Origin of the sequence: Citrobacter sp. Colony219, assembly GCF_019382635.1 — a bacterium.
Classification (GTDB): domain Bacteria; phylum Pseudomonadota; class Gammaproteobacteria; order Enterobacterales; family Enterobacteriaceae; genus Citrobacter; species Citrobacter youngae.
This window is the reverse complement of record NZ_CP080033.1, coordinates 4,668,569-4,723,177: the sequence shown is the minus strand read 5'-3', so window position 1 is coordinate 4,723,177 and position 54,609 is coordinate 4,668,569. Positions and strand designations below refer to the sequence as shown.

49 protein-coding genes and 4 pseudogenes are annotated in these 54,609 nt (G+C 53.6%); 21 read left to right on the top strand and 32 right to left on the bottom strand.

Annotated elements, in window-relative coordinates; genetic code table 11:
- The first annotated feature begins 2 nt into the window (after window positions 1-2).
- Window positions 3-293: a universal stress protein UspB gene (uspB, locus tag JTI85_RS21035; RefSeq protein WP_255574980.1), complete on the top strand. Its 291-nt coding sequence runs from the start codon at window positions 3-5 to the stop codon at window positions 291-293.
- A gap of 63 nt (window positions 294-356) precedes the next feature.
- On the opposite strand, the pseudogene pitA reads toward uspB, so the two are convergent.
- A pseudogene (gene pitA, locus JTI85_RS21030) lies at window positions 357-1,853 on the bottom strand (inorganic phosphate transporter PitA).
- 229 nt (window positions 1,854-2,082) lie between these two features.
- Between pitA and JTI85_RS21025 the strand changes: the two are divergent.
- Both JTI85_RS21025 and JTI85_RS21020 read left to right on the top strand, forming a co-directional pair.
- Window positions 2,083-3,276 (top strand): annotated as a pseudogene (locus tag JTI85_RS21025) (NAD(P)/FAD-dependent oxidoreductase).
- Between the two features lie 142 nt (window positions 3,277-3,418).
- The gene (locus JTI85_RS21020) at window positions 3,419-4,090 is read left to right on the top strand and encodes a FadR/GntR family transcriptional regulator (RefSeq protein ID WP_048213623.1); all 672 of its coding nucleotides are present in this window, start codon (window positions 3,419-3,421) and stop codon (window positions 4,088-4,090) included.
- A gap of 10 nt (window positions 4,091-4,100) precedes the next feature.
- On the opposite strand, the pseudogene JTI85_RS21015 reads toward JTI85_RS21020, so the two are convergent.
- From JTI85_RS21015 to JTI85_RS21000, 4 genes and pseudogenes are all read right to left on the bottom strand, one after another.
- Window positions 4,101-5,572, bottom strand: a pseudogene (locus tag JTI85_RS21015) (fructuronate reductase).
- A 105-nt stretch (window positions 5,573-5,677) separates the two neighbouring features.
- Entirely contained in the window at window positions 5,678-6,862 is a 1,185-nt protein-coding gene (gene uxuA / locus JTI85_RS21010) for a mannonate dehydratase (RefSeq protein ID WP_048213621.1), read from the bottom strand.
- Between the two features lie 20 nt (window positions 6,863-6,882).
- Window positions 6,883-7,908 carry an alcohol dehydrogenase catalytic domain-containing protein gene (locus tag JTI85_RS21005; RefSeq protein WP_048213620.1) on the bottom strand — a complete coding sequence of 342 codons (1,026 nt, stop codon included), beginning with the start codon at window positions 7,906-7,908 and terminating at the stop codon, window positions 6,883-6,885.
- Window positions 7,880-9,169, bottom strand: coding sequence for an MFS transporter (locus JTI85_RS21000; protein WP_048213619.1), 1,290 nt, complete (start codon window positions 9,167-9,169; stop codon window positions 7,880-7,882). The genes JTI85_RS21005 and JTI85_RS21000 overlap by 29 nt, the downstream gene beginning before the upstream one ends.
- 536 nt (window positions 9,170-9,705) lie before the next feature.
- Between JTI85_RS21000 and JTI85_RS20995 the strand changes: the two genes are divergently transcribed.
- The 10 genes from JTI85_RS20995 to JTI85_RS20950 all read left to right on the top strand — a co-directional run bounded on the left by JTI85_RS20995 (window position 9,706) and on the right by JTI85_RS20950 (window position 23,372).
- On the top strand, window positions 9,706-11,196 hold the full coding sequence (locus tag JTI85_RS20995) for an MFS transporter (RefSeq protein ID WP_353655373.1): 1,491 nt from the start codon (window positions 9,706-9,708) through the stop codon (window positions 11,194-11,196).
- Window positions 11,193-12,737: an FGGY family carbohydrate kinase gene (locus JTI85_RS20990; protein WP_061068774.1), complete on the top strand. Its 1,545-nt coding sequence runs from the start codon at window positions 11,193-11,195 to the stop codon at window positions 12,735-12,737. Before JTI85_RS20995 ends, JTI85_RS20990 begins: the two co-directional genes overlap by 4 nt.
- Complete coding sequence (locus JTI85_RS20985) at window positions 12,734-14,413, top strand: glycerol-3-phosphate dehydrogenase/oxidase (protein WP_219351964.1); 1,680 nt, start codon at window positions 12,734-12,736, stop codon at window positions 14,411-14,413. The genes JTI85_RS20990 and JTI85_RS20985 overlap by 4 nt, the downstream gene beginning before the upstream one ends.
- Window positions 14,410-15,966, top strand: a complete 1,557-nt coding sequence (locus JTI85_RS20980; RefSeq protein WP_048213615.1) for an FAD-binding oxidoreductase — start codon at window positions 14,410-14,412, stop codon at window positions 15,964-15,966. Before JTI85_RS20985 ends, JTI85_RS20980 begins: the two co-directional genes overlap by 4 nt.
- Window positions 15,966-16,541: a glycerol-3-phosphate responsive antiterminator gene (locus tag JTI85_RS20975; protein WP_048213614.1), complete on the top strand. Its 576-nt coding sequence runs from the start codon at window positions 15,966-15,968 to the stop codon at window positions 16,539-16,541. The genes JTI85_RS20980 and JTI85_RS20975 overlap by 1 nt, the downstream gene beginning before the upstream one ends.
- Before the next feature lie 18 nt (window positions 16,542-16,559).
- On the top strand, window positions 16,560-16,874 hold the full coding sequence (locus JTI85_RS20970; RefSeq protein WP_048213613.1) for a putative quinol monooxygenase: 315 nt from the start codon (window positions 16,560-16,562) through the stop codon (window positions 16,872-16,874).
- Window positions 16,875-16,907: 33 nt separating this feature from the next.
- Window positions 16,908-18,074 carry an iron-containing alcohol dehydrogenase gene (locus JTI85_RS20965; protein WP_061068771.1) on the top strand — a complete coding sequence of 389 codons (1,167 nt, stop codon included), beginning with the start codon at window positions 16,908-16,910 and terminating at the stop codon, window positions 18,072-18,074.
- 362 nt (window positions 18,075-18,436) lie between these two features.
- Window positions 18,437-19,504 carry an HlyD family secretion protein gene (locus JTI85_RS20960; RefSeq protein WP_061068770.1) on the top strand — a complete coding sequence of 356 codons (1,068 nt, stop codon included), beginning with the start codon at window positions 18,437-18,439 and terminating at the stop codon, window positions 19,502-19,504.
- Window positions 19,501-22,248 carry a ribosome-associated ATPase/putative transporter RbbA gene (gene rbbA / locus JTI85_RS20955; protein ID WP_137364138.1) on the top strand — a complete coding sequence of 916 codons (2,748 nt, stop codon included), beginning with the start codon at window positions 19,501-19,503 and terminating at the stop codon, window positions 22,246-22,248. Before JTI85_RS20960 ends, rbbA begins: the two co-directional genes overlap by 4 nt.
- Window positions 22,248-23,372: an ABC transporter permease gene (locus tag JTI85_RS20950; RefSeq protein WP_219351963.1), complete on the top strand. Its 1,125-nt coding sequence runs from the start codon at window positions 22,248-22,250 to the stop codon at window positions 23,370-23,372. Before rbbA ends, JTI85_RS20950 begins: the two co-directional genes overlap by 1 nt.
- Before the next feature lie 97 nt (window positions 23,373-23,469).
- On the opposite strand, the gene nikR is transcribed toward JTI85_RS20950, so the two are convergent.
- The 21 genes from nikR to JTI85_RS20845 form a co-directional block, all read right to left on the bottom strand.
- On the bottom strand, window positions 23,470-23,871 hold the full coding sequence (gene nikR, locus JTI85_RS20945; protein ID WP_005121550.1) for a nickel-responsive transcriptional regulator NikR: 402 nt from the start codon (window positions 23,869-23,871) through the stop codon (window positions 23,470-23,472).
- Between the two features lie 49 nt (window positions 23,872-23,920).
- On the bottom strand, window positions 23,921-24,499 hold the full coding sequence (acpT, locus tag JTI85_RS20940; protein WP_061068768.1) for a 4'-phosphopantetheinyl transferase AcpT: 579 nt from the start codon (window positions 24,497-24,499) through the stop codon (window positions 23,921-23,923).
- 1 nt (window position 24,500) lies between these two features.
- The gene (locus JTI85_RS20935) at window positions 24,501-25,730 is read right to left on the bottom strand and encodes a beta-ketoacyl-ACP synthase (RefSeq protein ID WP_199986374.1); all 1,230 of its coding nucleotides are present in this window, start codon (window positions 25,728-25,730) and stop codon (window positions 24,501-24,503) included.
- On the bottom strand, window positions 25,727-26,458 hold the full coding sequence (locus JTI85_RS20930) for a 3-ketoacyl-ACP reductase FabG2 (RefSeq protein ID WP_048213606.1): 732 nt from the start codon (window positions 26,456-26,458) through the stop codon (window positions 25,727-25,729). The genes JTI85_RS20935 and JTI85_RS20930 overlap by 4 nt, the downstream gene beginning before the upstream one ends.
- Window positions 26,455-26,931, bottom strand: coding sequence for a 3-hydroxy-fatty acyl-ACP dehydratase (locus JTI85_RS20925; RefSeq protein ID WP_048213605.1), 477 nt, complete (start codon window positions 26,929-26,931; stop codon window positions 26,455-26,457). Before JTI85_RS20925 ends, JTI85_RS20930 begins: the two co-directional genes overlap by 4 nt.
- On the bottom strand, window positions 26,928-28,097 hold the full coding sequence (locus JTI85_RS20920) for a beta-ketoacyl-[acyl-carrier-protein] synthase family protein (RefSeq protein ID WP_061068765.1): 1,170 nt from the start codon (window positions 28,095-28,097) through the stop codon (window positions 26,928-26,930). Before JTI85_RS20920 ends, JTI85_RS20925 begins: the two co-directional genes overlap by 4 nt.
- 1 nt (window position 28,098) lies before the next feature.
- The gene (locus tag JTI85_RS20915) at window positions 28,099-28,710 is read right to left on the bottom strand and encodes a DUF3261 domain-containing protein (RefSeq protein WP_071887398.1); all 612 of its coding nucleotides are present in this window, start codon (window positions 28,708-28,710) and stop codon (window positions 28,099-28,101) included.
- The gene (locus JTI85_RS20910; RefSeq protein WP_219351962.1) at window positions 28,707-31,025 is read right to left on the bottom strand and encodes an MMPL family transporter; all 2,319 of its coding nucleotides are present in this window, start codon (window positions 31,023-31,025) and stop codon (window positions 28,707-28,709) included. Before JTI85_RS20910 ends, JTI85_RS20915 begins: the two co-directional genes overlap by 4 nt.
- Window positions 30,994-31,599 carry an outer membrane lipoprotein carrier protein LolA gene (locus JTI85_RS20905; protein ID WP_219351961.1) on the bottom strand — a complete coding sequence of 202 codons (606 nt, stop codon included), beginning with the start codon at window positions 31,597-31,599 and terminating at the stop codon, window positions 30,994-30,996. Before JTI85_RS20905 ends, JTI85_RS20910 begins: the two co-directional genes overlap by 32 nt.
- Window positions 31,596-32,018: a thioesterase family protein gene (locus JTI85_RS20900; RefSeq protein WP_048213601.1), complete on the bottom strand. Its 423-nt coding sequence runs from the start codon at window positions 32,016-32,018 to the stop codon at window positions 31,596-31,598. The genes JTI85_RS20905 and JTI85_RS20900 overlap by 4 nt, the downstream gene beginning before the upstream one ends.
- Window positions 32,019-32,021: 3 nt before the next feature.
- On the bottom strand, window positions 32,022-33,713 hold the full coding sequence (locus JTI85_RS20895; RefSeq protein WP_219351960.1) for a glycosyltransferase: 1,692 nt from the start codon (window positions 33,711-33,713) through the stop codon (window positions 32,022-32,024).
- Window positions 33,704-34,057 carry a beta-hydroxyacyl-ACP dehydratase gene (locus JTI85_RS20890; RefSeq protein ID WP_061068761.1) on the bottom strand — a complete coding sequence of 118 codons (354 nt, stop codon included), beginning with the start codon at window positions 34,055-34,057 and terminating at the stop codon, window positions 33,704-33,706. Before JTI85_RS20890 ends, JTI85_RS20895 begins: the two co-directional genes overlap by 10 nt.
- Window positions 34,044-35,405 (bottom strand): AMP-binding protein, encoded by a 1,362-nt coding sequence (locus tag JTI85_RS20885; RefSeq protein WP_137364135.1) that lies wholly within the window; start codon window positions 35,403-35,405, stop codon window positions 34,044-34,046. The genes JTI85_RS20890 and JTI85_RS20885 overlap by 14 nt, the downstream gene beginning before the upstream one ends.
- Window positions 35,402-35,983 carry a hypothetical protein gene (locus JTI85_RS20880; protein ID WP_048213597.1) on the bottom strand — a complete coding sequence of 194 codons (582 nt, stop codon included), beginning with the start codon at window positions 35,981-35,983 and terminating at the stop codon, window positions 35,402-35,404. The genes JTI85_RS20885 and JTI85_RS20880 overlap by 4 nt, the downstream gene beginning before the upstream one ends.
- 6 nt (window positions 35,984-35,989) lie before the next feature.
- Entirely contained in the window at window positions 35,990-36,241 is a 252-nt protein-coding gene (locus JTI85_RS20875; protein WP_005121566.1) for an acyl carrier protein, read from the bottom strand.
- 12 nt (window positions 36,242-36,253) lie between these two features.
- Entirely contained in the window at window positions 36,254-36,511 is a 258-nt protein-coding gene (locus JTI85_RS20870; RefSeq protein ID WP_048213596.1) for a phosphopantetheine-binding protein, read from the bottom strand.
- Window positions 36,492-37,307, bottom strand: coding sequence for a 1-acyl-sn-glycerol-3-phosphate acyltransferase (locus JTI85_RS20865; RefSeq protein ID WP_061068760.1), 816 nt, complete (start codon window positions 37,305-37,307; stop codon window positions 36,492-36,494). The genes JTI85_RS20870 and JTI85_RS20865 overlap by 20 nt, the downstream gene beginning before the upstream one ends.
- Complete coding sequence (locus JTI85_RS20860) at window positions 37,304-38,026, bottom strand: beta-ketoacyl synthase chain length factor (RefSeq protein WP_048213594.1); 723 nt, start codon at window positions 38,024-38,026, stop codon at window positions 37,304-37,306. The genes JTI85_RS20865 and JTI85_RS20860 overlap by 4 nt, the downstream gene beginning before the upstream one ends.
- A 40-nt stretch (window positions 38,027-38,066) precedes the next feature.
- Window positions 38,067-39,128: a class I SAM-dependent methyltransferase gene (locus JTI85_RS20855; protein ID WP_040231691.1), complete on the bottom strand. Its 1,062-nt coding sequence runs from the start codon at window positions 39,126-39,128 to the stop codon at window positions 38,067-38,069.
- A 68-nt stretch (window positions 39,129-39,196) separates the two neighbouring features.
- Window positions 39,197-39,574 (bottom strand): hypothetical protein, encoded by a 378-nt coding sequence (locus tag JTI85_RS20850; protein ID WP_122973906.1) that lies wholly within the window; start codon window positions 39,572-39,574, stop codon window positions 39,197-39,199.
- A gap of 470 nt (window positions 39,575-40,044) precedes the next feature.
- On the bottom strand, window positions 40,045-41,091 hold the full coding sequence (locus JTI85_RS20845) for an AI-2E family transporter (RefSeq protein WP_048213592.1): 1,047 nt from the start codon (window positions 41,089-41,091) through the stop codon (window positions 40,045-40,047).
- A gap of 133 nt (window positions 41,092-41,224) precedes the next feature.
- On the opposite strand from JTI85_RS20845, the gene JTI85_RS20840 reads away from it, so the two are divergent.
- Window positions 41,225-42,442 (top strand): MFS transporter, encoded by a 1,218-nt coding sequence (locus JTI85_RS20840; protein ID WP_003827545.1) that lies wholly within the window; start codon window positions 41,225-41,227, stop codon window positions 42,440-42,442.
- Between the two features lie 3 nt (window positions 42,443-42,445).
- On the opposite strand, the gene JTI85_RS20835 is transcribed toward JTI85_RS20840, so the two are convergent.
- Together JTI85_RS20835 and JTI85_RS20830 are read right to left on the bottom strand one after the other, a co-directional pair.
- The gene (locus JTI85_RS20835; RefSeq protein WP_101742578.1) at window positions 42,446-43,003 is read right to left on the bottom strand and encodes a DcrB family lipoprotein; all 558 of its coding nucleotides are present in this window, start codon (window positions 43,001-43,003) and stop codon (window positions 42,446-42,448) included.
- 72 nt (window positions 43,004-43,075) lie between these two features.
- On the bottom strand, window positions 43,076-43,741 hold the full coding sequence (locus tag JTI85_RS20830) for a 7-cyano-7-deazaguanine/7-aminomethyl-7-deazaguanine transporter (protein ID WP_016154846.1): 666 nt from the start codon (window positions 43,739-43,741) through the stop codon (window positions 43,076-43,078).
- Window positions 43,742-43,909: 168 nt separating this feature from the next.
- Between JTI85_RS20830 and tusA the strand changes: the two genes are divergently transcribed.
- Window positions 43,910-44,155, top strand: a complete 246-nt coding sequence (gene tusA / locus JTI85_RS20825) for a sulfurtransferase TusA (protein ID WP_005121576.1) — start codon at window positions 43,910-43,912, stop codon at window positions 44,153-44,155.
- Window positions 44,156-44,247: 92 nt separating this feature from the next.
- Here the strand turns inward: tusA and zntA are convergent, their stop codons facing one another.
- Both zntA and JTI85_RS20815 read right to left on the bottom strand, forming a co-directional pair.
- Window positions 44,248-46,446 carry a Zn(II)/Cd(II)/Pb(II) translocating P-type ATPase ZntA gene (gene zntA, locus JTI85_RS20820; protein WP_219351959.1) on the bottom strand — a complete coding sequence of 733 codons (2,199 nt, stop codon included), beginning with the start codon at window positions 46,444-46,446 and terminating at the stop codon, window positions 44,248-44,250.
- 74 nt (window positions 46,447-46,520) lie between these two features.
- On the bottom strand, window positions 46,521-47,147 hold the full coding sequence (locus tag JTI85_RS20815) for a lysoplasmalogenase (protein ID WP_101742580.1): 627 nt from the start codon (window positions 47,145-47,147) through the stop codon (window positions 46,521-46,523).
- A 141-nt stretch (window positions 47,148-47,288) separates the two neighbouring features.
- Here JTI85_RS20815 and JTI85_RS20810 point away from each other — a divergent pair.
- Window positions 47,289-47,646, top strand: a pseudogene (locus JTI85_RS20810) (DUF2500 domain-containing protein).
- Between the two features lie 100 nt (window positions 47,647-47,746).
- Here the strand turns inward: JTI85_RS20810 and JTI85_RS20805 are convergent.
- Entirely contained in the window at window positions 47,747-48,022 is a 276-nt protein-coding gene (locus JTI85_RS20805) for a DUF1145 family protein (protein ID WP_048213588.1), read from the bottom strand.
- The gene (rsmD, locus tag JTI85_RS20800; RefSeq protein ID WP_048213587.1) at window positions 48,012-48,608 is read right to left on the bottom strand and encodes a 16S rRNA (guanine(966)-N(2))-methyltransferase; all 597 of its coding nucleotides are present in this window, start codon (window positions 48,606-48,608) and stop codon (window positions 48,012-48,014) included. The genes JTI85_RS20805 and rsmD overlap by 11 nt, the downstream gene beginning before the upstream one ends.
- 276 nt (window positions 48,609-48,884) lie before the next feature.
- Between rsmD and ftsY the strand changes: the two genes are divergently transcribed.
- The 5 genes from ftsY to JTI85_RS20775 all read left to right on the top strand — a co-directional run.
- A complete protein-coding gene (ftsY, locus tag JTI85_RS20795) occupies window positions 48,885-50,411 on the top strand; it encodes a signal recognition particle-docking protein FtsY (RefSeq protein WP_219351958.1) in 1,527 nt (508 codons plus the stop codon).
- 2 nt (window positions 50,412-50,413) lie between these two features.
- Entirely contained in the window at window positions 50,414-51,082 is a 669-nt protein-coding gene (gene ftsE, locus JTI85_RS20790) for a cell division ATP-binding protein FtsE (RefSeq protein ID WP_006687468.1), read from the top strand.
- Entirely contained in the window at window positions 51,075-52,133 is a 1,059-nt protein-coding gene (gene ftsX / locus JTI85_RS20785) for a permease-like cell division protein FtsX (RefSeq protein WP_048213585.1), read from the top strand. Before ftsE ends, ftsX begins: the two co-directional genes overlap by 8 nt.
- A 253-nt stretch (window positions 52,134-52,386) precedes the next feature.
- Window positions 52,387-53,241 (top strand): RNA polymerase sigma factor RpoH, encoded by an 855-nt coding sequence (rpoH, locus tag JTI85_RS20780; protein WP_003023425.1) that lies wholly within the window; start codon window positions 52,387-52,389, stop codon window positions 53,239-53,241.
- 271 nt (window positions 53,242-53,512) lie between these two features.
- A partial coding sequence (locus JTI85_RS20775) for a branched-chain amino acid ABC transporter substrate-binding protein (protein WP_219352603.1) occupies window positions 53,513-54,609 on the top strand: 1,097 nt, incomplete at its 3' end.

Sequence of the window (54,609 nt, the reverse complement as noted above, 5' to 3'; positions counted from 1 at the left end):
GCATTGTTAATATGGCGCGTTATTTTTCTTCGCTACGCGCACTGTTAGTGGTACTTCGTGGTTGCGATCCATTACTTTACCAGTATGTCGATGGGGGCGGCTTTTTTACCTCGCATGGGCAACCTAACAAGCAGATGCGTCTGGTGTGGTATATCTACGCTCAGCGTTACCGTGATCATCATGACGATGAGTTTATTCGCCGCTGTGAGCGGGTTCGCGGTCAGTTCATCCTTACCAGCGCGTTATGTGGGCTGGTGTTAATCAGTATGGTCGCGCTGATTATCTGGCACTGATTTCTACGACAGATATAAAAAAAGCGGGTCAGTTTCCTGACCNCTTTTTTACTGTGTATGCATTTAGATTAGCTTCAGGGAGAGCCAGTACAGCACCCCGGAAAGGATAATCGCTGCTGGCAGGGTGAAGACCCAGGCCATCAGAATGCNNGGTTACCGTTTTACGCTGCAAACCGCCACCGTCAACAACCATCGTCCCTGCAACAGAAGAGGAGAGAACGTGAGTGGTGGAAACAGGCATACCGGTGTAACTGGCGAGACCGATAGAGACTGCGGCAGTCATCTGTGCCGACATCCCCTGAGCATAGGTCATGCCTTTCTTACCGATTTTCTCACCAATAGTGGTCGCCACGCGACGCCAGCCAATCATCGTACCGCAGCCCAGAGCCAGAGCAACAGCCATGATAATCCAGACGGGTGCGTACTCAATGGTGCTCAGCATGTCGGTTTTCAGTTTCTTCAGCAGTCGCTGATCGTCGCTGCTTACGCCAGGCAGTTTCACGACTTTATCGGTGTATCAGAGATGCACAGCATAATGCGACGCAGCTGGCTACGCTGCTCAACGCTTAACTTGTCGTAGGTTTCCAGGTTCGCCAGCATACCTTTTGCACGCTCAAGCGCGTTGATGGTATTTGCCGGGTGACAATGGAACTCTGCCGGTGTTGTTGTCGCCGTTTCCGTCGGAGACGGAACAACTGATCAACGCCGGTCGCCTGTTTGAGCAGATCAGGACGCTGCTGGAAGTAGGTTTCGACGTTATTGATAGCATCACGGGTACGCGTAATTTCGTAACCAGAAGCATTCATATTCACCACGAAGCCTGCAGGCGCTACGCCAATCAGTACCAGCATTACCAGACCAATACCTTTCTGCCCATCGTTAGCGCCATGAGAAAACGCCACACCGATAGCGGAGAGGATCAGCGCGATACGCGTCCAGAACGGCGGCTTTTTCTTACCGTCTTTCTTTTCACGCTCTGCTGGTGTCAGGTGAATACGTGCCNNNTCTTGGTGCCGTTCCAGTAACGACGCAGCAAGAAGATCAGACCGCCAGCGAACACCAGACGACAATAGGGGAAATGATCAGCGAACCGAAAATATTGAGCACTTTCGGGATGTTAAGTGCATCCACCACTGAAGTCCCGTTCATCAACGCATTGGTTAAACCAATACCAATGATCGCGCCAATCAGCGTGTGGGAGCTGGATGCAGGCAGACCAAAGTACCAGGTACCGAGGTTCCAGATAATTGCCGCCAGTAGCATGGAGAACACCATGGCGAGGCCATGTGAAGAACCCATGTTGAGCAGCAGATCCGTTGGTAGCATATGCACGATGGCATAAGCTACGCTGAGACCACCCAGCAAAACACCAAAGAAGTTGAACAACGCAGCCATGACCACCGCCAATTGCGAACGCATTGCACGGGTATAGATCACGGTTGCGACAGCATTGGCTGTATCGTGGAAGCCGTTAATTGCTTCGTAGAACAGCACAAAAGCCAGAGCAAGCAATAATAAAAGCCCGGTATGTAAATCCAGGCCAGCAAACAAATGTAGCATAGGACGTTACGCCATTTTGAGGACATGAACGCGGCGCATTATCAGTGACTTTGGCGGCGCGGGCAAAGTGAAATATAGAGTTTTTTTGATTTGTCTCCTGCTTTGTTTTACACCACTAAAGAATTATCCTATAGAATTCAGGTAAATACCTATTATTGATAGTTTGGTGCTGGTGCGACCACTGAGGAATCTTTACAATTCACGCCCGCTTTTTAGAGAGGATCGCAACGTGGAAAGGTTTGATACCGTTATTATAGGCGCTGGCGCAGCGGGTATGTTCTGTGCCGCGCAGGCAGGGCAAGCAGGCAGTCAAGTACTGCTGATTGATAATGGTAAAAAAGCCTGGACGTAAGATCCTCATGTCCGGCGGAGGGCGCTGTAACTTTACCAATCTTTATGTGGAACCGGCTGCATATTTGAGTCAAAACCCGCATTTTTGCAAATCGGCGCTGGCTCGCTATACGCAGTGGGACTTTATCGATTTGGTGGGTAAACACGGCATTGCCTGGCATGAAAAAACGCTCGGCCAGCTGTTCTGCGATGATTCGGCCCAACAAATCGTCGATATGCTGGTGGCTGAATGCGAAAAAGGTAACGTTACGATGCGTTTACGTAGCGAAGTCCTGAGCGTCGCACAGGATGATGATGGCTTCATTCTGGAACTGAACGGGATGACGGTCGGTGCGAAGAAATTGGTTATTGCCTCCGGTGGGCTTTCCATGCCGGGTCTGGGAGCAACGCCGTTTGGTTATAAAATTGCCGAACAGTTTGGTCTGAAGGTTCTGCCGACCCGTGCCGGTTTGGTGCCTTTCACGCTGCATAAGCCACTGTTGGAGCAGCTTCAGGTACTCTCAGGCGTGTCTGTTCCTTCCGTTATCACCGCTGAAGACGGCACCGTATTTCGTGAAAACCTGCTCTTTACGCACCGTGGGCTTTCAGGCCGGCCGTTTTGCAAATTTCCAGTTTTTGGCAGCCCGGCGAATTTGTCAGCATTAATTTGTTGCCGGATGTTGACCTTGCGAGCTTCCTCGATGAACAACGAAGCGCACATCCAAATCAGAGCTTAAAGAACACGTTAGCGATGCAGTTGCCGAAACGTCTGGTGGAATGCCTGCAGCAATTAGGGCAAATCCCGGATGTGACGCTGAAACAACTTAACGTGCGCGATCAGCAATTGCTGGTCGAAACGCTGACCGAATGGCGGGTGCAGCCGAACGGTACCGAAGGGTATCGCACAGCGGAAGTCACGCTGGGAGGCGTGGATACCAACGAACTGTCTTCGCGCACGATGGAAGCCCGCAAAGTGCCAGGGCTGTACTTTATTGGTGAAGTGATGGATGTCACCGGCTGGTTGGGTGGGTATAACTTCCAGTGGGCGTGGTCGAGCGCCTGGGCATGTGCACAGGATTTGGTGTCTGAATAAGTGAAAGACTCTGTCTGCACATAATAAGAAAAAATATCATAGTGATGTGTGATACATGAACTGACTCTGACGTGCGTTTCTTAACTCCAGGAATGATATGATAAATCAGTTAAAATCGCACAGATAAGAGAACGGGAGACACATGGTTATTCCTGAGGTAAAACAGGAGCGGCTCTATCAAAAGATAGCCAATCTCATCATTAAGCTCATCAATGATGGTATTTTTCCGCCGGGAAGCTTCTTACCACCCGAACGTGAGCTGGCGAAGCAACTCGGTGTAAGTCGCGCATCGCTCAGAGAAGCACTGATTGTGCTGGAGATTTCCGGATGGATCACCATCCAGTCAGGTAATGGTGTGATTGTTGCTGATAAAAAGCATTCCACCAGTGATTATACGATTGAAGAAATCCTCTATTCGCGTGAGTTGGTCGACAGCCATTGTGCGCGTCTTGCTGCTCAGGCCGGGAAAGAAGATCTAATTAGCCAGCTTGAAGCACTGCATCTCAGCATGGAAAAGGCCATTAGCGAAAACAATGTGCATGGTTTTTATTCCCTCGATAAGCAATTCCATCTAACAGTATCAGAAGCCAGCCAGAACCGCGTACTGCTTGATATGTCGCGAATGCTGTGGGAACAGCGCGTTAACATCCCGTATGCCGGACTGGACAAACGTTCCGGCAATCGGGATGTATTAACCAGCATGAATACACAGCATAAAGCGATTGTGGATGCGATCCGCCAGGCTGATGCTGACGGTGCTTACCAAAAATCGCTGGAACATCTGGCCTATGTCAGACAGATCGTGGGTCTTTAATAACACCACGCTATTGGCTCAGAGCGGCTACCGCTGCACGTGCGCCTACGCTGTGCAATTGCTGACAGGCAGCGGTTACGCGTTCGATAAAGTCTGTGTTCTCGCAAAGGTCTCGCCCAAAGATAGTGTCAATTGCTAACAGCGCCCGGACACGTTCTTCTATTGATGGATACTGTTGATAAATAGCCTGATACTGTGCTGACAGCGGATCTATCACCTCAATCGGATGACCTTGTTCATCCACACCGCTGATGTAGCGCATCCAACCGGCGACTCCCAACATCAGATGGCGGGCATCTTCGCCTTTTTTCAGATGGAGTCGAATGGGGTCCAGCAAGCGTTGTGGTAGTTTCTGGCTGCCATCCATCGCAATTTGCCAGGTTCGGTGCTTCAGTGATGGATTAGTAAAGCGCGCAATCAGCAGCTCTGCATAAGCCGCAAGGTCTGTTCCTTCCGGCATCGACAGTGTCGGCGCTTGTTCATTGAGCATCAAAGCACGCGCAGCGTTGCGATACGCCGGGTTGGTCATCGTATCGGCAATTGTTTCATAACCGCCCAGATAACCAAGGTAGGCCAGGAAAGAGTGGCTGCCGTTGAGCATGCGTAACTTCATCATCTCAAATGGCACCACATCTGCTACAAACTGTACGCCCACGCGATCCCAGTCCGGGCGTCCATTGACAAAGTTATCTTCAATCACCCACTGACGGAACGGCTCACAGGCAATGGCACAGGGATCATCTACCCCAGCTGTTCTGCGATTTGCGCTAACGTCTCTTCTGTCGCTGCCGGAACGATGCGGTCTACCATCGTGCATGGGAACGTTGCCTGTTCGGCAATCCACTCAGCCAACTGCGGATCGCGCTCGGCGGCTAAACCCAGGACAGCGGTTTTTGCGACGTGGCCATTTTCTCGTACGTTATCGCAGGACAGCACAGTAAAAGCCTTCAATCCCTGCTGACGGCGTAGCGCGAGGGCTTCGACGATATAACCCATTGCTGATTTGGGGGACAGTGGGTGAGCAATGTCGTGCTGGATAAACGGATGATTCAGATCCAGCTCGCCGCTGGCGGCATCTGTGCAATATCCTTTTTCGGTGATGGTCAGCGAAACGATGGCCGTTTCGGGACGTGCCATTGCGTGGATAATGGCTTCACAGCCGTCAAATTCAGGATGCAGCGCTTCTTTCATCGCGCCAATGATTTTAAGCTCTGTCGTTTGTGCTCCGCGCTCGGCAACGGTGTACAGCAGATCCTGCGCCTTCAGGTTTTGAATCAGTGTGGCATCGTTTCCGGGCATCAGGTTGACCTCACAGATACCCCAGTCGCTGTCACTGCTTTCCAGCAAATGATGTGTATAGAGCGCCTGATGAGCGCGGTGAAAAGCGCCGCAACCAAGATGTACGATGCGCGAAACGAGGCGTGAACGATCCCAGCGTGGTCGTGGGGTGGAAATCTGGGCGGTGGCGAGATTCTTGTCCATGACAAACTCCTGTCATTGATGATCTTCTTTGATAATGCGCTATCAAAGACCGGTCCTGACTGAAAGTGAAAAACCGCATGGCAGGGATACCATGCGGCAATGTGGTTACTGATTGAAGAAGGCGCGTTGGATAGCCAGTTCAACGCCGCGTACTTCAGCCAGGCCCTTAAGGCGACCAATAGCGGAATACCCTGGGTTGGTTTTCTTTTTCAGATCATCAAGCATTTGATGACCATGGTCTGGTCGCATGGGGATAAGTGAGGCGTTGCCTTCAGCTTTACGTCGCTGTTCTTCTTCGACTATCGCTTTCACTACGCTGTACATATCGACATCCCCGGAGAGATGTGCCGCCTCATGGAAGGTTTTGGGATTCTCTTCACGTTGTGTGGAACGCAGGTGCGTAAAGTAAATCCGTGGGCCGAACTGTTTGATCATATCAACCAGATCGTTGTCTGCGCGTACGCCGTAAGAGCCTGTACACATCGTAAAACCGTTGGCTGTGCTGTTTACGGTATCCACCATCCACTGCATATCTTCTACAGTAGAAACGATGCGCGGCAGGCCAAGAATTGGGCGCGGTGGATCGTCCGGATGAACCGCCATACGTACACCCACTTCTTCCGCTACCGGAATAATGGCTTTCAGGAACCAGGCGAAATTTTCCCGTAAGGCCGCTTTGTCGATATCTTTATAGGTTGCAAGGTGGCTACGGAATTGGTCCAGCGTATAGCCTTCCTCAGCACCTGGCAGACCTGCAATGATATTTCGCGTCAGCCGAGCTTTGTCCTCTTCGCTCATATTCACAAAACGCTGGTGCGCCTGTGCAATTTCCTCTGCGCTGTAGTCCGCTTCCGCACCGGGACGCTTGAGGATATGCAGTTCAAAGGCGGCAAACTCAATCTGGTCAAAGCGCAGAGCCTTTGAACCGTCGGGTAGCACATATTCCAGGTCGGTACGGGTCCAGTCCAGAACCGGCATGAAGTTGTAGCACACGGTAAAGATGCCGCATTGGGCGAGATTACGCAGCGTCTGCTGGTAATTCTTGATCCACAGATCGTACTGGCCCGTGTGGGTCTTGATGTCTTCATGGATCGGCACGCTTTCCACGACCGACCAGACCAGACCGGCTTTTTCCACGATCGCTTTGCGTTTGAGAATTTCTTCTACGGACCAGACTTCACCGTTTGGAATATGGTGCAGCGCAGTTACCACACCCGTTGCACCGGCTTGACGAACATCGGACAACGACACGGGATCATTCGGGCCATACCAACGCCAGGTTTGTTCCATCGCTTTATCTCCTGGAAAAATTAATGAAAGGTCACATTGATCTTCAGATAGCGTTCCGGGTATTGATCGAGTTCCTTCACGGCGTCAGGCACATCATCAATATTCACCACCTTGCTGACGACATCCGCAGGATTAATGTTCAGCGTAGACAGCATCTGTAACGCTTCTTCGAATTCGCCAGCACTGGTACGTGATCCGCGCAGATCCAACTCTTTAAACGTGATCAGGTTAGTGGGTAACGATGTCTCCTGTTTTGGCCAGCCGGTGAAAGCAATACGACCCGCAAACGAAGCAAGATCCAGCGTTTCGCGAATTGCACTGTTGGCACCAGATGCTTCGACGACAACCTGTGCCATCGTCCCCTGTGTGATATCTTTTATCGCCTCAACAACCTGGGTGTTCGACGGATTGATGACGTAAGGCACGCCCAGCGATTTTGCGTACTGAAGTCGTTCGTCCACGATATCGATCAGAATTGGCGTCGCACCGTAGCGCAATGCGCTCAATGCTGCCATCAGACCAATCGCACCGGCTCCAATAATGGCGATATGCTCCCCGGCCGTCAGTTTGGCGCGATGTAGCGCATGCAGTGCGATAGTCAGTGGTTCAGCCAACGGAGCCATCTCAGTGGCGACGTCATCCGGGATTTTGTGAATCAAATGCGCGGGGTGAGCTACCACCTCCTGCATCGCACCATCAATATGTACGCCAATTACCTTCAGGTTTTCACAGCAATTTGTCCTCCCCACTGAACAGGGGTAGCAATGGCCACAATAAATATAAGGATCAACAATAACGCGGTCACCTTCCTTAATATTTGCTGGCATGCCATTGCCTTGTTTAATAACAATACCAGTGACTTCATGTCCAATAATACGTGGATAGGTCACCAGGGGATTAGTGCCGCGAAATGCACCTATATCAGAGCCACATATTCCAGCAGCATCAACTTTTATTAATACTTCATTATCTTTCTTTTCTGGGTAATCAACCCAACGGGTTTCAATTTCACCAGGTTTATTGATGTAGACAGCTTTGACTTTCATTTGTTTTTAATCCTTTATTTTTGACAAATACGAATACCAGACAGCTGGAAACAATCGCAATAGCACCAGCCAGATAGAATGCGTAATCATATTTACCGCTGAACTGAACAATAAATCCGGTGACCAGAGGGCCAATGATTCCGGAGATATTTGCCAGCCCATGCATGGCGCCACCGACGCTACCCACTTTATCTTTGTGTACGACATCCTGAATAACTGCCCAATAAATAGGTCCAGTTAAATACAACAGGAATAACGAGACTGACATCAATCCAACGGCACTGCCGATAGTGGTAACTGTTCCAGAAACCGCCACACAGATTGCCGCTCCAGCCAGGCAAACACCGAGAATGAGACGGCGAGAAAGCAGGGCATTGCCCGTTACCCGATAGATAAAGTCAGAGCATACGCCACCCAATACCATGCCGATTGCACCAATCACCCAGGGGATCACCGTTGCAATGCTGATTTCTTTAATATCAAGGTGTAGCGAGTGGTTCAGATAGCTTGGGAACCAGGTCAGGAAGAAAAAGAGTATGTAGTTATAGCTAAAGAAGGCCAGCGTCGTTGCCCACACCATCGGCTGCTTCATGTAGTAGCCGAGAGAAGGCATCGCTTTACCGTCATCCGCTAAAATGATGTCATCATGGTTTTCAAAATCGACACGTTCTTCCGGGGCGAGGTGTTTACTTTTTGAGGGTTTATCACTGGCAATGAAATACCAAAGTAATACCCAGGCTAAACCAAACAGGAAAATAATACCGAATGCCGGACGCCAGCCTAATGAAAGAGCCAGCAGGCCAACTACCGGACCGGAAATTGCGCCACCCAACGGCGAGCCAGCGCTGAAAATACCGATGGCAGTGGCAGATTCTTTACGCGAAATCCAGTTATTGATAATTTTATTACCTGCAGCACTGACCGGCCCTTCAGCCATGCCGAATAATACGCGGACAGCCAGCATAGTCCATAAGCCAGTAACCAGACTGGTCATCCCACAAAATACTGACCAGAGTAACGCGGCGACCAGAAATACTGTTTTGGGACCAAATCGGTCACTGGCCCAGCCACCGATAAAGTTAAACAGTGCATAACCAACAAAGAATGCGCTGAATATCATACCCATCTCAGCAGCATTGAATCCTAATTCCTTTTCGATGAGTGGAGCGGTGATCGACAATGCTGAACGATCCATATAGTTAAGCATGTAAACTATAAAAAGAAGAAAAACGATAAGCCATCCCATTGTTTTTCTTTTCATGATATATCCTCTTATTGTGGTCTAGCGGCCTGACCACAATATTTAAAACCTATTTTAAGATCACCATTCTTTTGATGCGAATGTGATCAACATAACGAAAAATTAGTGCTTTAAATAATCACGATCAAATGTATGTTGGCATATCTTTATGAATTTTAAGGTTTTTGTTGTGAGCGGTAAAATTTAGGATAAAAGCGAAATTGGTATTCAACACCTATTTTGGATGGATATTGCAATAGCGTCGTACAGGGAGAACGGCGAACGTTCAGCGCAAATCAGGCGGCTACGTACAGTCACAGTGGTATCCCACCCGCTGAGAACAGAAAAATGGCTCATAACGACCTCGTTTTGTAATGATTCATTAACATTTGGGCTACATGTCACAGAATCAACGATGAGACTAAAAGTCGCTTTGACACGCTTTGGGTTACCTTCTAGAGTGGAAAAATACAGATTTTAGATAAGAGACTATCTGTGAAATTAAGATGGTCTCTTATTGCATTTTTTTAGCTAATGGCGACCTTCTTCCGAATATTATGAAGGGGAAAGCCATGTCCGCATGTTCATTCTCAAATCCGATAAAAATCCGCGGTGTAGATGATGTCATTAATTGCATCGATGCCAGGGGAAAAATCAGTGGCAGAGCTGGTGTTATTTGGTGGTTGGCACTAGGCGGCCTTTTTCTTGATGCTTTTTCAAATTCAGCTCTCAGTGCTGGATTAAACCCAATGACCCGCAATTTAAATCTTACTGCGACCGAAGTTGCACTACTTACCTCATTTTCATCCTGGGTCGCCATATTATTTAACCCGATTGGCGGCTGGATAGCCGATCGCTGGGGTCGTGTGCCGCCGCTGATCATTGCCAAAATAATGGCGGTGATTGGTGCTTTGTTGGTGATGTCATCCTCCAGTTTTAGCACGATAATAGTGGGTCGCTTCTTTGTTGGCGTCTCTTACGGGATGGACTTTGCTGTGGCAATGGCCATGCTGGCAGAGTTCACGCCTGTGAAACTCAAAAGCCGTCTAAATACCTGGCAGGGTGTCTGGTATGTTGCCGTTTGTTTAAATTTGGTATTAGCGCTGATGTTTTACTCATGGGACGTAGGTGATGCCATCTGGCGTTATTCCATTGCTGTAACGGCGTTATGTGGAATCATCGTTCTGTTTTTCCAGTTCCGTTATTTAGTGGAAAGCCCGGTTTGGCTGGCAAGGAAATCCCGATTACCTGAAGCTATCGTTTCCATGAATAAAATATATGGTGAACAGTTTATTCTGGCGCCGAAAGCAGAACAGAAACCCGTTATTGGTCAGGCTGAAAAAGGCGCAAGAAATGTGCTGTTAATATTCCGTGGCGTCTATTTACCACGTACGATTCTGGCTTCGACCGTTCAAATCTGTCAGTCAATCCAATATTTCGGTGTGGGCTGGTATTTACCGGTTATTAGTGCTGCGATGTTTGGTAAAAATTTTGTTTACGCAACCTTATGTTCACTGTTTTTTAACGTTTTCGGTATCGTCGGCGGTTTCTTATCTCCCGCGATTGGCCGCCGTCTGGGATTGCGCCGCTCCTCGGCGATCGGTTTTGCCGTGGCCTTCCTCGTGCTACTCACGCTGGGTCTGTTCAGTGACACTATGCCACTTTGGGCCTCTTTGCTGGTCCCTGCACTGTTTATTCTTTGCCACTCTGGCGGACCTGGTGCAAACGGGAAAAGCCTGTCGTCACTCTCTTTTCGCAGTGAACTGCGGGCTGGCGCGAACGGCGTGGTCGGTGCGCTCGGGGCAATAGGTGCGGCGCTCGGGCTGTTTATTTTCCCGGTATTCCGTGATTTGTATGGCCTGCAAACGACCTTCCTGATCATGTCTGCCGTGCCGCTGTTTGCGAGCATTATCTGTTTTGTTATTCCGTGGGACCCCACTCGCACCACTATTCAGCCGGATAACGAGCCAGGTGCGCCGCAGTTCGAATCACCCCATTCACCTTATCCAGAGTCGATGACCCCAGAATCAAACAGGAGTACGAAATGAGTGAATACGAAGATGTCATTCTGGCTATCGATGAAGGTACATCGGGGACCCGTGCGGCAGTTGTTGCACAAAATAGCCAGGTTCACTGCCTGGAATACCAGCCGCTTCAGGTCAGCAGTCTGCGTCATGGTGTGGTGGAACAAGATGCTGATGAGGTCTTGCAGGCCACTATTGAGGTTTGTCGCAAAGCGATAGCTAACGCGCAATGCAACAAGATGCGCATTGTGGCGCTGGCGATTGCGACCCAACGCTCAACGGCAGTGCTGTGGGATGCGCAAACGGGTAAGGCATTAACTCCGGCGATGGTATGGCAGGATGCGCGTTTCACGGATGAACTGGCCCAGTTAGCCCCTGAATGGGATGCAAAACTGCTGCCGCGGATTGGGCGACCGGTTGGGATACGCTCTCCTTATCTTTGGGCGTCGCGCCATCTTGCCAATACGCCTGCGGTGGCGAAGGCGTATCAGGCTGGAACGCTGGTCTTTGGTACCGTTGATAGCTGGTTGCTTTGGCACTTGGCGCAGGAGAAAAAAAGTGTCACCACACCGACAAATGCCACCTCCGCTGGCGCGTATTGCCTCAAAGAGCATCACTATCATTTGCCATGGCTACAGACTCTGGGCTTCCCGGCGTCATTGCTGCCTGAATTACATGATGATGCCGATGACTTCGGCACCACTCATGAAGATATTCTGGGGATAAGCGTGCCGATCCTGGCCTGCGCAGGGGATCAGTTTGCAGGGGCTATTGGGCTGGGGTGTACCGAGCGAGGACAGGCTTTTTGTATGCATGGCACTGGCAGCTTTGTTGATTTAATGATGGGGCCAACGGTACCAACCTTGCAAAAGGGCTGTGAAAGTACGCTCACCATGACGGCGCGCCGCCAAAAAGGGCTTTCGCATTTCTCTGTCGAAACCTTTGTCCCCACTACCGGTTCGGCGCTCAACTGGGTGTGCGAAAAACTGCATTGGTTTGACTCACCCGAACAGATCAGCGAACTGGCCGCGCAGGCTAGCGACGCGGGTGGCGTGAGTTTTATTCCGGCGCTAACGGGGCTACGCGTACCCCATCTCCAGCCTCATGCCCGTGCGTCCCTGAACGGTATCTCAATCTCGACCACGCGCTCGCAGGTGGCCTACGCGATTCTGGAAGGGATTGCGCATTCGGTCGCGGCCTGTATTCGCGCAAATGAAGCGGCAACCGGGATCCCCACAAAAGAGTTGGTAGTCGGGGGAGGGTTATCCAATAGCGATACGTTATTGCAAATCCAGGCCGATCTTAGCGGTATTCCCGTGCGGCGAATGGCCGAAACGGCGCGGGCAAGCTTACGTGGCGTTGCGTTTTTGGCTGGTGCCGATGGGCTGCTGTGGGACTCGCTGCCGGATGCCTGCGCCATGCTAAAAACCGCGCGGCTATTTGAGCCGAAAATCAGTCATGACCTTCGCGAACAAAAAATTAACCGCTGGGCGATGCGTATTGCACTCGAAATGGAAGCCGCCGACAGCCTCACCTCAGCTAATCAGGAGCACACTTACTCATGAAGTTTTTCCCTTCGCGAAAGCCCAACAAAACCTGTAGTGAGATGTACGGTGCAGAGCCATTACGTCTCCAGCGCGCTGAACAACTGGATCGACTGGAAAGCGACACCTACGACATTCTGATTGTCGGTGGTGGCGTAACCGGAGCCTACGCGGCGTTGGATGCCAGTCTGCGTGGCTACCGGGTGGCGCTGATTGAGAAAAGTGACTTTGCCTCAGGCACGTCATCAAAGTCATCGAAAATGGTACACGGCGGTCTGCGCTATATCGAACAAGGGAATCTGGGGCTGGTTCGCCACTCTTTACTCGAACGCCAGCGTATGCGGAGGAATGCCCGTCATCTGGTGCAACGGTTACCCTTTTTATTCCCGGTACTCGATAAAAATGGCGTATTCGACAAGCGGATGTCTGCTGCATTTGAAAGCCTGCTCTGGACCTACGACCTTGCGGGAGGATGGCGGGAAGGCATCCTTCACCAAAAACTTACCCCTGCGGAAGTGCTGTCGCATTGCCCGACGCTCAAAGAAGAACAGCTATCCGGTGGTTTTATGTATTTCGATGCCCGTGTCGACGATGCCCGACTTACGTTGGCATTGGTGCGCACGGCGGCGTTTCATGGCGCGGTGGTGACCAACCATGCGGAAGTCATCGAAACCACGCGCGACCAGCACGGCAAAGTGAATGGGGCCATCGTCTGTGCCGATGGCAGAGAAATTCAGGTCAACGCGCGGGTTGCCATCATGGCGACGGGCGTCTGGCTGCGTGACTGGAATGGGCTGAAAAAAGGTGACGCATCACCGCTGAATATCCGTCCTGCCAAGGGGGTACATGTTGCTATTCCGTGGATGAAGATCCGCAATGATTGCACGGTGACGATCCCGGTTGCCGGGCGCAGCCGCCGCGCGACGATCACCCGTTGGGGCAACGTTTCCTATTTGGGGACCACGGATGAGGATTATCAGGGCGATCTCAATGATGTTCACTGCAATCGCGCTGAATTGGACTTTCTGCTGGAAGGTGCGAATTCGGCATTGAAAACCGATCTCCGCCCGGAAGACGTGGTGGGTAGTATCGCCGGTTGCCGCCCTCTGGTGGGGACGGCGGGAGGCAAGACCGTTGAAATGAAACGTAATCATGAAATCACGGTTGCGGCAGATGGTCTGATTACGATTGTCGGCGGCAAGCTGACGACATCACGTCATATGGCAGAAGAGACCATCGATGCCGCCAGCAAAATACTCGGCCGTAAAAAGGCCTGCTCAACTAAAACCGCCTGGTTGCTGGGGGCGGCGGGCTATGACCCGCAGGCGATTCTGGCATCGGGCGGTTTGTCTGCGCACCTGGGGGAGCGCTACGGGACTGAAGCGCATTTTGTCAGTGACCTTATCCAGTCCAATCCCTTACTGGCAAAGCCAATTGTGGAAGGGCTTCCCTATACCGAAGCTGAAGTGGTGTATGCCGTGCGCCATGAACTCGCCAGCACCATTGATGATGTGTTATCGCGCCGAATTCGTGCCCGTCTGATGGCTCGTGATGCGTCAGCGAATGCTGCGCAACGCGTGGGGGAAATTCTGCAACAAGAGCTCAAGCTTCAGCCTGAACAGGTGGCCCGGCAGGTAGCCAGCTATCAGGCGGCAATTAAACATGAAAAATCAATACTTATGGGGACATCCGAATGATCAGTAAAGAAGCGATTAAACGCGGTTATAACCGTGGAAATTATACTGTAGGTGCACACACGCGCCCGGCATGGGCGACGGATATCAAAAGCAGCGGTGGCGCGAAAGGGATGCAGATTGATCCGGTGGCGATGAGCGAAGCGACGTTTGATCGACTGCGGGTCATTGCAGATGAGGTGCTGACATCGGAATCTGATGTGATTACCTGGACCCGCGACTGGTGGGCCGGTTCGATGATTGCGGAAACCCAGGGCGCACCGGCCACGTCAAAAGGGGCGATTGTACGTGTCTCTACGGTAGAACAAATTCAGGATGTGATGCGTCTGGCGAATGCGTTGGCAATCCCGGTCACGGTTTCCGCCGGGCGCAGTAACGTCACTGGTGCCGCATTGCCGTTGCGGGGAGGCATTGTGCTGGACGTTTGCGAACTCAACAAACTTATCGACTTCGATCCACAAAGCCAGATTGTTGACGTTGAAGCCGGCATGTTCGGCGACATTTTTGAACAAACTATCCAAAAAGAGTACGGCATGACGATGGGCCACTGGCCGTCATCGTTTGGTATCAGTACCGTGGGCGGTTGGGTGGCCTGTCGTGGCGCGGGACAGCTGTCGACCCGCTACGGCAAAATTGAAGATATGGTCTATGGGATGGATGTCGTCCTTGCCGATGGCCGCTTAATCACCGTGGGTGGCTATGCGCGTAGCGCAACGGGGCCTGATCTACAGCAGATGTTTATTGGTTCTGAAGGCACATTGGGTGTGATTGTCCGTGTGCGTTTGAAGCTTCATCGCCTGCCGGATTATGGCCGCGCCATCGCCTGGGGTTTTTCCAGCTTCGCCAGTGGACTGGAGGCATGTCGCGAAATCTTACAGCATGGGGCGAATCCGGCGGCACTGCGTTTGTACGATAACCTGGAAAGCGGCGTGCAGTTTGGTCTGCCAGAGACCAATGTCCTGTTGATTGCGGATGAGGGGGAGCCTGAGATTGTCGATGCGGTAATGGCTATCAGCGAACGTGTGTGCCAACGCGGCGGACAACAACTCGACGGCGAGGCTATTTTTGAACGCTGGCTGGACACCCGATATCTGACCGGAAAAAGTGCTGAAGGCTTTAAAAAGAGCCCAGGTCTGGTGGCGGATACGCTGGAAATGGTGGGACGCTGGCGCGATCTTAGCGACGTGTATGATGATGTGGTGGCCGCTATTAACGCCGTACCCGGCACGCTGGCCGGTTCGGCGCATCAGTCTCACGCCTACATCGACGGCGCATGCCTCTATTTCTCATTGCGCGGTGATGTGGCGATTGAGCAACGTGCGGCCTGGTATCGTGCGGCATGGGATGCAGCGAATGCGGTGCTAATTAAGCACAACACCTCCCTTAGCCACCATCATGGTGTTGGTCTCCTGCGTTCGCCCTATATGCAGGCTTCTTTAGGCGAATCGCTTTCCGTTCTGGCGGATATCAAATACGCGCTGGATCCGAAAAACATTCTTAACCCAGGCAAACTGGGGTTAAGCGTCGATCTTCCTTCACATCAGGCAGGTCAGTAATGATCAAAAATCTTGGCGTGCTCCTGGCACGCCAGCCCGTCATTATGGCGATTTACGGTATTGAGCAATTGAAAACCGCGCTATCCAGCAAGGCGGAAGTCTGCATTATTGCCAATATTGACCTGATTAAGCTCCATCCGGTGATAGAACTGCTGTCGCAGGCGGGGAAGTACGTCATCGTGAATATCGACAGCTGCAATGGGCTGTCCCAGGATAAGGGCGGCATTGATTATGTGGCCGAAACGGGAGCGATGGGGTTGCTCTCGACGCGTTTGCAAACCGTACAGCGAGCGAAAAAGTGTGGACTGGTGACGATGCAGAAAATCTTTGTCACCGACCGTTCTACCTGGCTACGCAGCCTGAAAGCCGTAGAACAAAGCGAACCCGATTACGTGCAACTGATGCCCGCGCAGATGTTGCCGCTACTCTCACAGGCTGACCGTAATGTGTTGCCGCCAATAGTGGCATCAGGCTTCGTCTGTAACGAGGAACATGCTCAAACGGCGCTGTTACACGGCGCGATAGCCGTTTCGAGCAGTGATAGCGCGTTATGGGATATAGACCTTCACCGTTAGAACACCGGGAGCCCGACCATGGAGAATTCACAACTTTTTGTTATTGCACATTATTTTTCTCGTAAGGGAATGGGAGACAAGGTCAATGATGCGCTCAGACTGCTTGCCCAGGCCTCGCGTCAGGAGCCTGAAAACATCACCTATGAGTTTTTCCGTTCTACGGAAGACGGCGATCGCTTTGTGATTATTGAAACCTATCGTTGTCCTGAGGGTCTCGAACTTCATCGACAAACGGAGCATTTTCAACGTATTGGCGTTGGGATTATCAACCCGTTGCTTGAGCGTAAAGAGGTGAAAAGCTTTCTCACTCATGCCGATACACCGCGTAGTTAAAAGCTGGCCATTTTTACTACCAGGAGTACATCAATGAACAATGTCATGAAGGATTTTACGTTTTCAACTGTACCGGAAATTATCGTCGAGTGGGCGGGAGCATCACGAGCAGGGGAGATTATTCAGCCGCGATTTAGCGCGCGTCGCGTGTTGTTGGTGACCGACCCCGGACTGGTCAAAGCAGGGATTCTGCCGCCTGTTTTGCATAGCCTGCAAGAGGCAGGGTTTCAGGTGACGGTCTATGATCGGGTCCAACCCGATCCGCAGGAACGTCTTGTCCGGGAAGCCTTACAGGTTGCTCGTGATGACCATTGCGACATGGTCATTGGTCTGGGCGGCGGCTCCTCGCTGGATGTCGCGAAGCTGGTGGCCGTGTTAATCAACTCTGAGCAAGATCTGCAGGCGCTTTACGGTATTGGCAAAGTTTCCGGGCAGCGTCTGCCGCTGATTAACATCCCTACCACGGCAGGGACGGGCTCAGAAGTCACTAATATTTCGATTTTGACGACCAATGATGACAGCAAAATGGGGATTGTCGCACCACAGCTATATGGCGATTTGGTGCTGCTGGATGCGCAATTGACGCTTGGACTTCCTCCGGTTCATACGGCGGCGGCTGGCATCGACGCGATGGTGCATGCCATTGAGGCTTATACCGGTAAACATAAGAAGAACCCCATTTCGGATGCGCTGGCGCGGGAAGCATTACGCTTAATTAGCCGCCATCTGGTGACTGCCTGTCGTGATGGGAACAACCGTGAAGCGCGAGAAAATGTTCTGCTGGGCGCGATGCTGGCAGGCCAGGCTTTTGCCAATTCCCCAGTGGCCGCAGTGCATGCGCTGGCTTATCCCCTTGGCGCACGACACCATATTCCACATGGGTTGTCGAATGCGTTGATGCTGATTCCGGTGCTGCAGTTTAATGCGCCAGTCGCTGCGCCGTACTATGCCGAGCTGGCTGCTGTTATTGGCGAGGAGGTGTCGGGGAATATGGAGAAAGATGCCGCGATATTTATTGCTGCGATGGTACGCATTATTGCTGAATCGGGTGCACCGAAAAAGCTGCGCGATGTCGATATACCTGCTGAAACGCTGGCGATATTGGCTCAGGATGCCATGCAGCAGACTCGTCTTCTGGATAACAATCCTGTTCCGCTCACGGCAGATGATGCGTTGCGGCTATACCAACACGCGTTTTAAACAGAACACTCGCCAAAAGCTTGTCCGGCGAGTGGATTGCCGGACACTGTTTTGCCCGATGACATCGCGAGAACAACCGAATAGACATATCGAATCCAGGTGTTAGTATTCAATAGATAGCAGTTATGAGTATGCGTGTTTCATTTCCGGCCAGGAACGCTGATGATGACAACATTACTACCCGATTTCACAGCATTTTCGTCATTCACTTCCTTCGCGGTATGCGTTGCTATAACGCCTGTCCGCTCTTTGGCCATCGTTTATCATTCCTTCTCATCCCGGATGGAATCTCTCACTGAATAGCAGTTCAGTGGGTTTTGTGACACGCATCGTTTGATAACAGGGATTACGGCGGGTCGAATATGGATAAGATTAAGCGTCATCTGGTGTGGTGGGGCGCGGGTATTGTGGTGGTGGTTGCTGCAATAGCATGGTGGATGTTGCGTCCTGCGGGGATACCGGAAGGGTTTGCCGCCAGCAACGGCAGAATTGAAGCCACTGAAGTGGATATTGCCACCAAAATTGCCGGACGTATTGATACGATCCTCGTATCGGAAGGGCAGTTCGTTCGTCAGGGCGAGGTGCTGGCGAAAATGGATACCCGCGTGCTGCACGAGCAGCGGCTGGAAGCGGTCGCGCAAATCAAAGAAGCGGAAAGTGCAGTTGCGGCGGCACGGGCGTTGCTGGAACAACGGCAAAGTGAAATGCGCGCCGCGCAGTCGGTGGTAAAACAGCGCGAGGCGGAACTGCAGTCGGTCTCTAAACGTCACGTTCGCTCCCGTTCGCTATCCCAGCGTGGTGCGGTGTCTGAGCAACAGCTGGATGACGACAGGGCTGCGGCGGAAAGCGCTCGCGCGGCGCTGGAATCTGCAAGGGCGCAGGTCTCTGCGGCAAAAGCCGCGATCGAAGCCGCCCGTACCAGCATTATTCAGGCGCAAACCCGCGTTGAAGCCGCGCAGGCCACCGAACGTCGTATTGCCGCTGATATTGATGACAGCGAGCTGAAAGCCCCGCGCGATGGTCGCGTGCAGTACCGTGTCGCCGAACCGGGCGAGGTGCTTTCCGCGGGCGGGCGCGTGCTGAATATGGTCGATCTCAGCGATGTCTACATGACATTCTTCTTACCGACCGAACAGGCTGGTTTATTGAAGATTGGCGGTGAAGCTCGCCTGGTGCTGGATGCCGCGCCGGATCTGCGTATTCCTGCGACCATCAGCTTTGTGGCAAGCGTCGCGCAGTTCACACCGAAAACGGTCGAAACCAGTGATGAACGGCTGAAGCTGATGTTTCGCGTCAAAGCGCGTATTCCGCCAGAGCTGTTGCAGCAGCATCTGGAGTACGTGAAAACCGGTCTGCCGGGCATGGCCTGGGTGCGTCTGGATGAAAATCGCCCCTGGCCTGACGAGCTGGTGGTGAGGTTGCCGCAATGACGCATCTGGCGCTGGTTCCCGTTCCTCCCGTGGCGCACCTTGACGGCGTGAGTCAGCATTACGGGACAACGGTCGCGCTGAACAATATCACGCTGGATATCCCCGCCCGCTGCATGGTGGGGCTGATTGGCCCGGATGGCGTCGGAAAATCGAGCCTGCTGTCGCTTATTTCCGGTGCGCGGGTGATTGAACAGGGCAACGTGATGGTGCTGGGTGGCGATATGCGCGACCCGAAGCATCGTCGTGATGTCTGTCCGCGTATTGCCTGGATGCCGCAAGGGCTGGGTAAAAACCTGTACCACACGCTGTCGGTGTATGAGAACGTCGACTTCTTTGCCCGGCTGTTTGGTCATGACAAAGCGGAACGCGAAGCGCGGATTACCGAGCTACTGAACAGCACCGGACTGGCGCCGTTTCGCGATCGTCCTGCCGGGAAACTCTCGGGTGGGATGAAGCAAAAGCTGGGGCTGTGCTGCGCGTTAATCCACGACCCGGAATTGCTCATTCTTGATGAACCCACCACCGGGGTAGACCCGCTGTCCCGCGCCCAGTTCTGGGATCTGATTAACAGCATTCGCCAGCGGCAGACCAACATGAGCGTGCTGGTTGCGACCGCTTACATGGAAGAAGCCGAGCGCTTTGACTGGCTGGTGGCGATGAACGCCGGGGAGGTGTTAGCCACCGGGAGCGCCCAGCAGCTACGCGAACAAACCAACAGCAACACGCTGGAGCAGGCGTTTATCGCGCTGCTTCCTGAAGCCCAGCGTCAGGCGCATAAGCCGGTGGTGATCCCGCCGTATCATGCTGAGCAGGAAGAGATTGCCATTGAGGCGAAAGATCTGACCATGCGCTTCGGCAAGTTTGTCGCCGTTGACCACGTTAACTTTCGTATTCCCCGCGGGGAGATCTTCGGCTTTCTCGGCTCCAACGGCTGCGGTAAATCCACCACCATGAAGATGCTCACCGGTCTGCTACCCGCAAGCGAAGGTGAGGCGTGGCTGTTTGGGCAAGCGGTTGACCCGAAGAATATCGATACCCGCCGCCGGGTAGGCTATATGTCGCAGGCGTTTTCGCTCTACAGCGAGCTGACCGTGCGGCAAAACCTTGAGCTACACGCGCGACTGTTCCATATCCCCGAAGCAGAAATCCCTGGGCGGGTGCAGGAGATGAGCGAGCGCTTTTCGCTGACCGATGTCGAAGACGCGTTGCCCGGCGCGCTGCCGTTGGGGATCCGTCAACGCCTGTCGCTGGCGGTGGCGGTGATCCATCGCCCGGAAATGCTCATTCTTGATGAACCGACCTCCGGGGTCGATCCGGTGGCGAGGGACATGTTCTGGCAACTGATGGTCGATCTGTCGCGTCAGGATAAAGTGACCATTTTTATCTCTACCCACTTTATGAATGAAGCGGAGCGCTGCGACCGTATGTCGCTGATGCACGCCGGAAAAGTACTCGCCAGCGGCACGCCGCAGGAGCTGGTGAAACAGCGTGGTGCCGCCAGCCTGGAAGAGGCTTTTATCTCCTGGCTACAGGAAGCAGCAGGCCCGGCGCCGGAAGCGACGCTTTCGCAAGCGACTGCTCCGCTGGTGCATGAAAACAGTCAGCCGCCGCGGCAGGGCTTTAGCCTGCGGCGCTTGTTCAGCTACAGCCGCCGTGAAGCGCTGGAGCTGCGGCGGGACCCGGTGCGTTCAACGCTGGCGCTGATGGGGACGGTGATCCTGATGCTGATCATGGGCTACGGCATCAGCATGGACGTGGAAAATCTGCGTTTTTCGGTGCTCGATCGTGACCAGACCGTCAGCAGCCAGGCGTGGTCGCTGAACCTGGCGGGGTCGCGCTATTTTATTGAGCAGCCGCCGCTCACCAGTTATGACGAGCTGGACAAGCGAATGCGTTCGGGTGAAGTGGCGGTAGCAATAGAGATCCCGCCAAACTTTGGCCGCGATATCGCGCGTGGCACGCCGGTGAAGATTGGCGTCTGGGTCGATGGCGCAATGCCGAGCCGCGCTGAAACGGTCAGAGGTTACGTGCAGGCGATGCACCAGACCTGGCTGCAGGATGTGATGGCGCGTCAGCCCAATGCCAGTGGGCAAAACGGGCTGATGACCATTGAAACTCGCTATCGTTACAACCCGGATGTAAAGAGTCTGCCGGCGATTGTTCCGGCGGTGATCCCGCTGTTGTTGATGATGATCCCTTCCATGCTCAGCGCCCTCAGCGTAGTGCGTGAGAAAGAACTCGGATCGATTATCAACCTGTACGTCACGCCTACGACCCGCAGCGAGTTTTTGCTCGGCAAACAGTTGCCTTACATCGTGCTGGGCATGCTGAACTTTCTGCTGCTGTGCGCGCTGTCGGTGTTTGTGTTCGGCGTGCCGCATAAGGGCAGCTTTATGACCCTGACGCTGGCCGCGCTGCTGTACGTCACCATTGCCACCGGGCTGGGGCTGTTAATCTCCACGTTTATGAAAAGCCAGATCGCCGCCATTTTTGGTACGGCGATTATTACGCTTATCCCGGCGACGCAGTTTTCCGGGATGATCGATCCGGTCGCCTCGCTCGAAGGGCCTGGACGGTGGATTGGCGAAATCTACCCGACCAGTCATTTTTTGACCATTGCGCGTGGAACGTTCTCTAAAGCGTTGGATCTGACGGATCTCTGGCAGCTGTTTATGCCGCTGGCAATCGCCATTCCGGTGGTGATCGGTCTGAGCGTATTACTGCTGAAAAAACAGGAGGGGTGATGCGCCGATTACACAATATTTATAACCTCGGCATCAAAGAGTTACGCAGCCTGCTGGGCGACAAAGCGATGCTGACGCTGATCGTCTTTGCCTTCACGATTTCGGTTTATTCTTCCGCGACCGTCCTGCCGGGTTCGCTGCATCTGGCGCCGATTGCTATTGCCGATATGGACCAGTCACAGCTGTCGAACCGGATTGTGAACAGCTTTTATCGCCCGTGGTTTTTACCGCCGGAGATGATCACCGCCGATGAGATGGATGCCGGGCTGGATGCCGGACGCTACACCTTCGCCGTGAACATTCCGCCTGATTTTCAGCGCGATGTGCTGGCAGGAAGACAGCCGGATATTCAGGTTAACGTCGATGCCACGCGGATGAGCCAGGCCTTTACCGGCAACAGTTATATCCAGAATATCATCAGCGGCGAAGTGAACAGCTTTGTGGCGCGTTACCGTGACAACAGTGAGCCGCCGGTGGCGCTGGAAATGCGCATGCGCTTTAACCCCAATCTGGAACCTGCCCGTTTTGGCGCGGTGATGGCAATCATCAACAACATTACCATGCTGGCGATTGTGCTCACCGGCTCGGCGCTAATTCGCGAACGTGAGCACGGGACCATTGAGCATCTGCTGGTGATGCCGGTAACGCCGTTTGAGATCATGATGGCAAAAATCTGGTCGATGGGGCTGGTGGTGCTGGTGGTTTCCGGTCTGTCGCTGATGCTGATGGTAAAAGGCGTGCTCGGCGTACCCATTGAAGGCTCGATACCGCTGTTTATGCTGGGCGTGGCGCTGAGCCTGTTCGCCACCACCTCGATCGGTATTTTTATGGGCACGCTGGCGCGCTCCATGCCGCAACTGGGATTGCTGATGATTCTGGTGCTGTTGCCGTTACAGATGCTTTCCGGTGGCTCCACGCCGCGTGAAAGCATGCCGCAGGCCGTACAGGACATCATGCTGACGATGCCGACTACCCACTTTGTCAGCCTGGCGCAGGCGATTCTTTATCGTGGCGCAGGGTTCGGCATCGTCTGGCCGCAGTTTCTGACGTTGCTGGCGATTGGCAGTGCGTTCTTCCTGATAGCGCTGCTGCGCTTTAGAAAGACGATTGGCACGATGGCGTGAACATTATTGCCGGATGGCGGCTACGCCTTATCCGGCCTACAAACGAGAACGGGTGTAGGCCGGGTAAGCGAAGCGCCCCCGGCAACGAAACAGGTAATTACTCTTCTTTCGGCAGGCACTGCAAATGACCATGACGTACGCCGCGCTGGGAAATCACATCATCGGCAAAATGCTGAACATCGCCCATGTCGCCTTTTAGTACGGCGATTTCCAGGCAGTCGTCATGGTTGATGTGAACGTGTAGCGTAGCGACCGATAAATCATGGTGATGGTGCTGCGTCGAAACAATGCGGCTGGCCAAATCACGCTTCTCATGTTCATAAACATACGAGAGTACCGCGAAGCCCTGAGTGCCATGCTCCTGGGTCGTTTCCTGCGCCAGCGCACCACGCAAAATATCGCGAATCGCTTCAGAACGGTTGTTGTAACCACGGCGCTGGCTCAGGCTATCCAGCGTTTCCAGTAAATCGTCATCGAGAGTAATGGTGACTCGTTGCATCTGCAGTTAACCTTTCATGTCGCGCGTCGGCGCACAGGGAATGCGGGAGTTACAGCCTCTGCACGGCGTCGGCTGTCAGGGTAAATGGCGTTGGCGTGCACACGGCCAGACTCAGGGTTTCGAGCTGGCACTGGCTAACGGAGAGCGAGGATGTCAGTGTAGTGCTATCGACGCTGACAATTTGCCAGGCGCTGCCGCCACGCTGCTTAACGATGGCTTCTTTGCGCGTCCAGATGCGCCAGAAAGCCGCCAGTTGGTGGTCCGGATGTTCTGCTTCGATTTCGGCATGTTCCCCAAGACTGAACACCGTATTCGCCAGCGTCTTCCAGTTTTCGCGCGGGCGCACGACTTCAATATCGCAGCCCACTTCCCCTTCGTCGCTAAGCAGCAGAGCAATGTCATCACCGCTGTGGCTAAGATTGAACCACAGCGGCGTGTCGGCCGAAAAGGCCGGTTTTCCTTGCTCGCCGTAGACGATATCAGGCAATGGGGAAAGGGCATGGGAAAGCAGTACGCGGCCAGCCAACCAGCGTGCGCGGCGAGCACCCTGCGGAGCCTGCTCATAGAGCGCATGAGGCAGCACGCCGGTGCTTAAATCAGAAACTTTCCCTAGAACGATCCGGTACATATCACGGCCAACGTTTGATGATGATAGAAGTATTGATGCCGCCAAACGCAAAGTTATTGCTCTGCAAAAACTCGCAATCAATCTTGCGGGCTTCACCCATAATGTAATCCAGCGCGCCACAATTGGCATCTGGCTGACTCAAATTCAGCGTAGGCGCAAACCAGCCTTCACGCATCATTTGCAGACTCATCCAGGCCTCCAGTGCGCCACAAGCGCCAAGGGTATGCCCAAAATAGCTTTTAAGCGAGGATAGCGGCACATTATCACCATAAATTGCGGCAGTCGCCTGACTTTCTGCAATATCGCCACGATCGGTAGCGGTACCGTGCGCTGAAATATAGCCGATATCCCGGGCGCTAATACCGGCCATGCTCAGCGATTTTTCCATGCAAATCTGCATTGTCTCACGCTGTGGCTGGGTGATATGGGCAGCATCGCAGTTAGTGGCAAAGCCGACGATTTCACCGTAAATCGTTGCCCCGCGCGCTTTAGCGTGTTCCAACTCTTCCAGCACCAGCGTACCAGCACCTTCCCCGATGACCAGACCATCGCGTTTTTCATCGAATGGGGAGGGGGTGGTTTTCGGTTCGTCGTTGCGCTGGCTGGTGGCGAACAGCGTATCAAATACGGCGGCTTCGGAAGGGCACAGTTCTTCTGCACCACCGGCAACCATCACCGTTTGATAACCGTGTCGGATGGCTTCCCATGCATAACCAATTGCCTGGCTACCGGAGGTGCAGGCGCTGGATGTCGGGATGACTCGCCCACGCAGGCCGAAAAACAATCCAGTATTAACAGCCGTGGTGTGCGGCATCATTTGCACATAGGTCGTGCCGGTGATGTTATTGGTGTGCTTCTCGGTCAGCATGGTCGCGAACTCACTCACCGGCCCGGTGCTGCCTGTGGAGGAACCGTATGCTATTCCGGTTTCACCGTTGGTCAGTACCCGATCGCCAATCAGTCCGGCTTGTTCTAACGCCAGTTCTGATGCGCGAGTGGACATCAGCGACACGCGACCCATGGCGCGAATGCGCTTGCGGGTATAGTGTTCCGGCAGAGTGAAGTTATCGATCGGCGCACCCAACAGCGTGTGCAGTCCGTCATAAACCTGCCACTCCGGCATTTTGCGTACCGCATTTTCATACGCCAATAGCCTGGCTGAGACATCCTGCCAGTTTTCCCCAAAGGCGGTGACGCCGCCCATGCCTGTAATCACGACACGAAGTGTCATAACATCCCTCCATTGATGGAAATCACCTGGCGAGTGACATAGCCCGCCACATCCGACATTAAATAACTGGCAAGCCCGGCCACTTCTTCAGCCTGACCTATCCGTTTCATGGGGATCATCGACATCGCCTCTTTCAATGCGGCTTCTTCCATCTCGATCATCCCGGTATCAATCAGTCCTGGTGCAATACAGTTTACGGTAATTTTGCGTTTTGCCAGTTCGATGGCCAGCGCTTTGGTGGCGCCAATAATACCGGCTTTTGCTGCACTGTAATTAACCTGACCGCGGTTGCCCATCACGCCGGATACCGAAGACAGTGTGATGATACGACCCCCCTGGCGTGCGCTAATCATCGGCATAATGCACGGATGAATGACGTTGTAAAAGCTGTCGAGGTTGGTGTGGATCACCGCATCCCAGTCGTTATCGCTGAGCGCAGGGAAGGCGGCATCACGCGTTACCCCGGCGTTGCTGACAATGCCGTACCATGCGCCGTTAACCTCAATATCGTGCTCCAGTACTTCACGGCATTGCTCGCGATTGGCAACGTCAAACGTCAACAGACGCCCTGCGCCGCCAGCGGCGAGGATAGCCTCCAGTGTGTCTTGTGCACCTTGTGCATCGCGATGATAGTGCACGCCGACCACAAAGCCGTCTGCCGCCAGTTGTCTGGCGATGGCGCGACCGATACCTTTGCTGGCACCCGTAACTAAAACTGAACGACTCATGTGGACGCTCCTTGTTGAAATAGCGTGTTAATTTCTTCTGTTGTCGGCTGGAAGGTGTTGACGCGACCGGTTGCCAGCGTCTTGTTGTCTGCCTGAATGACGCATTCAAAGCTACCGAATCGTGCATCCTGCATCAGCAATTTGACATGGATGCTCAGCCGCTTCCCGGCAGGCAGAACACCCGCAGCACAGACTAACTCGCGTGCGCCCAGCACCATACCTAATGCAATACTCGCCTGACCGTGTTGCTGGCGGTGCCAGCCAGACCAGACGCCAATGGTCTGCGCCATTAATTCCAGTGCGAACCAGCCGGGCAGATTGCCATCGGGGTCGAGGAAAGGGGCCAGTACGCTGTTTGCCGATACCGTCACGTGGCAGGTGGCGGTTTCGTCCGCCACACTGACGACCTCTTCAAGGAGCAGCATCGGCGCGTCATGCGGTAAATAATCGCCCGGTGATAAATAGTGGCTCATGAGATTCTCCCGAGCAGGATGCTGGCATTATTACCGCCGAAGGCGAACGAGTTAGATAAGATTACCGGGCGAGTCAGCGGCTGCGGTTGTTCAATGATGCCGCAGGGTGGCAATGTTTCATCGCGCGGCGACTGGCTAAAATCCTGCGGTGGCAGGGGCAGGTTGCGTTGCAGAATCAGCATACTGATTGCTGCTTCGGTGATCCCGGCCGCGCCCAGCGTGTGCCCGGTCAGGTGTTTGGTTGAACTGCATGGGACCGTGTCGCCAAATAGCGTGCTTACGACGTTGGACTCAATCTGATCGTTGAGCGGAGTGGCCGTTCCGTGCAGATTGATATAGCCCACGTGTTCCGGTGTCATTCTTGCGTCGTTAAGTGCCTGGCCTATGGCGCGAATGGCACCTTCTCCCTGCGGGTGGGGAGCCGAAATATGGTATGCATCGCTGGATTCGCCGACACCCAGCAGCGCAATGGGCTGTGGCTCGCGGGTTAATACCATCAATGCGGCGCCTTCGCCGATGGTGATCCCATTGCGGTCGCGGCCAAACGGCTGACATCGCGTTGGGGAGAGCGATTCCAGACTGTGGAAACCGTTGATGGGCATCCGACTTAGCGTATCGGCACCGCCGACAATGGCAATATCCACCAGACCAGATTCGATTAAGCGACGCCCGCTCATGATTGCCCGTGCACTGGACGAGCAGGCGGTTGAGAGCGTAAAGGCCGGGCCATCCAGCGCCAGCCAGTGGCTAAGAAAACGCGACGGATCGCCCAGTTCCTGCTGCGGGTAGCGCCAGTCGGTGCTCTCTTTGTCGTTGAGCATCAGATCAACGTGAACGTCACCTTCATTCAGACCGGAGGTGCTGGTGCCGAGAACGACAGCAATACGATCGCGGCCAAACCGGGCGATAGCGTCGTCTACCTGTGGCTGGATTTGTGCCAGTGCAGCCAGCAGTAGCTGGTTATTGCGCGAACGATGTGCGCTAAATTGCTGAGGGATCGCGGGCAGATCACCGTCTACACCTGCTAATACGGCGGGTGGATGTCCTTGTAGCCAGTTCGCGCGCGGACGCATTCCCGGCGCTATGCCACGTGTGAGGTTGGCGGCGATTTCATCGGTGTTATTGCCCAACGCGTTAATCATGCCAACGGCAGAAATGTAGATCATCTCAGTCACCCAGGTATTGAATGGTGATGTGGTATTTAAATACGTGCTGCTCAATGCTGATCGGTTCGCGTTTTCCTTTGCGATTCAGATACGTGATTTCCGTGACCAGTTTGCCGCGGCTATTGCGCAGTTCACGTGTATCGCCCGTATCGACGAGCGTCCAGCCTTGAGGTAATTGCGGTTGCCAGGCGCTAATTGGCCAATGACTAAGCATCACGTCAGCCAGCACCTGGCTTGCGGGCGGCAGTTGCGGAACGATGATCGATTGTTCGGTGTGCAATCCTTTTTCATCGTAAGTCACGAGGAACAGGCGAATGCCAACTGATGACAACCCGGCCAGTGTGATTTTCTTATCATCAGCATTAAGCATGACCAACAGCGACTGCGTTTTGCCGTTAAAACTTCCGGTCAGCAACTGTTGTGAATTCACCGCGGGAGAAATCCCCGGAGCAGGTAGCGTCACACGTGTTCCCGGCTCTAACCAGGCTTGTGGGCGGCCTTGCTGTTCCGGCTGTGTGTGGCTGCAACCGGCAAGAATCAGTGCGGCGAGCGCTATCATTAACGGCCTGATAAGGCGAATCCGCCACCCGGCAAAAAATGTCGATAACATCATCTTTTTTTCTTCTCTCTTTTCGTTGGCATCGCCAGCGGTGACAGCAAAAATGCAGTGAAAATACCGCTCACCAATACAATGCCAAAACTACTGATTGCCTGAGTGGCGCTAAAGACCAGCATGCCGAGCGTCAGGAGCGTAGTCATCATCGCCAGTGTGATAGCCAGTAGCGACGTCAGTGGCGTACCGCGTGGATTACTGAAAAACAGCGTGTAGTTAATGCCAATCCCCAGCACCAGCACCAGTGCCAGCAGCGAGAACAGGTTGAGCGCGTGCCCACTCAGAGCCAGTACCGCCAGACCACAACCTAAAGACAGCACCGAGGGGACCAGGCTAATAAAGCCTTTACGCCAGCCAAGTCGAATGACGGCGCCACAGGCAATTACTGCCAGCGCAACGCATAGCAAGCCCGTCAGAATATGGCGATACAGCGCAAACAGAGTGTCAAAGCTGCTCTTACGATCCACCCACGCAACGCCGGAATATTTCGTGCTGAGCGTGTTTAAAGCATCACTTTGTTTCACTCCTTCAACGGGAACCAGCACGCTGCTTTCACCGTCTGCCAGCGACAGCCACAGTAAGCGCCAGCCTTCACTGGCCGGGCTGGAAAGCCAGGCATCGACGGTGACCGGCATAGCGCTAAGATCGGGTTTCACCGTTGTCAGCCCGGCGCTGTTTAAGGCTTTTGTGACGGCGGGCGCGGCATCTTTTAACAGGGTGAGATCCTGCTGCTGCCGGGCGAGCGAATTTAACGGAATAGTGCGATATCCGCTGAGTAATCCGTCTTTTTTTGCCTCTTCCAGCGCGGGAGTAAAGGCTTCCAGTCGCTCCAGCGTTTGTTGAGCAGATTTGCCGTACACGACAAACCACTTCTGGTCGACGCTTTGCCCGGTCAGGGCGGTAATCGCTTTTTCCTGAGCGAGAATGTCCTGCGGTAGCGCCTGTAACTGGGAGATATCATCGTCTACGCGTAGCGTCGCCATGCCTGCCAACGAGAACAACGCGAGCACCACCGGTAGGCCAACGGATAATTTCTTATTCCGCCGCCAGGCGGCAAGCCAGCGTAGCATGAGTACCATTGCCGGAACCGGGCGCACCGGCAACCTGTGACACAACCATGGGTGCCAGAAAATGACCGTCAGGCACGAGGCACTCAGACCCACCGCCGCGAATACCGCCATCTGGCGAATACCGGGGAAGGGGGCCAGCATCATAATCAGATAAGCCGCCACGGTAGTGAGCAGTGCCAGGAGCAGGGCATTGCGTACTTTGGCAAGGCTTTGCCATGGCGATGTTTCTGCACCGTGTACCATCCGCTCGGTCAAATAGTAGAGCGTATAGTCGGCGGAAATACCGATGATGCTCATGCTCATCACCAGCGTCATCAGATGGAGTTCGCCAAAAATCAGCAACGTGACGACGGTTCCCGCCAGCGCGCCAATACCAATTGAAATCAGGCACAGCAGCAGCGGACGCAGCGAACGAAACACGGCCACGATGAGCAGGATCACCCCGATCACGGTCGCTATGCCTAGGGTCGAGATATCCTGTTTCGCCTGCTGGCTGGCGTAATCGCTGTAGAACAGCGTTCCGCGAGACAGTAATTGTGCCTGCGGATAGTGGGCTTTGAACTCACCTTCCAGCGTATTCAGCGTGGTGACCAATTGGTGCGTCTGTTGCATATCAAACGATGAGCCGGTCAGCTCGCCATGTAACAGATACCAGTAGTTGCCTTGCTCGTCCTGAGTGACCAGCCAGCCTTCCATCAGGCGTAAACGCTGGCCATTTTTGGCCATGGCCAACTGCGAGCCGCGCATCAGCATGAGGGGATCGTTTTGCAACTCTTTGCCGCTGACACCGGAGAATGCGGAGTAAAGCTGGGACAGGATCCACTGGGCCTGGGCTTCGCCGCCGTTTTGCAGACGAGCGCGGGTATCGTTATCTATCAGGCCGTTACGGTGTTTCCAGAAGAAAGCCCCCCATGCCTGCTGGCTGTCGGCGTCCATCGGGCCTTTCACCTGGGCCAGCGCGTGCGATTTTTGCAGCAGCGTCAGCCAGTCTTGCGCCGCCGACGGGTCCGGTTGCTTACCGGAACTCACCAGCCAGACCAGTTGCCGGTCGAGGCGCTGCATAAAGCCTTCGTTCAGGCTCGGGGGAATGTCGCCCATTGCCTGTTTTGGCAGCATGGCCAGCACGCTGCTATTGAGCCTGGCCTGCGGGAGTAGCGTCAACAAGACGCCCAGCATAATCAGGCAGGCGAGCCCCCATAACAGCGCGGGACGTTTACTGGGCGGCAAAGCGTTGGCGTTCATCATCGGTCAGTTGCGCTGGCGTCAGTTGGTGTTGGGAAAGCGCGATATTGGTGCGATCGCCCTGCTTGTCATTGAGCTGAATGCTCTCCAGGTAGGTCTTGCCGGCTAAATCAATCGTCGCGAAAATCTTATCCAGTGGCGTGGTGATTGGCGTCAGGCGTAACGTCCAGCGCCCCTCCCCTACGTCGGTAAAGGTCACGCGGAAGTTTTGCTCCAGCACCTTACGATCCGCCTGGAATAATGCACGTAGCAGATGATTGAACTGGAACATTTGCGGGTTGTTTTCGGCGGTGATGGTCTGCGGTGGCTGACCGTTAATCACCTGAACCATCCGCTTATCATCAAGCAACAGTTGCATCGGGAACGGCGCGGTTTGGTCCCACAACAGACCCTGGTCACGGGCGATCAGCATTTTGCCCTGAGACCGCAGCGGCTGCGGCAGATCTTTTATCGTCCGGGTTTGATCGAAATGGGCGCGAACGACCGGCTGTTCGGTAAAACGCTGTTGCAGGTCATCAAGCGTCAGGGCGCTGACAAAAGGGCTGATGAGCAGCACCAACAATGGCCATAATTTCATGGCGTCACTCCCATTCGTTCAAACAAAATATCCGGGCTGACAAAGCACAGCTCACGGCTTTTTTCGTCCACGGCGACCTGGATGGTATAGCCCGTTGTGGCGCGTTTTCCTGTTTCAGCATCGAAAATGTCGTAGTCGATACGCAGGCGATTTTCGAACTCTTTAATACGGGCACGCACACGGATACGCTGCTCGAAAGTCAGGGCGTTGCGATACTTCACCCGGGTGTCGACCACGGGCCACAAATAGCCGGACGCTTTCATCTGCCGATAACCGTAATTGAATTGGTTCAGCAGTGCCTCGCGGGCAATCTCGAAATAGCGGAAGTAGTTGCCATGCCACGCTACACCCATCATATCGACGTCGTGAAACGGAATAGTCAGCTCGACTTCAGCCGTAAAGCGGGGATCGTTAAGCACCCTTTACTCCTTGTCTTTGGTGTCCGGCAACTGCCAGAAATCGAAAAAGTTAAACCAGTCGAGTGGCGACTGAAGTGCATAGTGCTCAAGGCGTTCGGCGTAGCGATCGACGCTATTCTGTAATGCCTGTTGTCGGGTGGCGCGCGGCAAGAGCAGCGGGTCAGCAAATGGTTCGCAGTGGATGCGTAGTTTCTCCTGCTGGCGCAGGGCGAAAATCAGATCCACCGGACAGCGTAAAATAGACGCAAGAATGAACGGGCCCTGTGGGAAGGGCGCAACTTGCCCCATAAAGCGGCTCCAGCAGACACGCCATTCGCCGCCACGTTGGGTAGTGACTGCGATGCGATCGCCAACGATGGCGATCCATTCGCCACGATCCAGTTTCTCTTTGAGCAGAATGGCGGTATCCGGGCCAATATCGTTCACCGGTAGCAGGTTTAACGCGGCCTGCGGGGCCATCTCTTCCATAATTTTTTTAAAGCGTTGGGCGTTATCGCTAAATACCAGCGCATTGATTGTTTTACTGCCCTGTAGCTGGGCGAGTGCCCGACAGGCTTCGACATCGCCCAAATGTGAGGCCAGCAGCAGTTTTCCTCGCGGGTCGCTGACATTTAGCGTCTCTTCTGCGCCTGGTGCAAAAACAACATCGCGGCCGAGGTGCAGTTCACCGCGCCAGCTGGCAATTTTATCCAGCATCGCGCCGCCAAAACGCAGGAAATGCTGATAACTGGTCAGGTTTGACGGTACTGGCATCCGGCGTGCGATCAGTTGCGCCCGTACGCGGCGAATCCAGCTCTGAGAGGCTTTTCGGGCAGTTGATGCGGTGAGCCAGTAAACGCCGACTACCGGATACAGTAGCAGGGAGAAGGCTTTGCGACCCAGTAAACGCCAGACCAGCAACATCAGACGCATTCCCCACAGCCCTTTGACTTCCTGCTGCTGCGCCCAGTGTGTTGATGAACGACGAAAAAGCAGGGAGGGGATGCGTGGCAACATGCCAAAAAACAGGCGAGTGTGCATTAATGAAATGCGCAGATTGTCTTTGAGCGCGTCAAAATGGGATAGCCCGTCCTGCGGATAGATGACTCGTGTGGGGATAAAATAGCTGGGGTTGCCTTGCCAGTAGAGACGCACCATTACTTCTGTATCAAAATCCATCCGTTTGCCGAGCGTCACGCGCTGTGCCAGTTGCAGTGTAGGTGTCACCGGATACACCCGGAAGCCGCACATGCTGTCTTTTAGCTGCATCGAGAGCGTTTCTATCCACACCCAGATGTGGGTTACCCAGCGTCCGTACAGGCGCGAGCGAGGGACAGAATCATCGTAAATCGGTTGCCCGGAAATGAGCGCTGCCGGATGTTCTTTTGCCAATGCAAGTAGTCTGGGAATATCTTCAATGGCATGCTGACCGTCGGCATCGACCTGCACGGTATGACTGAACCCGGCATCTGCCGCCGCCTGAATTCCGCTAATCACCGCCGCGCCTTTGCCTGCGTTGACCGGCAGGCGAATTAACGTCAGATTGCCGTATTCTGCCGCCAGGCGTGCCAGTTCATCTTGTGTGGTCTTGTCGCTGCCATCGTCCACCACAATGCAGGGGAGATTGAATGGCTGAAGACGATCCAATACGCCCGACATCATTGCGCCGTGGTTATAGCAGGGGATCAACACGCACGGGGAAAACGTCAGCGACATAACCGAATCTTCCCGCTGCTGGCGGTATGGCGCGCTTCACCGTCGTGGCGCTGATAACTAAAAGAGAGCATCTGACGTTCTTCCTGCCAGCTCAGACTCAGGGTGATGGTGGTTCCAGGCAATAGCGGTGACTGGAACTTCACGTTCTGAATACTGTGAAAACGCCAGCCAGGGACCAGCAACGTGGTGGCGTAATGCATCGCCCAATCCAGCTGTGCAACGCCTGGCAGTAGTGGCTGCACGGCAAAATGCCCGCTGAACCAAAACAGCGAAGGGTCGAGATGTAAAACAATCTCAGCCTGTTGAGGCTGTGCCTGATGGCGCTCGATTTCATGGGGTTTCATGAAATAACTCCTGTAATTGCGCATAGACACGCTTGTTCATACTGTTGACCGGAATCTCATCAATCACCCGCCAGTAGCGGGGAACGGCGACCGGCTCCAGCCAGGGCAACAGCGAACGTCGCCAGGTCAGTTCTTGCTGTTTTCCTCCGCATGTGAGCCAGCGTTGGTGGGTTTTGTCATCCAGTACCAGCAGGACGCCAACGCCCTGGCGTCCCCCGCGTGAGACCGGCAATGCCGCGACATCACGTATACCGTCCAGTGCCAGCAAGCGTTGCTCCACTTCGCTGAGTGAAATGCGTTTCTCTTCAATCTTGACGACTCGCCCGCGCCTGCCCATCAGGCGAAACTGACCATTTTCGGTAAATTGCAGAATATCATCCAGCAACAGGCCATCATCAGCGGTAATTAGCGGTGAAAATACACGAAACGCGTCATTTTCTGGCTGAAATCTGACGCCGGGAAAAGGCAGCCATGCCACATCATCTTGATGGCGATAACGCCACGCAAGGATCCCGGTTTCAGTGCTGCCGTAGATCTCATCGGGCCAGACATTCAGCCAGTCAGCAGCCTGTGCAACGTCCTGCCAGGGCAGCATACCGCCCGCAGACAGAATCAGTTCGACCGGCGGCGGTGCCAGGTGGTGGTCGAGGCGTTTCAGAAACGCCGGACTGCTGATAAACGCATACCGATGCTCATGGCTCAGCGCCGCCAGTTGTTCGGCATACCATAGCATTGCCGCGTGCAGCGGCAGACCTAAGGCCATCGGCAAGAAGATACGAAACGTCAGACCATACAGATGTTGCGGAACCACTGACGCGACCACCCGGCAACCTGCGAGACGATCGGCAAAGCGCGTCGCGAGCAATGCCGCTTCGCTATCCAGACGAGCGATCGGTTTGATCACGCGTTTCGGCTGGCCGGTCGAACCGGAAGTGAACAACTCCACAAAGGCGTCGCTGCGTATTGCCGGAAACGTGATGTCGTGGGTCACGGATGTCATAGCAGAACTGACCACCCGTAGCGTTCCCTGCCACTCCAGCGTTTTATCGCTCAGTACGCCGTCAAACAGCCTGTGCTGCTCGTTTAACAACGAAACGCGACAATGCCCTGGGATCACCGGCGTTTTGCCAGCATGTAGCGTGGCCAGCAGCGCTACGATAAATAAATAGCTGTTCTCGAAGCACAATGCCCAGCGCTCACCTTCCTGCTGCTGAAGGTATGTTATCAACTGGGCCACATCATGGCGCAGATGACCCAGCGTCCAGGTATGCTCTTCCTGCCACGCAACAGGGACGTCGTTCGGGCGTGGGTCACAGAGCCATTGCGCAAGTGTGAGGGGCTGCTTCATTGGGTATCTCGTTTTATCACCAGTTGGCGAACTAACCACTCGCCGGCCATCAATGTTCCCATCAGTAAATAGGAAACCATACCGTTCCAGGTCGTCCACAGGGTCATATCGCCATTCAGTGCGGTAAAGAGCGCAACGCTGCCGTTGATGATGAAAAAGGCGCACCAGATTTGTGTCACACGGCGTGTGTAGCGTACTCCTGCCTCGGGCAGATTTGGGTCGCGCAGCCGCGCCAGGCGTTCAACAATGGGCATCGCGGACCAAAGCGATCCGCCAAAAACCGACAGCATCACTGCGTTTACCACTACCGGATAAAACAGCAGCAACTGATGCGTTTTGAGCAGATAACTGGCAATGCACAACGTGATACCCGCGACCGCCACGACCTGTGTCACGACGCGCAACGGCCCCGCCTGTCGCCGGGTCTGGCGAAAGCGTAAAAAAAGGAGTAGCGCCATCAACGGTAGCAACCAGTGCAGACTGTTATGCGCAAGGCCAAACCAGATCAAAAACGGCCAGGCCAACAACAGTAGGCCTGTTAGCAGTTGTACGACTGGCAGCGAGCGAGTGCCCGACACGGTGAATTACGCTTCTTTGAGAAGGCGTTCTACCGCGTCGACGACATCTTGTACGGTGCGTACTGCTTTGAACTCTTCCGGTTTAATTTTCTTACCGGTTTTCTTTTGCAGATGCACGATCATGTCGACGGCGTCGATGCTGTCGAGTTCCAGATCTTCGTACAGGCGCGCCTCAGGCTTAATGTCCTGCGGGTCGACTTCAAATAGCTTGACCAGCAGTGATGAGACTTCTTCGTAAATGGCTTTTTGTTCGGTCATAACGGACTATCCTCAGGCACGTTGCGCGTGAATGAACGATGCCAGCGTGGCGACGGAGAAGAAGTGCTGGCGCATTTCTTCGCTCTCTGCTGAGAGGACCACGCCATACTCGTTTTTCACCGCCAGCCCAAGCTCCAGGGCGTCGATTGAGTCCAGACCTAATCCATCGCCAAAGAGTGCCGCTTCGGTATCAATATCGTCAGCTGTCAGTTCGTCGAGATTCAATGTCGTTATAATGAGATTTTTGATTTCAAGATAAAGCGCTTGCATCATTAATTCCTGAAAGAGGTAAAGTACCTGGTTGTAATTGAAGCAAAAGATGCCGGTTCAACTGCCTTGCGGCCAGCGCCGGTTCTTGTGAATTTGCGTCGTAAAATTGGTCGATCTTAACCCGTTCGTGTACTGAAACGGTAAACATGGGCTTTATCGATGGGACGTCGTACCATTTGCTTTCTTTATCCAGCATTTGTTCGCTGCAGCTTATGGTTACGATGCGTAAATCGCTGCTGCAGCGTACGGCGATATTCGCCGCACCACGCTGTAACGTCATTTCCTCTCCGGGGCGTGTACGGGTTCCCTCGGGGAAAATTAAAATGGTATCGCCTTGTTCCAGACGTTGCTGGCACGCGGGTAACAGCGCATCAGCCTGACTGTTAATCAGATAATCTGCTGCCCGGACCACGCCGCCAAGAAACGGGTTTTTTAGTAATGCGCTTTTCACCAGACAGTCGGTTTCTGGCATGACCGAGGCCAGTAGCACGTAGTCAATGAGCGTCGGATGATTGGCGACGACCAGGCACCCTTGTTCGTTGCGTAAAATGTCTCGTCCTGCAATCTGGTAATCCAGCACGCCAAGTCGCTTCGCCACCGTTAAAAAGAGGCGAAAACTGGCAGCAATGCTGCGTCTGGCGATACGCCGACGTCGGGCTTTATCCCATACTGCGATGAGCAATACGTTAAACCAGACAGTAGAAAGGAGGAGTCCGCCGAGGCCAAACAGGGCAAAGCAAAAACCGGTCATCACCAGTCGCCATACCCAATTAAGCCGCAGGAAAATCGTGTTCATCCCTGACTCCACTGCCACTGTACGCGCTCGCCTGGCAGGGTAAACGCCGCGGTATCTTGCAAATAATGTTGTAAAAACAACAGGCTTTGTGGCAATGGTGTCTCACCTTGCGCGCAGTGTGGACGGGTTTCGCATTGCCAGCGATCACCGGATTCAATAACCAGCGCGACGGCAAACGGCCATGTAGGCATATCAGGCGGCAACTGCGGATGATAAAACTCGGGCAGAAAACCGTCGAAATCGACCATCAATACGCGCTGATATCCCGCCTGTAACAGCCCGATGACTTCGCATAGCCCCTGCTGGAACGTATCCCTGCCAGCGGAAAGCGAGGAGGAGACAATCGGCTTTTTCGCGGCGATGGTCAGGTTTCCCACAGCAGAATTATGCACAGAGAGGGCGAAATCGGTTGGTGAGAGAGCCTGCTCAGTCGCCAGGGCGTGCAGGATCCTGTAGTTACGCTCCAGTTCACCATGGCGGCTGGTGTACAACACGGCATCGATATCATGACGGCGTAGCATCGCCAGCCCGCAATCAACGGCCAGTTTGCTACCGGAGCTGAGGCGGCGAGCCGTCATCATCGGTAACTCGCTGAGTTTAGCCAATGGCGCGGTGGGATCGATGGCGTGCGAAAACCGTGACCATTCATGCCACTGTTCTGTTTCGCTTAATCCTGGCGCCTTGGCCTGCCAGTCGATAATGTTGAAAGCAAATTTCATCAACGCGTATCCGCGGTAAATCGGTTGTTCCGATTGTTTCTTATTTTTTCTTCTGACATATCAATAAAGTATGCCCAACACCTAAGTTGTCGTGGCGTTCATCTACCTGAAAACCTGCCTGATTCAGATAGTGATAAAACTTCTCTACGCTGTAGAAGCGGCTGTTGCCATTCGCCATACAGGTAAAATAAAGCGAAGACGCATTCAGGCTAAATGAGGCCGCTTCAAATTTTTGGGCATCCCAAAACAGTTCCATAATGCACAGCTTCGCGCCCGGTTTCATCACCCGAGCAATGTTGCTCAGAATGGCGATAATTTGTTCCGGGGAAAAACAGTCCAGAAATTGGCTCATCCACCAGATATCTGCCTCTGCGGGTAAAGGCGAGTCGCTAAGCATATCCACAGCATGGAAATTTATGCGATGGGATAATCCCGTATTTTCGATATTTTCGCGGGCAAGTGCAATTTGTTGCGGCAAATCTAATAGAGTGACTGCAATATTGTCATCATGTTGACAACAACGTAATGCCCATTTCCCGGTATTTCCGCCGACATCGTACAGGGTTGCAGGGGCGCTGGCGAATACATATGGCAATGCGGCATCAAATGCGCCATCTGAATAGTAATGATCGAAAGCGAACCAACTTTCACGCGCAGCCAGGGGTAATTGCGACAGTGCAGGATAGATTGTTGGCCAGTCGCCAAAAATTTTTAATCCCGCGGGCTTCCCTTCTTTCAGCGCATTCTCCAGATAGAACAGTCCCTGATAACAAACATCCTGGGTGAAATCCATATTCACACGCGTCATCGTGTCATGTAAAAGGAAGTGGCCGACTTTAGCGAGGTAATAATATCCTTCTTTGTGGGTAATAATTCGCCCACTTAACCCCATATCCAACAGGATGCTGGCGGCATATTCGTTGATGGTGCTGTTTTCGGTAATTTCGTCGAGCGTGGCGCCGCGTTTACCTTGCTTGTCCAGCCAGGTGAGTACTCCCGCATTTCGCAGACACAACGCGGTTTGAAAAAGCATAGGGGCAAAGGCGATACGTTGTGCTTCAGTAATGGCATCCAGTGCGCTAAGCGAATCCTGTTCGTACATGTGGGGACAACCTGTTAAATGGCAGAGAGTAAGAGTATCGGGCCTTTTCGGCCCGACTTTAGGCGTAATTACAGATTGGCACCGGCTGACAGATTGAGCTGGATGTCTTTATCCAGATTGCGTACCCAGCGGTTGTAGTTTTTATGAATTTTTCCACCAGAAGCCTGCAGGTTAAGGCTGCTGTCGTATTTAATGTCATAGCTGGTGGCGGTATAGGTGATACGGACTTCAGCCACATGATCGCGGGTTTGTTGGCGTGCTTTAATGACACCAGGACCGGCTTCAGACATGACCCATTGGCGTTGAATGCCCGCTTTCAGAATGGCGGTTTTAACCTGATCCTGAGTGTGCCCCGCGCTTACGCTGGTGTGAACTTGATCGATCGGCGCAGTGCGTGCACATCCCGCCAGCGCACCGACAACGGCAATGGCCGCAAACCACTTAATATACTGTTTCATTAAAACTCCCTCTCAAAGTACTGTTTATACGTGTTTAATAATAAGCTTAGAAATAATGATCACCCTGCAGTTCCCGTGATTTTATTTAAGCTAATCAGCATTTTATTTCACGTGTCCGATAGCAAGGCGATGAGGTTGCCGGATGGTAATATTCGGTGACTTTCTTCAACGGAAATTTTTCAGCGTAATCATCGGCGAGAAGTATAGATTTTTAGATAAAACGTATCAAATAAAATAACCTTTAAATATAGGTAGATAGTTTGAGTTAAATGCTGTGGGGGGATTCATTATTCTTATGTGGTTTGGCAAAGACATCCGTACGTTGACTTATGTATTTTCTTTATTAAAAAATGAAATCCTTTTCACTCTTTATTTAAGATAAATTGCGATATATACCTGTATGGATATCAGTTTAACGGGCATATAAAAAGATAAAAACTACCTCGGTTGGTAGTTTTTCAGGGGAGCCGACTTTTGGGTCTGCCGGGACCCAGCAAAATGGCCAGTTTGCTGCCACCGGTGGTGGTTTCCATCCAGATTTTACACACGCTGGTTAACGGCACAGAGAGCAGCATGCCTACCGGGCCGAGCAGCCATCCCCATACCAACAGAGAGAGGAAGACGATTAGCGTCGATAATCCCAGGCGATGCCCCATCATGCGCGGCTCGAGGATATTGCCAATCACCATATGCACCACCAGAAACAGCGCGCCGACCAGTACGCATTCGTAAATGCCGTTGAACAGCAGCGCCTGAATCATGGGCGGCACGGCGGAAATAACCGAGCCTATATTGGGCACATAATTGAGCAGGAAGGCCAACACGCCCCACATCAGAGCAAACTGAATCCCCATCAGCGCCAGTCCCAGCCAGACGATAGCGCCAGTCCATAGGCTGAGCAACGTTTTCAGTGCCAGATAGTGAGATACGCCCTTGAGCGCCCGATGCAGCCCTGCAATATGGATTTGTGGGTTGTTCAGCGCAAAGCGCAGCTTATAAGGAACATGGCGCACCTCAAACAGCATAAAGACGACCGTCATCACCAGCAGAACGACGCTGGCCATGGCGCCAGAGAGGCTGGTCATCAGTGTGGTGGTGAAGGTCATGAGTTTATCGGAATCGATACGTTGCAGGATGCGCTCTGGCGACATATGCAAATTCAGAAAGGGCACCATCTCTTGCAGATACAGGACTTTGCGCGTCAGCTCCTTATTGTATTTGGGTAGCATAGCCATGAATTCCGTGATCGAAGACGCCAGAACGCCGATCAGTGCCGTGAGGACGAACAGCATGACCACCACTACGAGCGTAATGGCAACCGGGCGACGTACTCCCCGGCGAATAAACCAGGTGACCAGCGGATTCAACACAATGGCAAAAAAGAGAGCCAGCAGCAGTTGCACAATGATATCCGCCGCGGCATGAATACCGGCGAGGATCACCACCAGCGCGGCCAGTTTAAGTAAAATGTGCAAACCTGTTTTGTCAGGCTGAATGGTTGTCATGTCTTCTTCCTGTGTGCATTTTTGCATTAAGTGTAGCGGCTGGCTTGCTGCCGATATTCCTAATCTGGTTACTGATTTCTGGGCTGCAACATGGTAGAAATGAAACACTGTTGTGAATATGTGGTGACCCTCCATGCCCGAACCCGTCGCTGAACCGACGCTGAGCGGTTTACGCCTTAATCTGCGCATTGTCTCCGTGGTGATGTTTAACTTCGCCAGCTATCTGACCATCGGCCTGCCGCTCGCGGTATTGCCGGGCTACGTCCATGATGTGATGGGATTCAGCGCCTTTTGGGCTGGACTGGTCATCAGCCTGCAATATTTCGCTACGCTGCTGAGCCGTCCACATGCTGGTCGCTATGCCGATTTGCTGGGGCCGAAAAAGATTGTGGTATTCGGACTGTGCGGCTGTTTTTTAAGTGGTCTGGGCTATTTACTGGCGGGCTCAACGAACGGCTGGCCGTTGGCCAGTCTGCTGCTGCTATGCCTGGGTCGCGTGATCCTTGGGATCGGGCAAAGCTTTGCCGGGACTGGCTCTACGCTGTGGGGTGTGGGGGTAGTTGGCTCAATGCACATTGGACGGGTGATTTCATGGAACGGTATTGTCACTTATGGCGCGATGGCGATTGGCGCCCCGCTGGGCGTACTGTTTTATGCCTGGGGTGGCTTACAGGGGCTGGCGCTGACGGTAATGGGCGTGGCGCTGCTGGCAATATTGCTGGCGCTCCCTCGTCCGGCGGTAAAGGCCAGCAAAGGCAAACCGTTGCCGTTTCGCGCGGTGCTCGGACGCGTCTGGTTGTACGGCATGGCGCTGGCGCTGGCCTCTGCCGGCTTTGGGGTGATCGCCACGTTTATTACCCTGTTTTATGATGCCAAAGGCTGGGATGGCGCTGCTTTCGCGCTGACGCTTTTTAGCTGCACGTTTGTCGGTACTCGTCTGTTGTTCCCAAATGGTATCAACCGTTTAGGCGGGCTGAATGTGGCGATGATCTGCTTTAGCGTCGAGATTGTCGGGCTGCTACTGGTCGGGATGGCTTCCATGCCGTGGATGGCGAAAATCGGCGTTCTGCTGGCCGGGGCGGGATTCTCACTGGTTTTCCCGGCGTTGGGCGTGGTAGCGGTAAAAGCCGTCCCGCAGCAAAATCAGGGCGCTGCGCTGGCGACCTACACGGTGTTTATGGATTTATCGCTGGGGGTTACCGGGCCGCTGGCTGGGTTGGTAATGACGTGGGCGGGCGTGCCGGTTATCTATCTGGCGGCAGCAGGGCTGGTGGCGGTGGCGTTATTGCTGACCTGGCGGTTAAAAAAACGGCCTCAGGTGGTGTCACCGGAGGCCGCGTCATCGTCTTAACCGTTACTGGATAACCAGCGTGTTAATGATGTTTTCTGCGGTAGTCTGCGCCTTTTGCTGATCGTCAGCAGGCAGCGTGATTTGCAGGGTCAGCAGTTGGTTATCCACTTTGCCCAACACCACAGAAGAGTAAGCGGTCTGGCCTTTAGCCGAGATGATGCTGTCTAACTGCTGCAGCGTGTGGCCTTTCAGCTCAATAGATTTATTGGTGACGACCTGCAGCTGCGGGTCACGGCTACGCTGCTGATCTTCCAGACGTTTTGCCAGCACAGCCAGGTCTTCGTTGGTGTTGTCGCCAACAATCACAATCACCGCTTTCTGGCCGGTTGCGTCAGAATAGACGTGCATATTGTTCGCCTGAGTGCCCAGCTTGCCGCTCTGATCGGTCATATCCGCTGGCAGGGAAAAACTGAGTTTGCCGTCCAGCAGGCTGACCGGTTGTCCGCTGGCGCTACTTTCTGCGGCAGCTTTCTCTGCTGGCGCTTTTGTATCGCTATTATCACAGGCCGCAAGCCCCATAACCAGCAGGCCAATACCGACATATTTAACCAGATTGCGCATTGACTTCTTCCTTTCGATAAACGGCCATAACGGCTCATTCGTCCATCTTATCACAACTCGGAAAATGAACCTTTAACTCGTCTGCAATGCAGCGATTTCGGATTTATCTGCCAGCCTTTTCAGCAACATATTCAGCAGCACGCCGTACATCGGCAGGAAGAAAATAATGCTGATCAGCACTTTGAAGCAGTAGTCGACCAGCGCGATTTCCATCCAGTGCTCGGCCATAAAGGCATCCGGGCTGCGCCAGAAGGCGATAAAGAAGAAGGCTAACGTATCGCTGATGTTGCCAAACAGCGTGGAAGCCGTTGGCGCCAGCCACCAGCGACGGTTCTGACGCAGGCGGTTGAAGACATGCACATCCAGAATTTGTCCCAGCGCGTAAGCCATAAAGCTGGCGGCGGCGATGCGGGCGACAAACAGGTTAAAGTGCAGCAGTGCGCCAAATCCCTGCCATGATCCCATATAAAACAGGGATGAAACGACATAGGAGATCAGCAGCGCGGGGATCATCACCGCAAAGATGATGCGTCGTGCCAACGGCGCGCCAAAAATACGCACGGTCAGGTCGGTGGCGAGGAAAATAAACGGAAAGCTAAACGCGCCCCATGTGGTATGGAAACCAAAAATGGAGATCGGTAGCTGCACCAGATAGTTGCTGGAGGTGATCACCAGCAGATGAAATAGCGATAGCCAAAACAACGCTTTTACGCGCTGAGATTGTGTAAACGGAGTCATATTGTGACCTTTTTGTTGGATGGGGTGAGGGAACCCAATAAAAAACCGTCGCATGATACTGCTTTAAGAGCACATTGCAATGGTTGTTTTTCACGCAATCGTTAACCTGATTGGCTTACGCCACAACAGAGCGTAAAATAACGCCGTTTTTGAATGAACGAGACTACGATGAGCGATCTGTTTACCTCTCCCGACCATACTCTTGATGCCCAGGGACTGCGCTGCCCGGAACCGGTGATGATGGTGCGTAAAACCGTACGTGGCATGCAGGCCGGTGAAACACTGCTGATTGTCGCCGACGATCCGGCAACAACCCGCGATATTCCTGGCTTCTGTACCTTTATGGAGCATGAGCTGGTGGCTAAAGAGACCGACTCGCTGCCGTACCGCTATCTGCTGCGTAAAGGTCAGTAGTTTTGTTTGCCGGATGGCGCTAATGCTTATCCGGCCTACAAAGAACGTGTAATCCGTAGGCCGGATAGGGCAACGCCGTCATCCGGCAAAAACTATCCTTTACGTAACAACCGCAGCGCGTTAGCAGTCACCAGTACCGTCGCCCCCGTATCTGCCAGCACCGCCAGCCACAGTCCGGTTATCCCGAGCAGCGTGGTGACGAGGAAAATCCCCTTCAGGCCCAACGCAATCGCAATGTTCTGGCGAATATTGGCGTGGGTGGCCCGCGCCAGTTGAATCATTTGCACCAGACCACGCAGGCGGTTGTGGGTCAGGGCGGCATCAGCGGTCTCCAGCGCGACGTCGGTTCCGCTCCCCATGGCAATACCGATGGTGGCTGCTTTCATTGCCGGTGCGTCGTTGATGCCGTCGCCAACCATCGCCAGCGGCGACTGTTGGTTAAGATGGGAAACTGCCTGCACTTTATCTTCCGGCAATAGCCCCGCTTTGAATTCAAGGCCCAGTTCGCCGGCAATGGCGGCGGCCGCACGTGGGTTATCACCGGTCAGGATCACGCCTTTCACGCCAATCTGATCAAGCTCGGCGATAGCGCTGCGAGCGTCGTCGCGCAGCGTGTCCTGTAAGGCCAGCACGCCGAGAACGGCATCGTTACGCAGCACCAGCACCACCGTTTGACCCGCGCTTTCCAGCTCGCTTATCTGCCCGGCAAAAGCGTCGGCAGGTTGCTTCCCGGCGGCGCAAATCAGCACGCGCTCGCCGTCGACCCGCGCTTCAATGCCAGATCCGACTAATGCGCGCTGTTCTTTCGCGACAGGTATAGCCAGTTCGCGCGTTTGTGCTTCCCGAACAATCGCCTGCGCCAGCGGGTGTGTCGCGCCTTGCTCTACCGCTGCCGCCAGCGCCAGCAGTTCAGCCTCGCCAATACCGCTCGCCGGGTGAATCGCTGTGACGCGCGGTTTACCCACGGTCAGAGTACCCGTTTTATCAAACGCCACCTGCGTGACTCTTCCCAACTGTTCCAGCGCGGCCCCGCCTTTGATTAGCGCGCCACGACGCGCCGCGGCGGCAAGACCAGAGGTAATGGCTGCGGGGGTTGAAATTACCAGTGCACATGGGCAGCCAATCAGCAGCAGCGTCAGCCCTTTATAAATCCACTCCTGCCAGGATGCGGCAAACAGTAGCGGTGGTACAAGGGTAACCAGCAGCGCAACCGCCATAATGGCTGGGGTGTAAATCCGGCTGAAACGGTCAATAAAACGCTCAATGGGGGCGCGACGTTCATCCGCTTCTTCAATCAACTTCAAAATACGGTCAATGGCGCTGGCGCCCGGTTCGGAGAGCACTTCCAGCGTAACCAGACGATCCACACTGGTGGCGCCTGCCGGGACTTTCTCGCCGGTGGCGCGTTCAACCGGGATCGATTCGCCGGTCAGGGCGCTTTCATCAAAACTGGCAAAGCCGGAGACCAGTTTGCCGTCGGCAGGTAAACGCCCACCCGCGGCCACTTCGATAACATCGCCAGGGCGGAGGCTATTAATAGCCACCTCTTCGCGCTCGCCGTTACGCAGGCGCGTGGCGGTTTCCGGTTTGAGCGCCATCAGCGCGCTAACCCCTTGACGGGCACGGCTGGCAGCCCATCCTTCCAGACGCTCGCCGATTAAAAACAGCAGCAGCACCATGGCGGCTTCCGCCGTCGCGCCGATAAACAGTGCGCCGATGGCGGCCACGCTCATTAATGTTTCAATGGCAAAGTAGCTGCCGGTTTTCATCAGACGCAGGGCCTGACGGGCAATGGGGTACAGACCGACCAGGGTGGTGGCGATAAACGCTATCTGACCGAAGGGATGATTGAACTGCTCCAGCCCCCAGCTAATCGCCATCATGATAATCAGCGAAATCAGTGGCAGATTTTCTTTAAACCGCGATTCGGGGGCTTCTTCTGGTGCCTGCTCATCACGCAGGGTATAGCCTGCTTTCTGCACCGCATTTTCAACTTGCTGGCGGATATCGGAACCGGCGTCGACCACCAGTTTTTCGGTGGCAAACAGCACCTGAACCTGGTTAACGCCGCTGACCTGGCGGACCGCATTCTCTACTTTTCGGGCGCAGGCCGCGCAGTCCATGCCTGCCACTTTCCAGGAATAGCGAGTCCCGTCAACGGTATCGGATACGGGTGGCGTAGTGGAGCAAGTTCCTTCGCAGCAGCAGTCATCAGCCTTCTTTGGCGCAGGCGCTGGCTTGAAAGAAGAGAATTGTGGGGCTTTTTTGCCATTGGTATCGGGTGTCGACATGGCATCCTCCGATTGATAATCATTTCGTATTAACCGGAGGATACACTCTGGAGTCGACTCCAGAGTCAAGCATTTTAAAGATACAACGAACGAACAATCAGGAAATGTCCGGCGAAGTAGCAGGCGGCGGCAATGGCGTTATCGGCGCGGAAGCGGCGACGGTAATGGCTACCCAGCCAGACAATATTGCCGATGAACAGGAGCGATGCGCCCATAAATGCCGACAGCGCCGGAGCGGTCGGGCGGAAGAACCACAGTTCGCCAGCCATCCAGACCATCATCAGTGTGATGCCAATAAAGGTACAAATAGCGATGCGCAACTCTTCCAGGCGCGTCCAAATCACAGCAATCAGCAACGCACCTAACACCAGCAGCACCAGCGGTAAAGGCCAGAAGAACGACAGCGTCATTTGGCTGGCGAAGTAAATGGTATACAGCAGATGCGACAGGAAGAATGCCCCAACTGCGTACAGCAGGCGTTGGCGCGGCAATAGCGTCAGCGCGTCGCCCAGCAGTGAAGCCAGCAAGCCGGCCAGTACCAGGTAACTGATAGCGTTAAACATTGGCGCCTGCCAGGCCAGCAGCGCCAGCAGGAGTAACGTCAGGGGTTTAAAGACCCAGCGTTGCCAGGCAGGCCCACGATAGGAAGCATCCACGAACAACCATGCGGAAAGGCAGACAGCGATAAACGACCAAAGCATCTTAGTTCCTTGAATTCGTTATTTTTTCGTAAGCGGGGTGCTCACGGCTCTACTGTCCAGTGTAGAGGTCGATACTGCCAGATGACAACACCATAACGGGCAATGTATGCTTATTTCCGCATTTTCTGATGGGTTAATAATATGAGCAAACTACCACTTTTTTTCATTGTTATCATTGTCTTAATCGTTGTCGCAGCGTCGTTTCGCTTTGTTCAGCAGCGACGTGAAAAAGCGGATAATGATCGCGCCGCTGGTGCAAAAGCAGGTGGTGGTGAGTAACAAACGGGAAAAACCGCTTAACGATCGACGATCCCGTCAACAGGAAGTGAGCCCGGCGGGAACCAGCATGCGCTATGAAGCCAGCTTTAAGCCACAAAACGGCGGCCTGGAGCAGACGTTTCGTCTGGATGCTCAGCAGTACCATGCGCTAACGGTCGGGGATAAAGGCACGCTGAGCTACAAAGGTTCGCGTTTTGTTGATTTTACGGCTGAACGCTAAGGTTTCATTTGGCTGATGCCGGATGGCGGTTTACGCCTTATCCGGCCTCCTGGTTTTGTCGTCCCGGCTCGCTATGCGATACCAGGCAAAGTGAGCACCATTACTTCTTCAACTGGTCTTTAATCTTCTTCTGCCATACCAGCAGTTCAAATACGCCGAACAGAAAAATACGCACTTTCTCGCCGCTGGTCATTTGCGGGCCATCTTTCGGCATGGTTGATTTCAGCAGCGCCAACTGCATGCCGTGCATCAGCACCATAAACACCAGAGCCACATTCACGAAGATATTGAGCGGACGTGGGAACGGTTGAAAAATATTCAGTAGCAGGAATGCCCAGACACACAGCATCAACAGACGTCCCAGATTAATCAGCATGTTGCTCTCCTTGTGCTTCACGTTGATACAGACGATAAGCAACCTGCCCAGCCACTTTTTCGCGGTATAACGACCAGTTAACCGGAACCGGCGGCAAACCGTTTTCAACTTCGCTTTCCACGTAAATATACGCTTCATTTGCCAGCCAGCCGCGAGTTTCCAGAAGAGTTAATGTTTCTTCCAGTAATCCTTTACGAAACGGCGGATCCACAAACACCACGTTATGCGGCGTACCGGCCTGGGCCAAAAATGTCAGGGTATTGGTGTTGACCACGCGGGCATGGGGTGCTTTCAGCGTGGCGAGATTCTTTTGCAACTGCTGAGATACCGCGCGATCCATCTCCAGCAGCGTGGCATCTGCCGCATAGCGGGAGAGAGCTTCCAGACCCAACGCGCCGCTGCCGGCAAAGCAATCAAGGCAACGGGCATCGACCATCACCGGGGCCAGCCAGTTAAACAGCGTTTCGCGTACGCGGTCGGTGGTCGGACGCAGTCCGGGGCTGTCCGGAACCGGGAGTTTACGGCCTCGCCATTGCCCGCCAATAATGCGGATCTGGCCGCTACCAGAGTGATTCGGTTTTTTCATTTCAATTATTGCTCAATCCGCTGCTGACGTGTCATTCCAGGCGGTGATGTGAGTTAAGTTAACCCGTCGCCTTTCAAGTTACCTCTGCGTTGGCTGTACTTACTCACCCGAATCACTTACTAAAAGTAAGCTCATCGGGATTCGTGCGCTTGCCGCCTTGACGTAACTCGAAATTCATTGGGTATAAGTGATAGACTATTTCATCATTTTTTTAGCTGCTATGTACATAGCGTTGACGCTGTGCCATGAAGCAACAGCGGGGGAGTGTAGTCGCAAATGGCGAAAGAGAAAAAACGTGGCTTTTTTTCCTGGCTGGGCTTTGGTCAAAAAGAGCAGGCACCGGAAAACGAGACAGAAGTAAAAAACGAAGAACAACAACCGGTTACTGAAGAAGCTACCGTCGTTGATGAGCCGTCACGCGCGCAGGAAACGCATAGCGAGGCGGAAACAGAAGCCTTTGCAGCTGAAGTCGTTGAAGTCACTGAACAGGTTGCGGAAATCGAAAAACTGCAGCCGGAAGAAGAACCTGTCGCCGAACAAGCGCAGCCGGAAATTGAGCCGGTTGCTGAACCCGTTGCTGAAACTGTAATGGAAACGCCAGCAGCGGTAGTTATCGAACGCGAAGAATTACCGCTGCCGGAAGAGGTGAAAACCGAAGACGTTTCTGCCGAAGAGTGGCAGGCCGAAGCGGAAACCGTAGAAATCGTTGAGGCGGTTGAAGAAGAAGCCGAAAACGAACCGCAACTGACCGACGAAGAGCTGGAAGCGCAGGCGCTGGCCGCTGAGGCCGCTGAAGAAGCCGTCATAGTGGAGCCGCCAGAAGAACCTGCTGTAGAAGAACCGGTAGAAGAAGAGGTGGTCCAGGAGCAGGAAAAACCAACCAAAGAAGGTTTCTTTGCGCGCCTGAAGCGTAGCCTGCTGAAAACAAAAGAAAACCTCGGTTCCGGATTTATCAGTCTGTTCCGTGGTAAAAAGATCGACGATGATCTGTTTGAAGAGTTGGAAGAGCAACTGCTGATCGCCGATGTGGGCGTAGAAACAACCCGCAAGATCATTGCAAATCTGACAGAAGGCGCCAGCCGCAAGCAGCTCAAAGATGCAGAAGCGTTGTACGGCCTGCTGAAAGATGAGATGGGTGAGATTCTGGCGAAGGTTGACGAACCACTGAATGTTGAGGGTAAGACGCCATTTGTTATCTTAATGGTTGGCGTTAACGGCGTGGGTAAAACCACCACTATCGGTAAGCTGGCGCGTCAGTTTGAGCAGCAGGGTAAATCGGTGATGCTGGCGGCGGGCGATACTTTCCGTGCGGCGGCGGTAGAACAGCTGCAGGTCTGGGGTCAGCGTAATAATATCCCGGTGATTGCTCAGCATACCGGCGCAGATTCTGCGTCCGTTATCTTTGATGCCATCCAGGCGGCGAAGGCGCGTAACGTAGATGTGCTGATCGCTGATACCGCAGGGCGTTTGCAGAATAAATCGCACCTGATGGAAGAATTGAAAAAAATCGTTCGCGTGATGAAGAAGCTGGACGTTGATGCGCCGCATGAAGTTATGCTGACTATCGACGCCAGCACCGGGCAGAATGCGATAAGCCAGGCCAAACTGTTCCATGAAGCGGTGGGTTTAACCGGTATCACCCTGACCAAGCTGGACGGAACGGCGAAAGGCGGGGTCATTTTCTCGGTTGCCGATCAGTTTGGCATCCCTATCCGCTATATCGGTGTGGGTGAACGTATCGAGGATTTACGTCCGTTTAAAGCGGGCGATTTTATAGAGGCACTTTTTGCCCGAGAGGATTAACAATGATTCGCTTTGAACATGTCAGCAAGGCCTATCTCGGTGGGAGACAAGCGCTGCAGGGAGTCACATTCCATATGCAGCCTGGCGAGATGGCGTTTCTGACCGGCCACTCCGGCGCGGGTAAAAGTACCCTGCTGAAGCTGATCTGTGGAATTGAACGGCCCAGCGCCGGGAAAATCTACTTTAGCGGGCACGACATCAGCCGTTTGAAAAACCGTGAAGTGCCGTTTCTGCGTCGCCAGATCGGCATGATTTTTCAGGATCACCACCTGTTGATGGACAGAACCGTCTTCGACAACGTGGCAATCCCACTGATCATTGCGGGTGCCAGCGGGGACGATATTCGTCGTCGCGTGTCAGCGGCGCTGGATAAGGTCGGGCTGTTGGACAAAGCGAAGAACTTCCCGATTCAACTCTCCGGCGGTGAACAGCAGCGTGTGGGCATCGCCCGCGCGGTGGTGAACAAGCCTGCGGTACTGCTGGCGGATGAACCGACGGGGAACCTGGATGACGCGCTGTCAGAAGGGATCCTGCGTCTGTTCGAAGAGTTTAATCGCGTCGGGGTAACGGTATTAATGGCGACGCACGATATTGGGCTGATCTCCCGTCGTTCTTATCGCCAGCTTGTCCTGAGTGACGGACACCTGCATGGAGGCCTGGCGCATGAATAGGCGTGACGCTATCAATCAAATCAAACAGTTCGGTGGACGACTGGATCGCTTTCGTAAATCGGGCGGCGCACCGGGTGATGGCGGTCGCAACGCGCCAAAACGTGCGAAAGCGTCGCCAAAACCGAACTCGCGTAAAACCAACGTCTTTAACGAGCAGGTACGTTATGCGTTCCAGGGCGCGTTACAGGACCTGAAAAGTAAACCGTTGGCGACATTTCTGACGGTGATGGTTATCGCTATCTCACTGACGTTGCCAAGTGTTTGTTACATGGTCTACAAGAACGTGAACCAGGCGGCAAGCCAGTATTACCCGTCCCCGCAGATCACCGTATATCTGCAAAAAACGCTGGATGATGATGCGGCGGCACGTGTGGTGGGGCAGTTACAGGCCGAACAGGGCGTGGAGAAAGTGAATTACCTCTCCCGTGACGATGCGCTGGGCGAATTCCGTAACTGGTCTGGCTTTGGCGGCGCGCTGGATATGCTGGAAGAGAACCCGCTGCCCGCCGTGGCGGTGGTGATCCCGAAACTGGATTTCCAGGGCACGGAATCACTGAACACGCTGCGTGATCGTATTGCACAAATCAACGGTATCGATGAAGTACGCATGGATGACAGCTGGTTTGCACGACTGGCGGCGTTAACGGGCCTGGTCGGACGCGTTTCCGCGATGATTGGCGTGTTGATGGTGGCGGCGGTCTTCCTCGTCATCGGTAACAGCGTGCGTCTGAGCATTTTTGCGCGTCGCGATACCATTAACGTACAGAAACTGATTGGTGCGACGGATGGATTTATCCTGCGTCCGTTCCTTTACGGCGGCGCGCTGCTGGGTTTTTCCGGCGCATTTCTTTCACTGATTTTGTCAGAAATTTTGGTGATGCGCCTGTCATCAGCGGTGACTGAAGTGGCACAGGTTTTCGGAACGAAGTTTGATATCAACGGCTTATCATTCGATGAGTGCTTGCTACTCCTGCTGGTATGCTCAATGATTGGCTGGGTGGCAGCCTGGCTTGCCACGGTTCAACATTTACGCCACTTTACCCCCGATTAAAAAATCTCTGGTATAATCTTTCCCTGCACTGAGTAGTTCGCTCTGCAGGGAAAGAGCCCTGTTTTCTCTTCCCGGCGCATTCATCGTGATGTCACATTTTGTGCGTAATTTATACACATTACGACATGGAACTTGTGGATAAAATCACTGTCTGATAAAAGATTGAATGATATTCTCGTTGCTCATAAGCTCTGGCATGGTTGTTGCTATTGGTTTTTACCAACGCCAGATGACAAAGATTGAGAGGATTTGAATGACCAAAGAAATGCAAAATTTAGCTTTAGCCCCTGTTGGTAACCTGGAGTCTTACATCCGGGCTGCGAACGCGTGGCCGATGTTGTCGGCTGACGAGGAGCGGGCGCTGGCTGAAAAGCTGCATTACCAGGGCGATCTGGAAGCAGCTAAAACGCTGATCCTGTCTCACCTGCGCTTTGTTGTTCATGTTGCTCGTAACTACGCGGGCTATGGCCTGCCGCAGGCGGATCTGATTCAGGAAGGTAATATCGGCCTGATGAAAGCCGTGCGCCGTTTCAACCCGGAAGTGGGTGTGCGTCTGGTCTCCTTCGCCGTGCATTGGATCAAAGCCGAGATCCACGAATACGTTCTGCGTAACTGGCGTATCGTGAAAGTCGCGACCACCAAAGCACAGCGTAAGCTGTTCTTTAACCTGCGCAAAACCAAGCAGCGTCTGGGCTGGTTTAACCAGGACGAAGTTGAAATGGTTGCTCGTGAGCTGGGTGTTTCCAGCAAAGACGTGCGCGAAATGGAATCCCGTATGGCGGCACAAGACATGACGTTTGACATGTCTTCAGACGATGAGTCTGACAGCCAGCCGATGGCCCCGGTGCTGTATCTGCAGGATAAATCTTCTAACTTTGCCGACGGCATTGAAGAAGATAACTGGGAAGATCAGGCCGCGAACAAACTGACCCACGCAATGGAAGGTCTGGACGAGCGTAGCCAGGACATCATTCGTGCTCGTTGGCTGGACGAAGACAACAAGTCGACGTTGCAGGAACTGGCCGATCGCTACGGCGTTTCCGCTGAACGCGTTCGTCAGCTTGAAAAGAACGCGATGAAAAAACTGCGTGCGGCGATCGAAGCGTAAACTTTCTGCCAAACTGAAAATGCTGATAAACCCTGGATGAAAATCCGGGGTTTTTTGTTTTTATCTCTCCTGCTCTCTCCTGACGTTCTATGCTTTTTGTCATCAAGTTGTTATCTGCATGTCAAATTTAGCTATTCCAAAATAATAAAAATCGGGTATGTTTTAGCAGAGTATGCTGCTAAAGCACGGGCAGCTATCCAATAATTGAAATAAAGTGCTGAACAACAACATCACAACACACGTAATAACCACAATAATGGGGATTGTCAGGATGAATATGAAGGGTAAAGCGTTATTGGCAGGATGTATCGCCTTGTCTTTGAGCAATATGGCGTTTGCTAAGGATATTAAAGTTGCTGTCGTCGGCGCGATGTCCGGCCCGGTGGCGCAGTATGGCGATCAGGAATTTACTGGCGCAGAGCAGGCGATTGCAGATATCAATGCTAAAGGCGGCGTGAAAGGCGACAAACTGGTCATGGTGAAATATGACGATGCCTGTGACCCGAAACAAGCGGTAGCGGTAGCTAACAAAGTGGTCAACGACGGGATTAAATATGTTATCGGCCACCTGTGCTCATCTTCCACTCAGCCTGCGTCAGATATCTATGAAGACGAAGGTATTCTGATGATCACCCCAGCGGCAACGGCGCCAGAGCTGACCGCACGCGGCTATAACCTGGTGTTACGTACCACTGGTCTGGATTCCGATCAGGGCCCAACGGCCGCCAAATATATCGTTGAAAAAGTGAAGCCGAAGCGCATTGCGATCGTTCACGACAAACAACAGTACGGTGAAGGCCTGGCGCGTTCCGTGCAGGACAACCTCAAGAAGGCTAACGCTGACGTGGTGTTCTTTGACGGGATCACCGCCGGTGAGAAAGATTTCTCTACGCTGGTGGCGCGTTTGAAGAAAGAGAACATCGATTTCGTTTACTACGGCGGTTACCATCCGGAAATGGGACAGATCCTGCGCCAGTCTCGCGCCGCGGGTCTGAAAACTCAGTTTATGGGACCTGAAGGGGTAGCGAACGTGTCGCTGTCTAACATCGCGGGTGAGTCTGCAGAAGGCTTACTGGTAACGAAACCGAAGAACTACGATCAGGTTCCGGCAAACAAACCGATTGTGGATGCGATCAAAGCCAAGAAACAGGACCCAAGCGGTGCATTTGTGTGGACGACCTACGCCGCGCTGCAATCCTTGCAGGCCGGTCTGAACCAGTCTGACGACCCGGCTGAAATTGCCAAATACCTGAAAGCAAACTCAGTGGAAACCGTAATGGGGCCTCTGTCATGGGATGCGAAGGGCGACCTGAAAGGCTTCGAATTTGGCGTGTTTGACTGGCATGCCAACGGGACGGCGACAGACGC

What these genes read in the sequence shown, in the direction of transcription:
- zntA (WP_219351959.1), bottom strand. Translation starts at nt 46,446, where the DNA reads ATGTCGACACCCGATACCAATGGCAAAAAAGCCCCACAATTCTCTTCT.
- JTI85_RS20890 (WP_061068761.1), bottom strand. Translation starts at nt 34,057, where the DNA reads ATGAAACCCCATGAAATCGAGCGCCATCAGGCACAGCCTCAACAGGCT.
- JTI85_RS20925 (WP_048213605.1), bottom strand. Translation starts at nt 26,931, where the DNA reads ATGAGCCACTATTTATCACCGGGCGATTATTTACCGCATGACGCGCCG.
- JTI85_RS20865 (WP_061068760.1), bottom strand. Translation starts at nt 37,307, where the DNA reads ATGAACACGATTTTCCTGCGGCTTAATTGGGTATGGCGACTGGTGATG.
- JTI85_RS20930 (WP_048213606.1), bottom strand. Translation starts at nt 26,458, where the DNA reads ATGAGTCGTTCAGTTTTAGTTACGGGTGCCAGCAAAGGTATCGGTCGC.
- ftsE (WP_006687468.1), top strand. Translation starts at nt 50,414, where the DNA reads ATGATTCGCTTTGAACATGTCAGCAAGGCCTATCTCGGTGGGAGACAA.
- JTI85_RS20830 (WP_016154846.1), bottom strand. Translation starts at nt 43,741, where the DNA reads ATGACTCCGTTTACACAATCTCAGCGCGTAAAAGCGTTGTTTTGGCTA.
- JTI85_RS20965 (WP_061068771.1), top strand. Translation starts at nt 16,908, where the DNA reads ATGAACAATGTCATGAAGGATTTTACGTTTTCAACTGTACCGGAAATT.
- JTI85_RS20960 (WP_061068770.1), top strand. Translation starts at nt 18,437, where the DNA reads ATGGATAAGATTAAGCGTCATCTGGTGTGGTGGGGCGCGGGTATTGTG.
- JTI85_RS20970 (WP_048213613.1), top strand. Translation starts at nt 16,560, where the DNA reads ATGGAGAATTCACAACTTTTTGTTATTGCACATTATTTTTCTCGTAAG.
- JTI85_RS21020 (WP_048213623.1), top strand. Translation starts at nt 3,419, where the DNA reads ATGGTTATTCCTGAGGTAAAACAGGAGCGGCTCTATCAAAAGATAGCC.
- JTI85_RS20885 (WP_137364135.1), bottom strand. Translation starts at nt 35,405, where the DNA reads ATGAAGCAGCCCCTCACACTTGCGCAATGGCTCTGTGACCCACGCCCG.
- JTI85_RS20950 (WP_219351963.1), top strand. Translation starts at nt 22,248, where the DNA reads ATGCGCCGATTACACAATATTTATAACCTCGGCATCAAAGAGTTACGC.
- JTI85_RS20985 (WP_219351964.1), top strand. Translation starts at nt 12,734, where the DNA reads ATGAAGTTTTTCCCTTCGCGAAAGCCCAACAAAACCTGTAGTGAGATG.
- rsmD (WP_048213587.1), bottom strand. Translation starts at nt 48,608, where the DNA reads ATGAAAAAACCGAATCACTCTGGTAGCGGCCAGATCCGCATTATTGGC.
- tusA (WP_005121576.1), top strand. Translation starts at nt 43,910, where the DNA reads ATGAGCGATCTGTTTACCTCTCCCGACCATACTCTTGATGCCCAGGGA.
- JTI85_RS20895 (WP_219351960.1), bottom strand. Translation starts at nt 33,713, where the DNA reads ATGTCGCTGACGTTTTCCCCGTGCGTGTTGATCCCCTGCTATAACCAC.
- JTI85_RS20995 (WP_353655373.1), top strand. Translation starts at nt 9,706, where the DNA reads ATGAAGGGGAAAGCCATGTCCGCATGTTCATTCTCAAATCCGATAAAA.
- JTI85_RS20875 (WP_005121566.1), bottom strand. Translation starts at nt 36,241, where the DNA reads ATGACCGAACAAAAAGCCATTTACGAAGAAGTCTCATCACTGCTGGTC.
- JTI85_RS21005 (WP_048213620.1), bottom strand. Translation starts at nt 7,908, where the DNA reads ATGAAAGTCAAAGCTGTCTACATCAATAAACCTGGTGAAATTGAAACC.
- JTI85_RS20855 (WP_040231691.1), bottom strand. Translation starts at nt 39,128, where the DNA reads ATGTACGAACAGGATTCGCTTAGCGCACTGGATGCCATTACTGAAGCA.
- rpoH (WP_003023425.1), top strand. Translation starts at nt 52,387, where the DNA reads ATGACCAAAGAAATGCAAAATTTAGCTTTAGCCCCTGTTGGTAACCTG.
- nikR (WP_005121550.1), bottom strand. Translation starts at nt 23,871, where the DNA reads ATGCAACGAGTCACCATTACTCTCGATGACGATTTACTGGAAACGCTG.
- JTI85_RS20815 (WP_101742580.1), bottom strand. Translation starts at nt 47,147, where the DNA reads ATGCTTTGGTCGTTTATCGCTGTCTGCCTTTCCGCATGGTTGTTCGTG.
- JTI85_RS20845 (WP_048213592.1), bottom strand. Translation starts at nt 41,091, where the DNA reads ATGACAACCATTCAGCCTGACAAAACAGGTTTGCACATTTTACTTAAA.
- JTI85_RS20805 (WP_048213588.1), bottom strand. Translation starts at nt 48,022, where the DNA reads ATGCTGATTAATCTGGGACGTCTGTTGATGCTGTGTGTCTGGGCATTC.
- JTI85_RS20840 (WP_003827545.1), top strand. Translation starts at nt 41,225, where the DNA reads ATGCCCGAACCCGTCGCTGAACCGACGCTGAGCGGTTTACGCCTTAAT.
- JTI85_RS20860 (WP_048213594.1), bottom strand. Translation starts at nt 38,026, where the DNA reads ATGAAATTTGCTTTCAACATTATCGACTGGCAGGCCAAGGCGCCAGGA.
- acpT (WP_061068768.1), bottom strand. Translation starts at nt 24,499, where the DNA reads ATGTACCGGATCGTTCTAGGGAAAGTTTCTGATTTAAGCACCGGCGTG.
- JTI85_RS20915 (WP_071887398.1), bottom strand. Translation starts at nt 28,710, where the DNA reads ATGATGTTATCGACATTTTTTGCCGGGTGGCGGATTCGCCTTATCAGG.
- JTI85_RS20920 (WP_061068765.1), bottom strand. Translation starts at nt 28,097, where the DNA reads ATGATCTACATTTCTGCCGTTGGCATGATTAACGCGTTGGGCAATAAC.
- JTI85_RS20870 (WP_048213596.1), bottom strand. Translation starts at nt 36,511, where the DNA reads ATGCAAGCGCTTTATCTTGAAATCAAAAATCTCATTATAACGACATTG.
- rbbA (WP_137364138.1), top strand. Translation starts at nt 19,501, where the DNA reads ATGACGCATCTGGCGCTGGTTCCCGTTCCTCCCGTGGCGCACCTTGAC.
- ftsX (WP_048213585.1), top strand. Translation starts at nt 51,075, where the DNA reads ATGAATAGGCGTGACGCTATCAATCAAATCAAACAGTTCGGTGGACGA.
- JTI85_RS20835 (WP_101742578.1), bottom strand. Translation starts at nt 43,003, where the DNA reads ATGCGCAATCTGGTTAAATATGTCGGTATTGGCCTGCTGGTTATGGGG.
- JTI85_RS20935 (WP_199986374.1), bottom strand. Translation starts at nt 25,730, where the DNA reads ATGACACTTCGTGTCGTGATTACAGGCATGGGCGGCGTCACCGCCTTT.
- JTI85_RS20910 (WP_219351962.1), bottom strand. Translation starts at nt 31,025, where the DNA reads ATGATGAACGCCAACGCTTTGCCGCCCAGTAAACGTCCCGCGCTGTTA.
- JTI85_RS20975 (WP_048213614.1), top strand. Translation starts at nt 15,966, where the DNA reads ATGATCAAAAATCTTGGCGTGCTCCTGGCACGCCAGCCCGTCATTATG.
- uxuA (WP_048213621.1), bottom strand. Translation starts at nt 6,862, where the DNA reads ATGGAACAAACCTGGCGTTGGTATGGCCCGAATGATCCCGTGTCGTTG.
- ftsY (WP_219351958.1), top strand. Translation starts at nt 48,885, where the DNA reads ATGGCGAAAGAGAAAAAACGTGGCTTTTTTTCCTGGCTGGGCTTTGGT.
- JTI85_RS21000 (WP_048213619.1), bottom strand. Translation starts at nt 9,169, where the DNA reads ATGAAAAGAAAAACAATGGGATGGCTTATCGTTTTTCTTCTTTTTATA.
- JTI85_RS20990 (WP_061068774.1), top strand. Translation starts at nt 11,193, where the DNA reads ATGAGTGAATACGAAGATGTCATTCTGGCTATCGATGAAGGTACATCG.
- JTI85_RS20905 (WP_219351961.1), bottom strand. Translation starts at nt 31,599, where the DNA reads ATGAAATTATGGCCATTGTTGGTGCTGCTCATCAGCCCTTTTGTCAGC.
- JTI85_RS20980 (WP_048213615.1), top strand. Translation starts at nt 14,410, where the DNA reads ATGATCAGTAAAGAAGCGATTAAACGCGGTTATAACCGTGGAAATTAT.